This is a genomic window from Alcanivorax xiamenensis, from assembly GCF_009846745.1.
GTDB classification, from domain to species: Bacteria; Pseudomonadota; Gammaproteobacteria; order Pseudomonadales; family Alcanivoracaceae; genus Alloalcanivorax; species Alloalcanivorax xiamenensis.
Genome location: NZ_AQPF01000028.1, coordinates 1 through 50,543 on the forward strand (window position 1 = coordinate 1; position 50,543 = coordinate 50,543).

Sequence of the window (50,543 nt, forward strand, 5' to 3'; positions counted from 1 at the left end):
CTGGCGCGGCTGGCGGATCTGTATACCCGGCAGCGTTTCCCCAAAGGCATTACCGCCCACGAGGTCACCCGCCGTTGCGCCGCCATGCTTTCCGACCTGCTGGATGAGCAGGACGGCACCATCCTCGACAACCCGGATTACCGGCTGGTGGTGGTGGTGATTCGCAGCCGTGGGCTGATGACGCGGGACGGTGGTCTGGGTCTGGGGCTGGGGCTGGCCGGCGTGATTGGCGGCAATTTGCTGAGCCGTCGGGCGCTGGGCGCTTTCATGGAACGCGGGCTGGTCTATAACGGTGGCAAGGAGAATCTGCCGTTGGCGCCATTGGCGGATTTCGCCACCCACCATGTGACGCTGACGGGCGATAACCTGCGCGCCACTCTGCTGGCCAGCGCCGCCATTCCCATGGTGTTGGAAGGCGTACGGGATATTCCCGGGGCCCCGCCGGGCGTCTACCGGGATGGCGGCATGCTCGATTACCATCTGGATCTGCCGTATCGCACGGAAGGACTGGTGCTGTACCCGCATTTCACCGACCGGGTGATTCCCGGCTGGTTCGACAAGCCGCTACGCTGGCGCAATGGCGACCCCGGGCGTTTGTCCCGCACTGTATTGGTGTCGCCGTCGCCGCAATATCTGGCCAGCCTGCCCCATGGCAAGCTGCCGGACCGCACCGACTTCAAGCGTTATCTCGATGATGACGCCGGCCGTGAACGCTATTGGCGCACGGCCATTGATGAAAGCCGGCGCCTGGGCGATGAATTTCTGGAGCTGGTGGAGAGCGGCCATGTCGCTGATCGCCTTCATCCGCTGTTGGGCCGCCGGCCCGCGAACTGATTTGGCCCGCGGGTTGCACGGCCAGGCTCCGTGTTTCTCTGACCGTCACGGAGCTTGCCATGTCTTCATCCGATGATTATCCGCTGAGCGCTGTTCCCGAGGAGCAGCGTAAGGGGTTGTTGTCCACTTCGGTGGTGCTGCTCGGCTTCACCTTCTTCACCGCCACCATGTGGGCCGGCGGCAATCTCGGCACCGCGTTCTCGTTTCCGGAACTGCTCATGGTGATTCTGGTGGGCAATCTGCTGTTGGGGGCCTACGCCGCCGCGCTGGCCTACATCGCCTGCCGCAGCGGACTGAACACCGTGCTGATGGGGCGTTACTGTTTCGGGGATAAGGGCAGCAAGCTGTCCGACTGCCTGCTGGGCTTTACCCAGATCGGCTGGTACGCCTGGGGCACCGCCACTATCGCCATTGCTCTGGTAAAGATGACGCCGCTGCCGCAATGGCTGGAGTTGCCGTTGATGGTGGTGTTCGGCTTTGGTTTTTGTGTCACCGCCATGGTGGGCTATCGCGGGCTGGACTGGCTGTCCCGGTTCGCGGTGCCGGCCATGCTGCTGTTCATCGGTGTCAGCCTTTACCGGGGCGTGGTCGATGTGGGCGGATTCGAGGCGCTGAGCGCTCGCGCCGGCGGCGGTGACATGGGTTTCGCCGCCGCCATCACCGTGGTGATCGGCACCTTTGTCAGCGGTGGCACCATGGCCACCAACTGGAGCCGGTTTGCCCGCAGCGGCCGTATCGCGGTAATCGCCACCCTGGCGGCGTTCTTTCTTGGCAACGGTTTAATGGTGTTGGTCGGTGCCATGGGCACCCTGATCTATCAGCAAGCGGATATTGTTGATGTGATGATCACCCAGGGCTTCGTGGTGCTGGCGCTGCTGATGTTGTTCCTGAACATCTGGACCACTCAGGACAATACCATCTATAACTTTTCGGTGGCCGGCTGCAATCTGCTGCGTACCGGCCGACGCCGGGTGGTGACCATCGCCGGGGCTGGTATCGGCACGCTGCTGGCGGTGTTTGGTATGTACGATCTGCTGGTGCCGTTCCTGATTCTGCTGGGCACTTTCATTCCGCCATTGGGCGGGGTGATCATGGCGGACTTCTGGGTGCGTTTCCGGGGTCAATACCCTTCTCTGGAGGGTACGGTATTGCCGGCTTTCCAATGGTCCGGTTTGTGCGCCTACGGTCTCGGCGCCCTCGCAGCCTGGAGTTCGCCGGTATTGCCGCCGGTGGTCGGGGTGGGGGTGGCCTTCCTGGCTCACGCTCTGATTTCCCGCCTGTTGCCGGCGGCCGATGAGGTCCCGGAGCAGCCTTGAGCCCGTTTTTTGGAGTGAACATGGAAATCGTCAACGTTCGTCTGCGCCAGCAACCCGACCTGTACACCCTGCGTATCGAGGAGGGACGCTTCACCGCCATCGAGCGCCAGCCGGATTCGGTAACGGTGGCGGGGGATCAACGGGACGGTCAGGGGCGGCTGGCCTGCGCGCCTCTGGTGGAACCGCACATCCACCTGGACGCGGCCTTCACCGCCGGCGAACCGGCCTGGAACCAGAGCGGCACCCTGTTCGAAGGCATCGAGCGCTGGAGCGAACGGCGCCCCATGCTCAGCAACGAGGACGTGCGCCGGCGCGCGCTACGCACCATGGAACTGCTGGTGGGACGGGGTGTGCAGCACATCCGCACCCACGCCGACACCACCGATCCGGACCTGGTGGCGCTGCGGGCGTTGTGCGAATTGCGTGATGAGTTGAAGGATTATATCGACCTGCAGGTGGTGGCGTTTCCCCAGGAGGGGCTTCTGTCCAGCCCGGGCGGGTTGGAGCGCATGGAACAGGCGCTGGAAATCGGCGCCGACGTGGTCGGCGGCATTCCTCATTTCGAGTTCACCCAGGAGCTGGGCAACGCCTCGATGAAGAAAGTCATCGAACTGGCGATCCGTTATGACCGGCTGGTGGACGTTCACTGCGACGAGATCGACGATCCCAATTCCCGTTTCCTGGAAGTGCTGGCCAGCGAGGCGTTGTTCAACGGGCTCGGCGGGCGTGTCACCGCCAGCCACACCACGGCCATGCATTCCTATGACAACGCCTATTGCTCCAAGCTGTTCCGGCTGCTCAAGCAGTCCGGCATCAACTTCATTTCCTGCCCCACCGAGAGCCTGCATTTGCAGGGGCGTTTTGACAATTATCCGAAACGGCGCGGCCTGACCCGGGTGAAAGAACTGAACGCGGCGGGCATCAATGTGTGCTTCGGTGAGGACTCCATTTTTGACCCCTGGTATTCCCTCGGTAACGGCAGCCTGCTGCGGACGCTGGATTTCGGTCTGCATATCTGTCACATGATGGGCTACCAGGACTTCAGCCAGGCGTTGGACCTGATCACCGACAACAGCGCGCGAACCTTGAACATCCATGACTGCTACGGCATCGCCGTGGGTAAGCCGGGTAATTTCATTCTGCTCGATGGCGAAGACGACTATTCGGTGCTGCGGCGTCAGGGTGAGGTGCTGTTGTCGGTGCGCGGCGGCAAAGTGATCATGGAACGGGAACCCTCCCGTTTGCTGACGCCCGCCTATCTGCCCGGCGCGGAATAATCCGCGCCGGGAAACTGTGCTACTCTTGCCGGCGCCTCACAATTTGCTTGCACGCTTGCAGGCCTTGGGAACATGAATTCGCGCCGTATTCGCGAGCAAGCTCGCTTCCCACAGCAGGACCTACGGAGCCGCTGTGGGAAGCTGCCTTGGCAGCGAATCAACGTATAGACGTGTCGGCGTGTTGCGTGCCAACGAATTGTGGAACAGCAATGGTCCAGTCCATCGACCGCGACAACCTGACCCTCAACCCTTGACCGATTCGTGCAATCACAGTCTCTGACTCGCCAAATATGGCGGCAAACCTGGCCGATGACCCTGGGCGTGATGTCGCTGCTGGGGTTCAACCTGGTGGACAGCGTTTTTGTTGCCCGTCTGGGCACCGAACCACTGGCTGCGCAGTCGTTCACCTTCCCGCTGGTGTTTCTCAGCATTGGCGTGCAGGTCGGTGTCGGCATCGCCATCGCCGCGCTGATTTCCCGGGCCATTGGTGCCGGCGAATCGCATCGTGCCGGGCGTCTGGGATTGCTGGTGCTGGCCGGCGGTGGCGGGTTGATGGCGCTGTTGCTGGCGCTGCTGTGGCTGGTGCAGGAGCCGGCGTTCTCCTTGCTCGGCGCCAGCGAGTCAATCCGTGAACTGATCCGGCCATTCTGGACCGTGCAGGTGGTCGCCTCCTGGCTGGGGGCGCTGGCGTACTTTGGCTACAGCTTGTTCCGGGCGCACGGCAACACCCGGTTTCCCGGCACCATGATGGTGCTGACCAGCCTGATCAACCTGTGCCTGGACCCGTTGCTGATCTTCGGGATCGGTCCCTGGCCAGGGCTGGGGTTGATCGGGGCCGCCTGGGCGTCGCTGGTGGCGTTTGGCTGCGGCGCGTTGGCGGTGGCCTGGTCGTTGCGCGGTCGTGGCTGGCTGGAGCGGGTGGGGGCCTGGCGCGAAGCGCGTGCCTCGGCGCTGCCGTTCGCCCACATCGCCGGCCCCGCCATGATCAGCCAACTGATGCCGCCACTGGCCTCGATGCTGGCCACCGGCCTGGTGGCGCGGCTCGGGGAGAGCGCGGTGGCGGCCTGGGGGCTGACCAGCCGTCTGGAAAGCTTTTCCATCGTCCTGGTGCTGGGTATGACCATGGCGCTGCCGCCCTGGCTGGGCCGCTGTTACGGTGCCGGCAACTGGGCCGAGGTGGAGCGGCTGATGGCCAGCGCCGCGCGCATGGTGCTGTTTTGGCAGCTGGCGCTGGGCCTGGTCTTTGCTCTGGCGGCGCGGCCGCTGGCGTCGGCCCTGGTGGCCAGCGGGGAAGTGCGCGATACCCTGACTATCCTGATTCGCTTCCTGCCGCCCAGCTATGGCCTGCTGGGTATCTGCATGCTGGTGGTGTCGGCCAGCAACGCCCTGGGCTGGCCCTGGCGGGCCATGGGCATCTCATTCCTGCGCCTGTTCGCCTGTTATCTCCCCTTGCTGTGGCTGGGATCGGGGCTGGCCGGATTTACCGGTCTCGCGCTGGGGGCCGCCCTCGGCAATGTATTGGCCGGGGTGATGGCCTGGAGAATGTACCGCCGTGCGGTGGCGCCGAAGCTGGCGGAGAGGACGCCTGATGCCGGACGCTAGACGCCGGACGCTTTAGAACACCGGATCGTCGAGCGTTGCGGATATAAAAAAGCGTTTTAGTGCTTGCCAGGGCGTTGGGTCTGGTTTTGCATTATCGGCGTCCGGCCCCCTCCACCAGTTCGTCGTCTTTTGCACTTGGCAGACCCGCCAGTATGGGGAACAGTATTCTGATGCCTGTTGGCGTATCACAAGAACATAAAGAAGAGCACAAGGAGAGACCCATGACCCTGAGATCCGCGATCCGAGCCCCTCTGGCCGCCGCTGTGCTGTTGGCGGGCACGGTTGTTCATGCCGCCGATGCCAACCTGGTGGAACGGGTGCAGCAGCTGGCCGAAGCCCAGAGCGGCGACCTGGAAAAGACCTTCAAGCATCTGCACGCCAATCCGGAACTGGGGTTCCACGAAACCGAAACCTCGGCGATGGTGGCCAAGCGGCTGAAGAAGCTGGGTTATCAGGTGCATACCGGTATCGGCGGCACCGGTGTGGCGGCGGTACTCAAGAATGGTGACGGCCCGGTGGTCATGTTCCGCAGCGATATGGACGCGCTGCCGGTGAAGGAAGACACCGATCTGCCTTACGCCAGTGACAAGCAGGTGACTCTGCCGGATGGCGGCCAGACCTACGTGATGCACGCCTGCGGTCATGACAGCCACGTCAGCTGGCTGTTGGGCATCGCCGAAGTGATGAAGGAAACCCGCAAGGACTGGTCCGGCACCCTGGTGCTGGTGGCGCAGCCGGCGGAAGAATTGATCGAGGGCGCCCAGGCCATGGTGGACGACGGGCTCTACGACAAGGTGCCCGAGCCGGAACTGCTGATCGCCGCCCACGTCTTCCCGATCTGGGCATCGGGCACGGTGGCGGTGCGCGCCGGCCGTCGAATGGCCGGTTCCGACGCCCTGGATGTGACCCTGCATGGCATCGGCGGTCACGGCTCCGCGCCGCAGCACACCATCGATCCGGTGGTGTTGGGAGCGCGCTCGGTAATGGCCTACCAGACCATTGTCAGCCGCAACGTGGACCCGCAGCAGCCGGCGGTGCTGACCGTGGGCAGTGTGCAAATCGGCGAAGCCAATAACGTGATTCCGGATAACGGCGTGCTCAAGTTGAACCTGCGCTGGTATGAGAAACCGGTCCGTGAGCAATTGCTCAGTGCGATCAAGCGGGAAACCAACGGTATTGCCAAGGCCGCCGGGGTGCCGGAGGACCGCATGCCCGAATACACCATGAAAGGGTACGCCGAGCCAGTCTACAACGACGATGCGCTGGTGGACTGGGCCAAGCCGGTGCTGGCCTCGGTGTTGGGGGAGAAAGCGTTGATGCCGGGCTTCCCGCCGGTAATGGGGTCCGAGGATTTCCCGTTGCTGGTCTCCGGCCTGGAGAATACCAAGACGCTGTTCATGGAAGTCGGCGGGGGGGCTCCGGACGTGACCAAGGTTTACATGGAAACCGGCAAGTTGCCGCCGATGAACCACAATCCCAAGTTCGAGATCAAGAACCCGGCGCTGGCGATCACCACCGCGGTGAAGGCGGGCAGTATGCTGCTGCTGGATTCGTTGAAGCCGAAAGGCTGAGCCGCTGGCGAGACGGATCGCGGCTCACGAGCCAGTGGTGTCCGATAATTCGCTGGCAAGCCTGCTTCTCACAGAGGGGCTAGGAAGCCGCTGTGGGAAGCTGGCTTGCCAGCGAATCGGGCGAACCCACCAGCCGCGACCTCTTTTGACCGGTCAGGCGCTGCGCAGATGATGCGCGTGATAGCGCAAATGGTTGTCGATAAAGCTGGCGATGAAGAAATAGGAATGGTCGTAACCGGGTTGCATGCGCAACGTCAGCGGTACTTCCGCTTCCTTGCAGGCGGCCTGCAGGGCTTCCGGCTTTAGTTGCCCGTCCTGATAGAAATTATCGGCGTCCCCCTGATCGACCATCAGCGCCAGATCACTTCCGTGGCTTTTAACCAGCTCGCAGGCGTCCCATTCCCGCCAGTCCGTCTTGTCCTTGCCCAGATACCCGGTGAAGGCGAATTCCCCCCAGGGGCATTGGCTTGGATTACAGATGGGAGCGAACGCGGATACCGAAGTGTAACGGCCCGGGTTCTTGAGGGCGCAGATCAACGCGCCGTGCCCACCCATGGAGTGGCCGCTGATGGCCGCCTTGCCATTCAGCGGAAAGTGCGTTTCCAGCAAGGCCGGCAATTCCTCGGTGACATAGTCGTACATGTGGTAATGCCGGTTCCACGGTGATTCGGTGGCGTTGACATAGAAACCGGCGCCGGAGCCGAAATCGTAGCGTTCGTGCTCTCCGGGCAGCTCGGTGCCCCGGGGGCTGGTATCGGGGCAGATGATGGCAATGCCCAGCTCCGCGGCGATGCGCTGGGCGCCGGCTTTCTGCATGAAGTTTTCGTCGGTGCAGGTGAGGCCGGACAACCACCACAGCAAGGGCACGGATTTTTCTTCCGCCGCCGGTGGTAAATAGATGGCGAAGATCATGTCGCAGTGCAGAGCGTCACTGCGGTGTTTGTAACGTTTCAGCCAACCGCCGAAGGACTTGGTGGCGGAGATCAGTTCCAGTTCGTCGGACATGTTCTTTCTCCGAAAGATTGCTTGCACGCTCCACGCTGGCACGCAAAGACGGTGTGAGTCCCGTGCTTAGCGTGCCAGCGTATAAGCGTGTGGGCTCGCCTTAGTAAAGAATTACCGAGCGAATGCTTTTGCCTTCGTGCATCAGGTCAAAGGCGGTGTTGATCTCGTCCAGTGGCATGGTGTGGGTGACGAACTCATCGATCATGATTTCGCCTTTCATGTAGCGCTCCACATAGCCGGGCAGTTCGGTACGGCCCTTCACCCCGCCAAAGGCGGAGCCCTTCCAGACGCGGCCGGTGACCAACTGGAACGGGCGGGTGCTGATTTCCTCGCCGGCGCCGGCGACCCCGATGATCACCGATTCGCCCCAGCCTTTGTGGCAACATTCCAACGCCGAGCGCATGACGTTGACGTTGCCGATGCATTCGAAGGAATAGTCCACGCCACCGTCGGTGAGTTCGACGATCACTTCCTGAATCGACGCGCTGTGGTCTTTCGGGTTGACGAAGTCGGTGGCGCCGAACTGACGGGCCAGGACTTCTTTCTCCGGATTGATGTCGATGGCGATGATGCGTTCCGCCTTGGCCATCACCGCCCCCTGGATCACGGCCAGACCAATACCGCCGAGGCCGAATACCGCGATAGTGGAACCCGGCTCCACCTTGGCGGTGTTCAACACCGCGCCGATACCGGTGGTGATGCCGCAACCCAGCAGGCAGATCTTGTCCAGCGGCGCGTCCTTGCTCACCTTGGCCAGGGAGATTTCCGGCAGCACGGTGTATTCGGAGAAGGTGCTGGTGCCCATGTAGTGATGCAGCATCTTGCCTTTATGGGAGAAGCGGCTGGTGCCGTCGGGCATCAGGCCCTGGCCCTGGGTGGCGCGTACCGCCTGACACAGGTTGGTCTTGCCGGAGAGGCAGAACTTACACTTGCGGCACTCGGCGGTGTACAGCGGAATGACGTGGTCGCCGGGTTTCAAGCTGGTGACGCCTTCGCCCACTTCCTGCACCACCCCGGCACCTTCGTGGCCGAGGATGGAGGGGAACAGGCCTTCGGGATCCGTGCCGGACAGAGTGTAGGCATCGGTATGGCAGACGCCGGTGGCGGCAATCTTCACCAGCACTTCACCGGCCTTGGGGCCGGCCACGTCCACTTCCTCGATCACCAGGGGTTTGCCTGCTTCCCAGGCCACGGCGGCTCTTGATTTCATGGGTTGCTCCTTGGAAAAGATAGGGGGCCAGATGCCAGACGCTCAACCCATAACGGAAAAACATGGTGTGTTTTCCGCAGACTACCAGGAAACACTCCGGGGGTATCAGCGCCGGGTTGAAGCGTCCGGCATCCAGCCCATTCTGCCCACAAGTGTACTGGCGGGGCCCGATTCTCTTAAGGCATCATGGCGCAATTGATTATTGCCTGGGAGCAACAATGCAGCATTGGGACCGTATCGAGGCGTTCGTGGAGGTGGTACGGCGGGGCTCCTTTGCTGGCGCCGCCAAGCGATTGGGGGTGTCCAGTTCCCATGTCAGCCGGCTGGTGGCGCGCCTGGAAACCCAGCTGGAAACCCAGCTTTTATACCGTACTACCCGCACCTTGCGGCTCACCGACGCGGGTTCGGTGTACTTCGAGCACTGTGCTCAACTGTTCGATGGCTTCCAGGAAGCTCTGGCGGCGATTGATGATTACCAGCAACAACCTTCCGGGGTGCTGCGGTTAACCTGTGCGTCCACTTTTGGTGAGAAATACATCGCGCCGGTGGTCAACGATTTCCTCGCGCGGCACAGCCGCTTGCAGGTCCATATGGAGTTCACCAACCGGCGCGTGGATATCGTCGACGAAGGCTTTGATGTGGCGATCCGCACCGGCGCTTTGCCGGACTCGTCGCTGATTGCCCGGCGCCTGTGTGACCGCCGGGAGTACGTCGTCGGTTCCGCGGAATACTTCGAGCGCCATGCCCGTCCCCATACCCTGGGGGAGCTGGCGGCGCACAATTGTCTGCGCGGTTCCCTGGATCACTGGGCCTTCGACGTGGAAGGGCAGCACCGCACCCAGCGGGTTCAGGGCGGTTGGCGCGCCAATTCCGGTCTGGCCCTGCTTGACGCGGTGCGAAAGGGGCTGGGCCTGGCGCAGTTGCCGGATTACTACGTGGAAGAGGACCTGGCCTCCGGGCGGCTGGTGTCGGTGTTGGACCAATACGCCTGCGCCCACACCGCGGTGTGGGTGGTTTACCCTCGCCATCGGCACCTGTCGCCCAAGGTGCGTCAATTCGTCGATTTCCTCATCGAGAACCGGATCCGCTAGCGCCGGTCCCTGGCGGGTTGCGCGTCCCTGCCCGGCTTCAGTGATGCATGGCGAAGGAGACGGATTCCGGCTGGCTCAATCTGAGGAAATCCCCCATGCCCATCTTGATCACTTCCGTATGGGAGCCGGCATTGAACGCCAGCCAGTCCTGCTTGAGCAGGTTTTCGTCGATGAAGACCCGCATGTTGTAAAGGTTGCCGAACGGCGGTTCGCCGCCCACTTCGCAGAGCGGGAAACGGTCCTTGAACTGGTCTTCCCGAGCCAGGGACAGATGGCGGGCGCCCAGGGCCTGGCGCAGACGGTCCGGGTCCACGTACTCATTGGCGGGTAACACCGCCATGGCCAGTTCGCCGTCCACGGACACGATCACCGTTTTCGCCATGTGATCACCGGGAATGTGCGTGGATTGCGCGGTCTGCGCCGCGGTGGCGGTGGGGGGATGGTTATAGCAGTGGTAATTCACCTGGTTGCGGTCAAGCAACTCGGTCAAAGCGCGTACGGCCATGATGCACCTCCTGCCGGTACCGAAAAACCGTGTCCCATTCAGAATAAAAAGGGTGGGCTGGAGGGGAAAATACCGTTGGGCTATATGGGCATATCGGCATACAACCGTGGGGCATGAGCCCGCGGAGGCCTGCCGTGCCCCCTCCGAGAAAGGTCACGCCCGGGATGACGGCACGTTATTCAGAGGCCCCTTATTAAAGTACGGAGAGCGACATTACAGGCCCAGATTATCCAGGATGCGCAGGCTCGCCTGGGCCTGGTTCATGGTGTAGAAATGCAGGCCCGGCGCGCCCATGGCCAGCAGACGCTCGCACAAGCGAGTCACCACTTCCTCGCCAAAGGCCTTCACCGCCTGTTCGTCGTCCTTGATATCGTCCAGTTTGCTGCGCAACCAACGTGGAATGTCGGCGCCACAGACGCCGGAAAAGCGGATCAGATTGGCGACATTGAGGATCGGCATGATGCCCGGGTAGATCGGAGCGTCGCAGCCGGCACGGCGCAGGGCATCCATGTAGTAGCCGTAGGCGTCGGCGTTATAGAAGTACTGGGTCAGCCCATTGTTGGCGCCGGCATCGACCTTGCGCTTGAAGTGAGCGATGTCGTCCTCGAAGCTGCGCGCCTGCGGGTGCATCTCCGGATAGGCGGCCACTTCCAGGGTAAAATGGTCGCCGGTTTCCTCGCGGATCAGACGAACCAGGTCATCGGCGTATTTCACTTCACTTTGCGCGTAGCCCATGCCCGAGGGCAGGTCGCCGCGCAGGGCGACGATACGGCGCACGCCGCTGTCACGGTAACCGCGAACCAACTCCAGGATTTCCTCCCGGCTCTGCCCAATGCAGCTCAGGTGTGGCGCGGTATCGGCGTGCTGCTCGCGCAGTTTGCCGACCATTTCACGGGTGTTGTCACGGGTGGAGCCGCCGGCGCCGAAGGTGCAGGAGAAAAACGCCGGCTTCTTCGCCAGCAACTTCTGCTGTGTGGTCAGCAGTTTGGTACGTCCTTCATCCGTTTTCGGCGGGAAGAACTCGAAACTGATGCGTTTCATAAAAAACTCGCTTCGCGAGGCATACACGCCAGCACGCAACACGCTGGCACGCTCTTTTGGCGTGTATGCGTGTCAGCGTGCCGCGTGCAAGCGTTAGTATTTGTAATGATCCGGCTTGTACGGCCCGTCGACGCTGACGCCGATGTAGTCGGCCTGTTCGGCGGTCAGGCGGGTCACCACGCCACCGAAGCCCTGCACCATGTACATGGCCACTTCCTCGTCGAGGTGCTTGGGCAGCACTTCCACCTTGAGCATTTTTTCCTTCACCGCGTCGGAGTGGTTGGCGTAGCCCTGATCGAACAGATACATCTGCGCCAGTACCTGGTTGGCGAAGGAACCGTCCATGATCCGGCTGGGGTGGCCGGTGGCGTTGCCCAGGTTGACCAGGCGGCCTTCGGAAAGCAGCAGCAGGAAGTCGGCGCTTTTCTTGTCGCGCCATACTTTGTGCACCTGCGGCTTCACTTCTTCCCATTCCCAGGTCTTGCGCATGAAGGCGGTGTCCACTTCATTGTCGAAGTGACCGATGTTGCACACCACCGCGCCTTTCTTCAGCGCCTTGAGCATGTTCGCGTCGCAGACGTTGTAGTTGCCGGTGGTGGTCACCAGCAGATCGGTGTTGCCGAGCAGGTCGGCATTGATGGACGCGGCGGAGCCGTCATTAACGCCATCTTTATAGGCGCTGACCACCTCAAAACCGTCCATGCAGGCTTGCATGGCGCAGATCGGATCGACCTCGGTCACCTTGACGATCATGCCTTCCTGGCGCAGGGACTGGGCGGACCCTTTGCCCACGTCGCCGTAGCCCACCACCAGCGCTTTCTTACCGGAGAGCAGGTGGTCGGTGCCGCGTTTGATGGCGTCGTTGAGCGAGTGACGGCAACCGTACTTGTTGTCGTTCTTGCTCTTGGTGACGGAGTCGTTCACGTTCACCGCCGGCACCTTGAGCGTGCCTTTCTTGAGCATGTCATACAGACGATGCACGCCGGTGGTGGTTTCCTCGGTGATGCCGTGGATGTTGTTCAGCATCTCCGGGTAGGTATCGTGAATATAGGCGGTGAGGTCGCCGCCGTCGTCCAGGATCATGTTGGCGTCCCACAGGTTGCCGTCGCCGTCGCGGCAGGTCTGCTCGATGCACCACATGTACTCTTCCTCGGTTTCGCCCTTCCAGGCGAATACCGGCACACCGGCGGCGGCGATGGCGGCGGCGGCGTGATCCTGAGTGGAGAAGATGTTACAGCTGGACCAGCGCACTTCCGCGCCCAGTTCCTTCAGCGTTTCGATCAGCACCGCGGTCTGGATGGTCATGTGGATACAGCCGATGATGCGGGCGCCTTTCAGTGGCTGCTCGGCACGATACTTGTCCCGGATCGCCATCAGTGCCGGCATCTCGGTTTCCGCGATCTCGATTTCCGCGCGGCCCCACTGGGCCAGGGAGATATCCGCGACCTTGTAGTCGGCGGTGGGGGTTGCGTTGGCGTTCATGTTTTCCTCCGCTTGCACGCAACACGCTTGCACGCATCACGCTAATAAAAACGTTGTCAGCTTAACCGGCGGATTAATGCCGCGAGTTGAGCAAACACCTTGTCAATGGGTTCTCGAAGCAACGTGATATCGAGATACCCCAGCTCTGAAGCAATCAGAGCCTGCGTTTCCAGCTCGAAAAGCGAACCTCTGGCAATATGGAGAAAGCGACGCAGATCCGCATCACTTCCCCGTCCGTATCCTTCCGCGATATTGGAAGGAATGCTTAGCGCTGAGCGCTGCATTTGTTGAGTCAGTACGAACCTTTCTTCAAGCGGAAAGGTTCTGGTGACCTCATGAGTGGCCAGGACCAGCTTGACGGCTGATTGCCACACTCGAAGCTCCTTGTAACGTCGATACATGGCTCCTCCCTGAGCCTTGTTTTGATCTTTTCTGGCGTGCGCCCCGAAGGGGCGGGCGTGCCGCGTGTTGCGTGTAAGCGGCTTACAATGCCGCCTTCAACACCTCCGCCTTGTCGGTGTTTTCCCAGCTGAAGCCTTCCCGGCCGAAATGACCGTAGCTGGCGGTGGGGCGGTAGATCGGACGGCGCAGGTCGAGCATTTCGATGATGCCGCGCGGACGCAGATCAAAGTGCTCGCGTACCAGTTGCGCGATCTTGTCGTCGCTGATCTTGCCGGTGCCGAAGGTGTTGATGGAAATAGAGGTGGGCTCGGCCACGCCGATGGCGTAGCTCACCTGAATCTCGCACTTGTCGGCGAGGCCGGCGGCAACGATGTTCTTGGCCACGTAGCGGCCGGCATAGGCGGCGGAGCGGTCCACTTTGGACGGGTCCTTGCCGGAGAAGGCGCCACCACCGTGGCGCGCCATGCCACCGTAAGTATCGACGATAATCTTGCGTCCGGTCAGGCCACAGTCCCCCATCGGGCCGCCGATAACGAAGTTGCCGGTGGGATTGATGTGGTAGAGCGTGTCCTTGTGCAGCCAGTCGGCGGGCAGCACCGGTTTGATGATCTCTTCCAGCACCGCTTCACGCAGATCGCTCAGCTTGATCTCCGGAGCGTGTTGGGTGGACAGTACCACCGCTTCCACCGCTACCGGCTGGCCGTTTTCGTAGCGCAGCGTGATCTGGCTCTTGGCGTCCGGGCGCAGCCACGGCAGGGTGCCGTTCTTGCGCAGTTGCGCCTGGCGTTCCACCAGACGGTGAGAGAAATAGATCGGTGCCGGCATCAGCGTGTCGGTTTCATTGGTGGCGTAGCCGAACATCAGACCCTGGTCGCCGGCGCCGAGGTCTTTGTTGTCCGCCTCATCCACGCCCATGGCGATGTCCGCGGACTGCTTGCCGATACCGTTGAGCACGGCGCAGCTGGCGCCGTCGAAGCCCACATCGGAGCTGTCGTAACCGATGTCCAGGATCACCTGGCGGACGATATCTTCCAGTTCAACGTAGGTGTTGGTGCGCACTTCCCCGGCGACAATCGCCATACCGGTTTTCACCAGTGTTTCCACGGCCACGCGAGCGTGGGGATCGTCGGCGATGATGGCGTCCAGAATCGCATCGGAAATCTGGTCGGCCATTTTGTCCGGGTGGCCTTCGGAGACCGACTCGGAGGTAAAGATGCTGTATTCACTCATTACCGGTTTACTCCCTCGATTGGGGGTTGACGTTCCACACGGACCTCAGAGTCGCTTGTCGATCTCTGTGCCACCGCGTTGAAAGCTGCGCACCTGCACCTGGAACCCGTTGCGCAGGGCCAGGAACAGACTATCGCGTAAAACCAGGCCGGCACGACCAGCCCAACTCACCAGATCGGCTTCGTCGAAACCGAGCCAGAAATCACCGCAGGCCTCCACGGCCCACTTTTGGTTATGACGACACAAATCGGTGACCACCACCACCCCGTCCGGGGTCAATTGACGGGCAGCGGCTTGCAGGGCGGCGGCGGGGGAGGCCAGATGGTGCAGCACCATGTTCATCACCACCGCGTCCACCGCGGGGAGCGTCGTGCCCGCCTCCGGCCATTCGCCCAGTACCAGCCGCACATTGTCCAGGCCTTGTTCCGCCACTTCCCGGCGGGCCCGCTCCAGCATGGCTTCGGCGTGATCCAGGGCCAGCACCTGTTTGAATCGCTGTGCCAGCGGTGCCAGAAAACGGCCATCGCCGGGGCCGATCTCCAGCACCGAGCCATTACCGCTGGTGGCCCGACTGCCCGCGGCCCGATCCAGTAACTCGCAGGCCTGTTCGGCGTACTGTTCGTGCTCGGCGATCAAGTCCTGATGGCGGGCAAGATCGTCGGCGTGGCGCACGAAAAACGCCCGACTTTGAGCTGCCCGCTGGGCCTGAACGCCTTGCAGACGTCGGGCGGTCACCGTCTCCAGCGGAGTTTGATCCAGTTGTTCGAACAAGGCTCCGTGCAAGGCGCTGGTCCGGGTATCCGCCGGCGGCAGCCGGCGCCGATAGAAGATGGAATTCCCCTCCCGGCGCTTCTCCACCAGACCGGCCTGGGCCAGCACCTTGAGATGATGGCTCATGCCTGACTGCTTCATGGCCATGATCTCGCACAGCTCCAGTACGCCGAAGCTGTTCTGGCCGAGCACCTGCAAAACCTCCAGACGCAAACCATCGCCAGCGGCTTTGAGAAAGACCGTCAGATCGTCGAGTCCGGATTGTGTGGCTTCAGCGGGTGCCGTCATGGCGGCGAGTGTAGCCTATCCTCATGGCTGCATCAAAATAAATTGATATAGGTTGGGCGCTAACACGCAACACGCTTCACGCCGCCCTGCGGGCACACGCAAAATTCTGCTCTTCCGTAGCCGGACTGTAGTGAGGTGGGAGGCATTTCGGCACAAGCAAATATGGCGTGCAAGCGTGTTGCGTGCCGGCGTCCCGTTCCGGTGAGAACGTCCGCGAAGCCAGCCGTAGTCAAGTGTGAAGCGGATGTGGCCAATATGAATAAAACGCCCAAAACGCAAAGAACGCCCATTATCGCCATTACGTTCCCCCTCTTTTCAGCGGGGGGTAGCGTGCCGGTTGTAAGAGAAACGCTTGTTTCTCCGTTCAAGGCCGGGTGACCTGTCCGTCGCCCGGGTGGCCGGTGCGCTATGGCGCGCATAAGCAAAACAAAAGGATCGCCCGATGATGCGAAGCTCCATGACCGTGGTGCTGGTGTTCGTTGGCCTCTGGCTGACCGCCGGAGCCCGTGCCGATGATGAACTGTCCCGCCTCAAGCAGCAGATCGAGGAACTGAATCAGAAAGTCGACGCGCTCAATCAGCGCGAAGCCGCGCCCTCGCCCTGGGAAGGCCTCGAGATCGGCGGTGCGCTGCAGCTCGACTACAACCATTTCGATGGCGCCTACAATGCCACCCACGAAGGGCGAACGGGCTCGGATCTGTTCCCACGACGGGTGCGTGCCTACATCGGTTCCGAACACGGCGACTGGGACTACAAATTGCTGATGGATTTCTCCGATGGCGCCGAGATCGTCATGGCGCGTCTGCGCTACAGCGGTTTTGAGCGCGGTCCGGTGGTGCAACTGGGGAAACTGCGTGAGGATATTTCGCTGGAAGCGCTGTCCAGCAGCGCCCACCTGGTGATGATCGAACGTTCCAGTCTGGCCAACACCGTCTCGCCCTATTTTCGCTGGGGTGCCTCGGCCTATCAGTTTTTCCCCTCCAGCGGCTTGCGCTACGCCTTCGGTGTGTACAAGAACGATGCCTTCGGTGACAGCGGCAAGGACGACAGCGGGCGTCTCAACTACGCCACCAGTGGCCGGTTCACCTGGGCCCCCAAGCGTGATCAGGGGGAAGTGCTGCATCTGGGGCTCTGGGCCTCCTACCGGGACATGTCCGGTGATGAGCTGAGTGCGTCCTGGGCTCGCGGCGAGGTTCGCGAGACCCCTGTCAGACTGGTGGATTATGCCGCCGGTGGCGCGCCCGTGGCGGTGGACCACCTGACCCAGCAGGGGCTGGAGCTGGCGGCGCAATGGCACGGTCTGCTGTTCCAGGCGGAATACGCCCGCCGTGAACTGAGCACCGAGGATCGCGCTTCCGACCTGGACGGACGGGATTTCGACGGCTATTCCGCCTCCCTTAGCTACTTTCTGACGGGGGAATCCCGCGCCTATAAGGCCAGTCAGGGCGTATTCCGGCAGCCGGACGGGGTGCGCAATGCCTGGGAAGTGGCGGCGCGCACCTCGCGGGTGGACGCCAGCAGTGCCAACCAGGGCACCGACGTCACCAGCCACACCCTGGGCCTGTCCTACTACTACGACGCCCATCTGAAATTCATGCTCAACCTGATCCGCTCCCGGGTCAGTGGCCCCGGCGCGCCCGCGCTGGTGGGGGATGAGCGTGACGCCAATGCCGTGGTGTTGCGGACGCAATACCAATTCTAGGAGGTTGCCATGACGTTGCCTGCTCACGCCGGTTGCCGGCGTTTATGCCGCGCTCTGCTGGTCCTGCTGCTGATGCTCGGGACCGGAACGGTCCGGGCGGATCTCCATTTCCTGGTGCCCGGTGGGCCCGGCGGCGGCTGGGACACCACTGCCCGGGCCGCCGGTGAGGCGCTGATCAAATCCGGCCTGGAGAACAATGCCTCGTTCCAGAACATGTCCGGTGGCGGGGGCGGCCGCGCCATCGCCTACATGATCAAGATGGGCACCAAGCAGGGCGACATGGTGATGATCAATTCCACTCCCATCGTCCTGCGCGCCCTGTCCGGGCAGATTCCCAACAGCTTTCGCGATCTCAAGCCCGTGGCCAATCTGATTGCCGATTACGGCGCCTTCGTGGTGACCGCCAACTCCCCTTATCAGAGTTGGGAGGAGGTGATGGCGGCCTACCGTCGCGATCCTCGCCTGGTCAAAGTCGCCGGCGGTTCCGCCCGTGGCAGCATGGATCACCTGGTGGCGGCGCAGGCGTTTCAGGCCTCCGGTGGTGACGGCCGCAAGCTGCCGTACATCCCCTATGACGGCGGTGGCCAGGCCAAAGCGGGGTTGTTGTCGGGAGAAGTGCAGTTGCTGTCCACCGGCTTCAGTGAAGCGCTGGAGCTGATGCGTTCCAGCGATGCCCGCATTCTTGCTATCACCGCGCCCGAGGTCATCGCCGATTACCCGGAGATCCCGACTCTCAAATCGCTGGGCTATCCGATGAGCTTCGTGAATTGGCGAGGTCTGTTTGCCGCTCCGGATACCCCGGACGCCAAGGTGGCGGAGTACTCCGAAGCCTTCCGCAAGCTGCTCGGGACGCCGGAGTGGGAAGTGGTGCGTAAACGCAACGGCTGGCTCAACAACTACGAGACGCCGGAGCAATTCCTCGAATCCCTGAAACAGCAGGAAGAACAGATGGCGCGAGTGATGCGTGATCTGGGCTTCATCCGCTGAAGGAGAGGACATGTTCATCACCAAAGATCGCATCGGTGCTTTTCTGTTTCTGGTGTTCTCCTGTGCCTATGGCGTTTACGCCTGGCAAATCCCGTTGTTGCCCACCGAGCAGGGCATCGCGGTCAGTGCGTCGACCTTGCCGAAAATCTATGCCGTGGTCGGGGTAGTGGTAAGCCTGCTGGCGCTGGCCGGGTCCTTTCTGCAACAGGTGGCGCGGCCGCAAGGTGGCTCCGGTGCGCTGGCACTGGGGCGCACGGTGCTGCTGTTGGTACTGATGGTGCTCTACGCCCTGATGCTGGATCCGTTCGGTTTTCTGCTGGCCACCGAGCTGTTCCTGTTGGCCGGCTATCTGCTGATGGGTGAATACCGCCCGAAGGTGCTGTTCTGGGCTTCGGCGCCGGTGGTGGTGGTGTTCTGGTTGATCATGACCCGGTTGCTGGGAATCTACCTGGCACCGGGCACGCTGTGGAGCTGAGACCATGATGGAAGGCATGTTGACCGGGTTGTCCGCGGCGTTGAGCTGGCAGGGCATTCTCTATGTGATGATGGGGTGCCTGGTGGGCACCTTTATCGGCATGTTACCGGGGTTGGGGCCGATCACCGCCATCGCCCTGATGATTCCGGTGACCTACAGCATCGATCCCTCCTACGGCATGATCCTCATGGCCGGGGTGTATTACGGTGCCATTTTTGGTGGCTCCACGTCGTCGATTCTGATCAATGCACCGGGGGTCGCCGGTACCGTGGCGACCTCGTTCGATGGCTATCCCCTGGCGCGTAAGGGGCAGGCCGGCAAGGCATTGGCGCTGGCCGCTTATGCCTCGTTCTCCGGCGGCACCCTGGCCGCGGTCTTTCTGATGGTGGCGGCGCCGCTGCTGGCGAAGGTGTCGCTGAGCTTCTGGTCGGCGGATTATTTCGCGTTGATGGTCATGGGGCTCACCGCCATCGCCGCTTTTTCCAATCGGGGCCAGTTCCTCAAGGCGGTGATGATGACCCTGCTGGGCATCATGCTGGCTACCGTCGGCATCGATCCGTCCTCCGGCGCCGAGCGGTTCACCTTCGGCTCCAGCGATCTGCTCGATGGCATCAGCTTCCTGCTGGTGGCGATGTCGATCTTTGCCCTCTCCGAGGCGCTCTCCGGTGTTTTGCGTCCGGACGGCAAAAAGGCGTCGGCGCCGTCCTCGAAGATGGGCGATCTACGTTTGAGCAGGGAGGAAATCAGGGACGTGGCGCCGGTGATCGGCCGTTCCTCCATTCTGGGGTTTCTGATTGGTATTTTGCCCGGCGCTGGCGCCACCATTGCCAGCTTTCTGGCCTATGCCACCGAGAGGAATCTGGCCCGGGGCGAGAAGAAAAAACAGTTTGGGCAGGGTTCCCTGCGTGGTCTGGCGGCGCCGGAAACCGCCAACAACGCCGCGTGCACCGGCTCCTTCGTGCCGCTGCTGACCTTGGGTATTCCCGGTTCCGGCACCACGGCGGTAATGCTTGGCGCTTTGATTGCCTACGGACTGCAACCCGGTCCGTTGTTGATGCACGATAACCCGGATGTGTTCTGGGCGGTGATCATGTCCATGTATGTGGGCAACGTGGTGCTGCTGTTTCTCAACCTGCCAATGATCCCGTACATCGCCAAGACGCTGGCGCTGCCGAAACCGCTACTGACCGTGCTGATCCTGTTCTTCAGCCTGATCGGTGTGTATCTGGTGTCATTCAATACCTTCGATCTGTATTTGATGGTGGGCTTCGCGGTGTTGTCGCTGATATTGAGGCAGTTGAATTTCCCCATGGCACCGTTGATTCTGGGCTTTATTCTCGGCGGCATGCTGGAGAGTAATTTCCGCCGGGCGATGATGATTGCCGACGGTTCCATCGCGTTCCTGTGGGAGCGGCCTTTGACGCTGTGTATCACGCTGGTATCCCTGGCGCTGCTGCTGGTGCCGCTGATGGATTTCCTGCGCGGATTGAAACGGCCCGCGTCGGAGGCGGAGCTGTCCGATAACCTGTGATATTGCGGGACACTGGCAGGCGATTTGCTGATCGCGGTCCCTGGACCGCTGGTGTCCCACAAAATCCGCTGCCAAGGCAGCTCCCCACAGCGGCTCTGTAGTTCCCTCTTTGGGAAGCTGCCTTGGCGGCGAATGGACTGCCCCACAATTGTGGGGTGGGTCACGGACCGCTATGTATGGATTAGTGATCGGGAGTAACCATGCGTCGCAGGCGTATTCAACGGTTGGAAACCCGGCTGATTCTGTGGGTGCTGGGCTTCAGTCTGCTGCAGGTGGTGCTGTTCGCGGCTTTGGGGCAGTACCTGCTGGAACGGGGCGTGCGGGAGGAGGCCGGCCGCAAGGCGCTGGATCTGGCGCAGCTGGTGGCGGAATTGCCGCAGGTGCGTCAGGCGCTGGCGGCCGGCATCGACTCTCCAGACGGCGCCGCCCTGGCACCGTTCATCGACCATCTCTGGCGGCGGACCGATGCGGACTTTATCGTGGTCGGCGATACCCGGCTGCGGAGACTGGCGCATCCGCGGCCCGACCGTCTGGGCAAGACCATGCAGGGCGGTGACAGTCAGACGGTGCTGTCGGGCAACGCGCTTGTTTCCGAGGCCCAGGGTTCCCTGGGCTTTTCCGTGCGTGGCAAGGCGCCAGTGGTGGATGCCGGCGGTAATGTCATCGGTCTGGTCTCGGTGGGATTCCTTAATCGCTCGGTGGAATCCATCGCCGCCGGTCGTTATCTGCAATGGTTACCGGTGGTGCTGGCGGTATTCCTGGTCGGGATTTTGTCCTCGCTCTGGATCGCCCGCCGTGTGCGTGCCGCTTTGTTCGGTTGGCAGCCCCATGAAATCGCCCGGGTATTCGCCGAGCAGAGCGCCATGCTGGATACGGTGCGCTCGGGCATTGTTGCTCTGGATCTGGACGGCTGGGTGCAGCGCAGCAATCGCCGGGCCCGGCAATTGTTGGGGGTGGACACATCACAGGAAAGCGCGTTGCACTTGCGGGATCTGCTTCCCGACCAGGCCGGTTTTCTGTTGCGGGATGTGGAGCAGGTGCTGGATGGCGTGGAGTTGTACGTCGCCGGCCAGGAACTGGTGCTGTTCCGGCGGCCGTTGCGGGTGGGCGGCACGGTGCGCGGCGTGTTTCTTAGTTTCCGTCCTCAGGACGAAGTTGCCCATGTGAGCCAACAACTGGCCCAGGTGGAAGCGTTCGCGGAGCTGCTGCGGGTGCAAACCCATGACTATTCCAACAAACTCAACACCCTGGGCGCGTTGATCCAGATGGGCGCTTACGGCAAGGCGGTGGAGCTGATCGGCTTGGAAAGCCAGGGGCACCAGGCCATGGTCAACCGGCTGTTGGACAGTACCGGGGAGCCGCTGCTGGCGGGGTTGCTGTTGGGCAAATACCACAAGGCCAAGGAGCAGGGCGTCACGTTCGAGGTGGCGGAAGAAAGCGTGCTGGATGCGTCCGCGCCCCGCGAACTGCTGGAGCGGCTGGTGTCGATCCTGGGCAACCTGATCGACAACGCCATCGAAGCGGCGCGCCTCGGGCCACGCCAGCCGGCACGGGTGCGGGTAACATTCGACGATCTTGGCGACCACCTGATCTTCGATGTGGAGGACAGTGGTGTCGGCTTGCGCCCGGAACGGCTGGAGGCCATGTTCCGGCCAGACTATTCTTCCAAGAGCGGGCGTCAGCACGGCGTCGGTTTGTATCTGGTGAAGACCTACGTGAGTGCCCTGAACGGAACCCTGGAAGTGGGCCAGGCCGATCTTGGCGGCGCCCGCTTTACGGTATATCTGCCCCGTCGGCCAACGGACGAGGACAACCCGGCATGACCTATTCAGTGGTGATCGTGGAAGACGAGAGCGAGGTGGCCCGCCTGCTGGCGGAGTACCTGCAACGGGACGAACAGTTCCGGGTCACCGCGATGGTCGGTGATCTGGCCGGCGGGCGGGCCTTGCTGGAACGCTATCGGCCTGATCTGCTGCTGCTCGACGTCTACCTGCCCGATGGCAGCGGCCTGGATTTGCTGGCGGAGTTGCGTGCCGCCGGCCATGGCTGTGAAGTGATGATGGTGACCGCCGCTTCCGAAGTAGCCGCTTTGGAACGGGCCTTGCAGTTGGGAGCCTTTGACTTCCTGGTGAAACCGGTGCTGTTGCAGCGGCTGGATCGGGCATTGAACACTTTCATGCAACGCCAGCGGCGCTTGCGCCAGTCACCGGCGATCACCCAGTCCATGGCCGATGCACTGTTTTCCCGGGACACGGAGGGCGAACCGGCGGCCCCGGCGAAGGGCGGGCAGGCACGCCTGCCCAAGGGGATCGATGCGCTTACTCTGTCCCGGGTTCGGGCGGTCCTGGCCAAGGTTCCCCGGGACTTTCTCAATGCCCAGGAGGTGGGCAAGCGCGCCGGCGTCAGTCGCTCCACCGCCCGCCGCTATCTGGAGTACCTGCTCCAGCGCCACGAACTGGAAGCCGATCAGACCTACGGCAGCATTGGTCGCCCGGAGCGCCGTTATCGGCCGCTTTCCCGCCAGGACGGCTAGGTCCGCATCCTGCTGGTCAGGAAAACGCGTGTGAAAGGATGAACGCGGTGGTGAAACCGGCGGCGGTGATCAGTCCGGCCGCGTTATGGGTTTCATCGAAGGCCTCGGGAATCATGGTGTCGGCGATCATCGCCAGCATGGCGCCGGCGGCCACGCCCTGGGCCACGGCGATGTATTGTGCCGGTGCGTTATCGAAGAGGAGGTAGCCGCCCACGGCGCCGAGGCCGCACAGCAACGTGATGGTTGTCCACAGTCCGAATACATAGCCGAACGACATGCCGGCCCGTTTCATGCCGACGGTACTGGACAGGCCCTCGGGCACGTTGGAGAGGAAGATGGCGGCGACGATCGGGATCGATACGCCATTACCCTCGAGCAGGCTCAGACCGATCACCATGGATTCCGGTATACCGTCGAACACCGAGCCCAGGGCAATGACCAGCGCGGCACTGGCCGTGGCGGTATGGGATTTATTCGATCGCTTGCGGTGACGGGCGCCATGGTTGGCGAGGATGACGGCACCGCCGGTGAAGGCGGCGGCGCCGGCCAGAAAGCCCGCCGCCGACGCCAGCAGGCCGCCTTTGTGCAACGCCTCATCCATAAGGTCGAAGGCGATGGCCGAAACCAGCACCCCGGAGCCGAACGCCATCACTGCCGCGGTCACCCGCGCCGGCGGTTTGGTGAACCAGCCCAGCAGTGTCCCGACCAGTAGAGCACTGCCTCCCGCCAGTCCCCAGAACAGCGCGGTCATCAGATGCATGGTGGTTTCCTCTTCAGCGTTGCACGAGAAAACCTTTGTAGGGGAAGGTCGCCTGTCTGGGCAAGCAAGACGTTCGCCGGATGCCGCCTCGCACGGGCTGAGGTGGCGCCATCTCTATATTTGCCCGCGACTCGCCCATGGGCGACAATAGCGCCCCTTTTTCAGCCACCAGTCAGTTTGGAGCCCTGCATGTCCAGTGCCCCCGCCAGCCGTGATCTCGCCAATGCCATCCGTGCGCTCAGCATGGATGCGGTCCAGCAAGCCAATTCCGGCCACCCCGGCGCGCCCATGGGCATGGCGGACATCGCCGAAGTGCTCTGGCGCGGTTTCCTCAAGCACAATCCCGGCAACCCGAAATGGCCGGACCGGGACCGTTTCGTGCTGTCCAACGGCCACGGTTCCATGCTGCTGTACAGCCTGCTGCACCTGACCGGCTATGGCGTCAGCCTGGAAGACATCAAGAATTTCCGGCAACTCGGCAGCCCCACCGCGGGCCACCCGGAATATGGTGATGCACCAGGCATCGAGACCACCACCGGCCCGCTGGGGCAGGGCATCGCCAACGCCGTGGGCATGGCGCTGGCGGAGAAGGTGCTGGCGGCGCAGTTCAATCGCGAAGGCCATGACATCGTCGATCATCATACCTACTGTTTCCTGGGTGATGGCTGCATGATGGAGGGAGTTTCCCACGAAGTGGCATCCCTGGCCGGCACTCTGGGGCTGGGCAAACTGATCGCTTTTTATGACGACAACGGTATCTCCATCGACGGTGAGGTCGAAGGCTGGTTCACCGACGACACCGTGGAACGCTTCCGTGCCTATGGTTGGCAGGTGATCCCCAATGTGGACGGCCATGATCCGGAAGAGATCCGCATGGCGGTGGAAACCGCGCGTAAGAACAGCGAACAGCCCACCCTGATCTGCTGCAAGACCATTATCGGCTTCGGCAGCCCCAACAAACAGGGCAAGGAAGAGTCCCACGGCGCTGCGCTGGGCGAGGACGAAATCGCCCTGACCCGCGAAGCCTTGGGGTGGCAACATGGTCCGTTCGAGATTCCCGAGGGTATTCGTCAGGCCTGGGACGCCCGCGACACCGGTGCCGGGCAGGAGGCCGAATGGCAGGCCCGGTTCGACGCCTACCGGGCGGAATTCCCGGAACTGGCGGTGGAGTTCCAACGCCGTATGGACGGCAAGCTGCCCACTGGATTCGATCTGGCCGCCCAGGCCTTCATCAAAGCGTGTCAGGAAAAGGGCGAGAAAGTGGCCAGCCGTAAAGCCAGCCAGAATGCCCTGGACGCCTACGGCCCGCTGCTGCCGGAACTGCTCGGTGGTTCCGCCGATCTGGCCGGTTCCAACAACACGCTGTGGAAGGGCTGCAAGGCGGTGAACGCCGCCGACGCCAGCGGTAATTATGTGCACTACGGGGTGCGCGAGTTCGGCATGACCGCGATCATGAACGGCGTGTGCCTGCACGGCGGCCTGCGCCCTTACGGTGGCACCTTCCTGGTGTTCATGGAATACGCGCGCAACGCCGTGCGCATGGCGGCGCTGATGCACCAGCCCAATATCCTGGTCTACACCCATGACTCCATCGGTCTGGGCGAGGACGGCCCCACCCACCAGCCGATCGAGCAACTGGCCAACCTGCGCATGACGCCGAACATGAGCACCTGGCGTCCGTGCGACACGGTGGAAACCGCGGTGGCCTGGAAACACGCGCTGCAACGTCAGGACGGTCCTACCTCGCTGATCTTTTCCCGCCAGGGGCTGGCTTGCATGCCCCGGGACGAGAGCGTGCTGGGCGAGGTGGAGAAGGGCGGCTACACCCTGTTGCAAACCGGTGAGGGCACTCCGGACGCACTGATCATCGCCACCGGCTCGGAAGTGGAACTGGCGGTGAAGGCCGCGGAAACGCTGGGCGCCGCTGGACGCAACGTGCGCGTGGTGTCCATGCCCAGTGTCGATGCCTTTCTGTCACAAAGCGCGGATTATCAGGAAAGCGTGCTGCCGGCGACGGTCAGAGCGCGAGTGGCGGTGGAAGCGGCCATCGCCGACTACTGGTACCGCTTTGTCGGCCTGGACGGCAAGGTGGTGGGCATGACCGGGTTCGGAGCTTCCGCTCCCGCTGGCGATCTGTACAAGCATTTCGGCATCACTGCCGAGGCGGTGACCGAGGCCGTGGAGAGCCTGCTTTAATGGTACGCCAGACGCCGGACGCTGGACGCCGGACGCTTACAAGTAAGGTGTCCTCATATGGCCTTCGGGTCGCGATGGGCGTCGGCTGCATGCTGCTGGATCAGGGTTGCGTGGAGCAAAGCGTCTGGCGTCTGGCGTCTGGCATCCAGCGGGATTCATCATGAAGGTCGCCATCAACGGATACGGTCGTATCGGGCGCTCTTTCGTCAGGGCCTTGGCGGAGCGCTGGGAGCAGGGCTGGCAGGTGCCGTTCACGCTGACGGCGATCAACGACCTCGGCGAAGCCGAGGATCTGCTGTACCTGACCCGCTACGACACCACCCACGGTCGTTTGCCGCAGGAAGCCAGCCTGCGGGACGGTCGTTTGCTGCTGGCGGAACAGGCGCCGCGACTGCTTAACGAGCCGCAACCGGAGCGGCTGCCCTGGCGGGAGCTGGGCGTGGATCTGGTGTTGGAATGTTCCGGCCATTTCCGCGCTTACCGGGATGCCGAGCTGCACCTGGAGGCCGGTGCCGGACGAGTGATCCTGGGCGCGGTGCCGTTTGACCGCGCCGATCAGGTGGTGGTGTACGGCGTCAATCAGGGGCAGGTGGGCGCACAGGATCGAATCCTTTCCGCGGCCTCCTGCACCACGCATTGCATCGCCCCGTTGCTGCGGGCGCTGCACGCGGATTTCGGAGTGCGCCAGGCGCTGATGCAGGAAACCCACGCCTACACCTCCGATCAGACTCTTCTGGATCATGTGCACCGGGATCCCCGCCGTGGCCGGGCCGGTGCGCAGAACATCGTGCCGACCACCAGTAGCGCCATCGGCGCGGTGCAGCAGGTATTGCCGGAATTGGCGGGACGTATCAGTGGTCACAGTATTCGTGTGCCGACGCTCAACGTGGCCATGGTGGAACTGACCCTGTCCCTGGAACGTTCCCCGTCCGATCTGGACCAATGGTTGCGTTGTCTGGCGGCGGACAGTGACGGACTGCTGGGCTACAACGATCAGCCTCTGGTCAGCGCTGATTTCAACCACCGGCCGGAGTCCGCCATCATCGATGGCTCCCTGAGCCGGGTGCAGGGCGAGCTGGTGCAATTGGTGGCCTGGTACGACAACGAGTGGGGTTATGCCAACCGGTTGCTCGACTGGGTAAGTGAGATTGCCGCTGGCGCGCGGCACGCTAGCACGCTTTTATCGTGACAACCCGGGAGCGGTGGAGTGTGTGGCTGTTTTATGCATGAAGGCGTGCAGGAGTGAAACCGGTAAACCGAACTGCCGGCTGAATCGTGGAATGGTATGTTGGTGCGCATGAGTGTCAGCGTACTCAATTGTTTTTGCGTGCAGGCGTGTCAGCGTGTTGCGTGCAAGCGAATTGTTGAGGAAAGACCATGAACTTCAAACGCATGACCGACCTGGATCTGAAGGGCAAGCGGGTACTGATCCGCGAAGACCTGAACGTGCCGGTCAAAGAGGGCAAGGTCACCAGTGGTGCGCGCATCCGTGCCTCCCTGCCGACCATTGAGTACGCGCTGAAGGCCGGTGCCCGGGTGATGCTGATGTCCCACCTGGGCCGCCCCAGTGAAGGGGAATACGAAGAGCAGTTTTCCCTGAAACCGGTGGCCGAACACCTGGGCACCCTGCTGGGCCGGGAAGTGCCGCTGGTGAAGGACTGGCTCGACGGTGTCGACGTGGCCGAGGGCGAGGTCGTGCTGTGCGAGAACGTGCGTTTCAATAAAGGTGAGAAGAAGGACGATGAGGCGTTGTCACGGAAGATGGCGGCGCTGTGTGATATCTATGTGATGGATGCCTTCGGCACCGCGCACCGTGCCCAGGCGTCCACCCACGGGGTCGGCAAATTCGCCCCGGTGGCTTGCGCTGGTCCGCTGCTGGCCAATGAGCTGGACGCGCTCTCCAAGGCTCTGGGCAACCCGGCCAAGCCGCTGGTGGCGATCGTTGGCGGCTCCAAGGTGTCCACCAAACTGGAAGTGCTGGAAGCGCTGGCTGACAAGGTGGATCAGTTGATCGTCGGCGGCGGTATCGCCAACACCTTCCTGGCGGCGGAAGGTCTGCCGGTGGGTAAATCCCTGTATGAGCCGGATTTGCTCGACGCGGCTCGCAAGATCGCCACCAAGGTGCACATTCCGCTGCCGGTGGATGTGGTGGTGGCCACGGAATTTTCCGCCGACGCGAACGCGGTGACCAAGAAGGTGGAAGAGGTGAGCGAGGACGACATGATCCTCGATGTGGGCCCGCAAACCGCCCACGTCTTCGCCGCGCTGATGAAGGAAGCCCGCACCATCATCTGGAACGGCCCGGTGGGCGTGTTCGAGTTCGACCAGTTCGGTGAGGGAACCAAGGAGATGGCCGAGGCCATCGCCGACAGTGAAGCGTTCTCCATTGCTGGCGGCGGTGACACCCTGGCCGCGGTGGACAAGTATGAAATCGCCGACCGCATCAGCTACATTTCCACTGGTGGCGGCGCCTTCCTGGAGTTCGTGGAAGGCAAGACCTTGCCCGCGGTGGCCATGCTCGAGGCTCGGGCGAAGGATTAAGACGCTGGCACGCAACACGCCAGCACGCGCCCACGCCAAAGCGTGACAGCGTGTTGCGTGTAAGCGAAACGAGGTTATGGACGAAGTAATAGTGGTGTCGGTCACCACCAACGGATAATCAAGGGGTAAAACCATGGCACTGATCAGCATGCGCCAATTACTGGACCACGCCGCCGAGCACGGCTACGGCGTACCGGCGTTCAATGTGAACAACCTGGAGCAGATGCGCGCAATCATGGAGGCGGCGGATAAAACCAATTCGCCGGTGATTGTGCAGGCCAGCGCCGGCGCCCGCAAATACGCCGGCGCTCCATTCCTGCGCCACCTGATTCTGGCGGCGGTGGAAGAGTTCCCCCATATCCCGGTGGTGATGCACCAGGATCATGGCACCAGCCCTTCCGTGTGCCAGCGTTCCATTCAACTGGGCTTTTCCTCGGTGATGATGGACGGCTCCCTGGGTGAGGACGGCAAAACTCCCACCGACTACGAGTACAACGTGCGGGTGACCCGTCAGACGGTGGATATGGCCCACGCCTGCGGCGTCTCGGTGGAAGGGGAACTGGGATGCCTGGGCTCCCTGGAAACCGGCCAGGCCGGCGAGGAAGACGGCATCGGCGCGGAAGGCACCCTGAGCCATGAGCAGATGCTCACCGACCCGGAAGAGGCGGCGGACTTCGTCAAGGCAACCCATGTGGACGCCCTGGCCATCGCCATTGGCACCAGCCACGGCGCCTACAAGTTCACCCGTCCGCCCACCGGCGATATCCTGGCCATCGAGCAGATCAAGGCGATCCATGCCCGTATCCCGGATACCCATCTGGTCATGCACGGTTCCTCCTCCGTGCCGCAGGACTGGCTTGCCATCATTAATGAGTTCGGTGGCGAGATTCCGGAAACCTACGGCGTGCCGGTGGAAGAAATTCAGGAAGGCATCAAGTACGGGGTGCGCAAGGTCAACATCGACACCGACCTGCGCCTGGCGTCCACCGGTGCCATTCGCCGGTTCCTGGCCACCAACAAGGCTGAGTTCGACCCGCGCAAGTATTTGAAGGAATCCGTCACCGCCATGCGCGACATCTGTATCGACCGGTACGAAGCCTTTGGTACCGCTGGTAACGCCGACAAGATCAAACCGGTAAGCCTGGAAGTGATGTTTCAGCGTTACGAGGACGGCGAACTGGACCCGCGCATCAAGTAAGCCTGCAAGATCGCAAACACGCAACACGCAACACGCAACACGCAACACGCAACACGCAACACGCAACACGCAACACGCAACACGCAACACGCAACACGCAACACGCAACACGCAACACGCAACACGCAACACGCAACACGCAACACGCAACACGCAACACGCAACACGCAACACGCAACACGCAACACGCAACACGCAACACGCAACACGCAACACGCAACACGCAACACGCAACACGCAACACGCAACACGCAACACGCAACACGCAACACGCAACACGCAACACGCAACACGCAACACGCAACACGCAACACGCAACACGCAACACTCTGGTCCGCTGGCGCGGCCTTGCGGGCATGAATTTGCTCAGTATTCGCTGGCTTGCCAGCGAATCAGCGTGCAAGCGTGTTGCGTGTTGCGTGCAAGCGTGTCAGCGAATTCCACGGACCGCGATTTTCTCTCTTCCTCCAATAGCCTTCCTTTTCCCGTTCTGGCTTGCCTGAAACTGCCGTTCGCTTGGCGGATACTCTTGTCGGCGCTATGATGGTCGCTTGGCGTTACACATAACAATAGTCGTAACTCATCTAAGCGACGAGAGACTTCCAGGGAGAGCCTTCATGGCGATCGACAGTAGCGAAACCCTGCCCGGACAACGCGGGCCCGCCGACCACGAGCGGCGTACACAGATCCTGCAGGTGGCGGATGAGCTGTTCCGTGTGCACGGCTACCGCAAGACCTCGGTGACCGACATTGCCAAGGCGATTGGTGTGTCCAGCGCCTATCTGTACCGTTTTTTCGACTCCAAGCAGGCAATTGGCGAGGCGGTTTGCGCCATGGCGCTGTCGTCCATGGGCGAAGCCGTCAGTGCGGTGGCAGAGCGGGACGTTTCCGCCACCCAGCGCCTGCGCGACATGCTGCAGACCTTGCTTTCCGAGGGGATGCGCCTGTTTCTCAAGGAGCGGCGTCTGCACGACATCATCGTCGTTTCCATCGAAAACCAATGGGCGGTAACCGAGGAGCACAACAACACGGTGTCCGAGGCGATCGAGAAGATTGTTGCCGATGGCCGTGAAAGCGGCGAATTCGAGCGCAAGACGCCACTGGATGAAGTGTGCATGGCGATACGCATCACCGCCGCGGCCTATGCCCATCCGGTGCTGCTCAGCCGGCTGGGTGACACCGATGAAATGGAGACCAAACTGTCGGCGGTCACCAACCTGATCCTGCGGAGTCTGGCACCCTGAAAATAATCGTGAGTTACAAGTTGACAATAACGTAACCTGTAACTATACTGGCTCCATCAGCGTGGGAGACCAGCAAGCACTCGCGAAATCGCCCTGACCTCCCGCGACATTCCCTGAATGTGAACGTGAGGAAAGGATGATGAAAAACGTAGCCCGTTTGTCCGTTGCCGCCCTGGTCGTTGCTGGTCTGGCTGCCGCGCCGCTGGCCCAGGCCTCCAGCTTCGAAGATCAGGTCCGTGCCGATTACCTGAACGCCCGTGAGCAGATTGACTCCCCGGCATTGGTTGATGGTCAGGTGCAACGCGCCGCCAGCGACCGCCTGCAAGCCGAGCAGCGTGGCCAGTCCCAGGGGAAAGGCCGTGATTTCCTGAGCATCCGTGAGAACATCGATTCCCAGGACTACATCGCGTACCGCTCCCAGGAAGCCCAGCGCAACCTGGCGGTAGCCAGGGAGCATGCTCCCCAGGCCGGCCAGACGCCGGTGGATCATCTGGGTCACCGCCTGAACCTGGACTCTCCGGAGAATCTGCAACGTGTTATTTCCGAAGTTCAGGCTCAGCAAGCATTGCGGGCCCAGCAGGCACAGCTGTAAGAGACTGGCCAGCAAACCTGTAAGCTTGTAGTTCCCGCCCGGCCTCTGGCCGGGCCATCAAAGCGCCCTTGATCGGGCGCTTCGTGGTTCGGGCGATGGCATGCCGGGCATGGAGTGCCTATCATTGACGGTTGTCATACACCGCCTGAGCCGAGAGCTTCCCGCCTATGTCGATACCGTTTTCCCGCGACGCCATCACCCGTAGTTGGCATCCCCTGAATTGGGAACGGTTCGCCCCTCTCGATGACCCCAGCCTGGATTACGTCAGTTACTACGGCATCGATTTTGCCGCCCGGTTGCCGTGTCTGGAGCACGGTTTCGGCTATTTCGATGCCGCCGGCCATACCCTCGGTATCCACGTCTGGCGTCCGCCGTCGCCGAAGGGCACGGTGTTCGTATGCCATGGCTATTTCGACCATGTCGGCCTTTACGGTCATGTCATCGGACATCTGTTGGAGCAGGGCTTCGCCGTGGTCGCTTACGATCTGCCCGGGCATGGTCTCAGTTCCGGTCCGCCGGCGGATATCGACGACTTCAAGGTGTATCGGGACGTGCTGGAGCAGTGTCTGAGCCTGGCCCGGACACATTTGCCCAAACCCTGGCATGTGGTGGCGCAGAGCACCGGCGGCGCCATTGTCATGGATTTCCTTCTGCATCACCGGTTCGACGCGGGCAGGGCGCCGTTTGAGCAGGTTATTCTGCTGGCCCCCCTGGTGCGTCCATTCAAATGGGGCACCGCCCGCTGGCTGCATACCCTGATTCGTCCTTTTGCACGCTCGATAAAGCGGGTTTTCACCATTAACTCCGGAGATCCCGATTTTCTGGATTTCCTGGAAAACCGGGACCCCCTGCAGCCCCGGCGGCTGCCGGCCAGTTGGGTGACCGCATTGAAGCGCTGGTTGCCGGGGTTTGAGCGAGCCGCCCCGGTGCCGTTGTCGCTGGTGGTGATCCAGGGGGATCAGGATGAGACGGTGGACTGGCGCTATAACCTGGACATTATCCGCCGCAAATTCCAGGAACCCCGTATTCATATCCTGGAAGGCGCCCGTCATCAGTTGGCCAATGAACAGGCCGATTATCGGGAGCGCATCTTCCGTATCATTGATGACTGTTTGAACGTGCCGGGGCACCCGGCCCGGGCGAAGGCCTGAAGACGTGGAATTTTACCTTGTGTTACTTGCCTGCCGAGGCGCCAGAACTGGGACAATGGTACTGCTCGCATTCATCGACTACCCGGACACGGTGCCCGGGTGCAAGCAGGAGGTAACGCCATGAAGTTCAAACCAGTATGGATGGCCACGGGCGTGATGCTGGTGACGATGGCAACGCCGGCTCTGGCCCAACTGGATAGTCGGGCCACGCGGTCACCGGATCCCGCCGCCCAGGCGGAGCAGCGGCGGCAGGATTTGCAGAATCGTCTGGACAATCAGCGCCGCGCGGCGGAAGAGCGCCGGAAAACCCAGCAGCAGCGAGCGGATGAGCGGATGGAAGCCGCCGAACAGCGCCGTAAGGAAATGGAGCAGGAGGCGTTGCGGCGTCGTGAGGCGCTGACGCGATAGGCCCAAAAAGCCCCGGGATAACCGGGGCTTCTCGTTTCAGGAAGCGGCTTACTCTTTCGGTTTGATAGTGCCTTCCTTCACTTCCTGCAGGCGCTCCTTGATCTGGTCCGGATTATCCAGGTTTTCCCGGTCCTTGGCGTAGTTCGGGCTTTGCATGTCCTTACCCATTTCCTTGGCTTCCTGGCGGGCCTTGTCGCGGGTTGCCCGGCCTTCCTCGAGCCGCTCCTCGATATTCTTGTCGATCTTGCTGCGGTCCTCGCCGTAGTTTCTGGCCTTGTCCGAAACGCCTTCGGCGGCACGCCGCTTGGACTCGGTTTCGGCCTCGATCGCCTTCTTGTATTCCTTGGAGATGTGTTCCGGGCTGTCCAGATTACGCCGCTCAGTGGAGTAGTCCCGCCCGGAGGTATCATCAGCCATCGCGAGCGGTGCCGCCACGACACCGAGGGTGGCGAAGATAAGAGGGATGAATGCTGACCGTTGCATGAGTCGTCTCCTTGTAGATCAATGGTTACTCCCTGAACATTCCGTGGAGTAGCGCTTTTTGGTTTCATTGTTTTAGTTCACCGCGGAGGCTGGCATGGGGCGGTCCGTACCGGCGACACGGTGATATGTTCAAGATGCGCGAACTGTACAAAAATTCAAGTCATACATTAGTAAAAAAGAATATCGCCGCCGGTGGAGCGCTGCTGACCCAAGGCGCCGGGGCGGTTCGCCCGCGGGTTGATTCGCTGCCAAGGCAGCTTCCCACAACAAGTCCTGCGAAGCCGCTGTGGGAAGCTGCCTTGGCAGCGAATTGAGGGGCGTATTGACGCAATATTCAGGTTAAACTGGGTGATCGTCGTGGAATTAATCGGTTTGAGGTAGGAAATGGATCAAAATGCGTTGAAGCAGAAGGTGGCGGAGGCCGCCTTGCGCCATGTGCCCGAAGGCGAGGTCATCGGTGTGGGTACCGGCTCCACGGCAAACTATTTTATTGATGCTCTGGCGTCCATGAAGGACCGTCTGGCCGGTGCCGTGGCCAGTTCCGAAGCCACTGCCGAGCGGTTGCGCGGGCATGGTATCGAAGTGCTGGAACTGAATCAGGTGGACACTCTGCCGCTGTACGTGGACGGCGCGGACGAGGTTAATGATCACCGGGAAATGATCAAGGGCGGCGGGGGAGCTCTGACCCGCGAGAAAATCGTGGCGGCGGTGGCTGAGCGGTTCATCTGCATTGTCGACGGTTCCAAGCAGGTCAAGCGCCTGGGCCGCTTCCCCTTGCCGGTGGAGGTGATCCCCATGGCCCGGTCCTACGTGGCGCGTCGACTTGCCGCGCTCGGAGGGCAGCCCCAATACCGGGAGGGCTTTGTCACGGATAACGGCAATCTGATTCTCGATGTGCGCAATCTGGATATTCTCAACCCCATCGAGCTGGAAGAGAAAATCAACAATATTACCGGGGTCGTTACCAACGGCCTGTTCGCCCGCCGTCCCGCCGACCTGGTGCTGGTTGGCCGTGGCGATGAGGTGATTTCGATTTAATTGCAAACCGGGGCAGTGCTGTCCATGGACCGGCGTTGCCCGGTAATTTGCCTGCACGTCGATTCGCTGCCAAGGCAGCTTCCCACAGCGGCTTTGTAGGGCCCGTTGAGGGGAGCTGCCTTGGCAGCGATCATCAATTCTTCCGAGCCCCGTCACAGAGTGACACGGTCTGTTACAGCTGCTAACCATCCGCCATCCCTGAGTACGGTTTTCCACCTTTTTTCATACGCCAATGTCTGTGCACATTTGTTTTACTGAGATTGCATAGAAAGGAAGTTCTGAATATTACCTTGTCCCCATTATTCGGAGCTTTCTTAAAAAGGGGGGTGCCGGTAATCGCTCCGGGCCCCGACCTGGATTACACAACAACAATGATCCGTACCGGAGGCAGTGTATGTTCGGACTTTCCCCCCTGCGTCGCGGTGGCATCGCGGCCCTGTCCCTTTCGGTCGCCGCTTCGATTGCTTCCCCGGCTTTCGCCGCCATGGGTAACACCGCCAGCAGCTATGGCCTTTTTCCTGGTGATGTGGCATCCGCTCAGGCCCTTTCCATGTTCAATCCGCAGGCGTCGGCGCTGTATTACAACCCGTCCTACCTGATCAAGGACCCCCGTGGTGAGCTGACCATCGGCTTCCTGCATGCCGAGCAGGAGCTTGATGGCAGGAGTCTGGGGGGCGCGGCACCGGCCACGCGCGACGGTAACCTGCTCGACGACAGCCGCAGCCAGCAGCAATTGATCGCGCTGAAAACCGATCTGTCCAGCATCACCAAATTCGAACATCCAATTTACTTCGCCATCATCGCCGGCGTGGAAAAATACGGGAAAGAAATGCTCTCCTTTAATTCCACCACGTCTATGGGCGGGCAATACATGGAGTACGGTCGTCAACCGTTATTCCTGAATATCGGCGGTGGTACCGAGTTGCTGCACGGGATCGCCGTCGGCGCCTCCGCGCACGTCTCCCTGCGCTCCGACGCTAAACTGGTGGCGAGCTCCAACCTGGCCGGTGAGACCCAGTATGAAACACTCGAGGTCAACGCCAAACCGGTGATCCGCCCGGTGCTCGGTGTCACCCTGGACTGGGGCAAGCTGATCTGCGGCAAGGGGGATTGCATCACCGACGGCCTGGAAACCGCATTCGCCTTTCGCGGCCATACCGAAGCGCGCACCTCGGTGGACTCGCGCATCACCATTCCCGGCACCGTGCCGTCGCCGGGTATCGCCTTGCTGATCGATACCGTGGATTCCTATCAACCGGACATTTACAGCGCCGGGTTGCAATACCGTTTCAATGACCGGCTGCGTGCCGGGGTGACGGTGGAACGGCAGAACTGGTCGGACCTGATGGAGGTGCTGGAGGACGACACCGTCAAGGATCAAGCGGACATCCGCTTCAAGGACATCACCGTGCCCCGGGTCGGGGTTGAGTGGAGCGCGCTCAAGAATGTAAGCCTGACCGCCGGCGTGGCGTTCCGGGAATCACCGATGGAAAGCGATCGCAGCCTGGACGTCAATTATCTGGATGCGGACAAGACCATCTACGGCGTCGGTGGCTCCTGGACCATCGAGCAACCCCCGATCCTTGCGTATCCCATGCGAGTGGATTTCGGCTACCAGTTCCATGATATCGACGAGCGCAAGTTTGATCTGACCAGTGACCGGGCCCCGGTGAATCCCTACGAAACCATCGAAACCGGCGGTGAAGTCCATGTATTCAGTGGTTCCGTCACCCTGAAGTTCTGAGGAGTGGTGTCATGCGAAGCAAACTGATCATAGCCGCCTGCGCCGGTATCCTGGCCGGTTGCGGGGGGGGCGGTAGCAGCAATCCGAGTTTCGATGGGCCCCAGTACAATCCCAAGGAACTGTATTTCAACTACCCTTTCGACGGGCAGGCCTATGTGGCGCCGTCCGCTCCGGTGGTGCTGGAGTTCAGTGATCCCCTGGAGGTGACCGAGGACAACTTCCGTTTCACTGGTCCTGGTGGCGCGCCGGTGCCTTTCGATATGAAGGTGATGAACGATGGCCGTAACGTGGTGTTGCAACCGACCACGCCGCTGGCGCCGATCAGCGACTACAAGGTCGCCATCATTGACCTGGCTCCGGACGGCCGGGTGGTCAATTTCCGTGACGGGGAACTGAACTTTTCCACCCGTCCCGCTCTGGAAGGGCCGCTGTCGTGGCAGCGTGCTTCCGACACCTTTGAGGTCACTGAGATTTTCCCGGACGATGAGCAGTTTCCCACCGTGGATTTCTCCACTTTCCGGCTGCGTATCTCCCAGCCGCTGGACTCATCTTCCGTGGTTTACGGGGATACCGTCAGCCTGAAACAGGGGGATGAGTTGGTGCCGGCGCTGGTGTTGAGCGGTCGCGATACGCTCACCGTGGATCCGCTGGAAGACATGACCCCGGGGCAGCAGTATGTGCTGACGGTGACCGGGCTCACCAGCGTTGCCGGGGAAACACTGGCGCCGTTCGAGCGCACCGTGACACCGCTGAACACCAAGTCCAGCACCGGTGAACGGGAAGTGCTGGTGACCGAGGCGCCGGCCACCGACGACACCCTCGGCTGTCTTGATGACGGTGACCTGCGAACTTCGGAACTGACTGGTGATCCGATCAACTGCGTGCCGTTGATCAGCACCCTGCTGGCCAATGGCACCGCTTCCAAACAGTCTGGTGATATCTACGCCGAACTGGCGTTCCCGCCCAACTTCCCGGATGTGACGCCGCTGCGTATCAAGCGTGGTGGGATTCTGGTGGGCGAACCGCTGGATGTGTTGATCGGCGGGGAAGTGCCGGTGGGCTTCGATTCCGGCGCGGTGACCATCCAGGTGATGTCGGACGCCACCGGTTACCTGTTTCCCAATCCCAACTCCGATTCCCCCGATGCCGCCAAGAACGTGCGTCTGTTCATGGATCTCGCCGCCAACACCAAGGATGCCCGGGCCAACGGCGCCTTCACGCAGAACCTGATGCACGTGGAACTGGTCGGCAAGGCGATCGTCGAGGACGGCAAACTGGTCACCGACGCGCTCACCGTGGTGGAGCCCCGGGTGCTGGGCGTGGAAAACAGCCACGGTGTATTGAGCTTCCATATGGAGTCCTACCGCGACCAGGAGAACGCGCCGCCGCAACCGGCGGATACCGTGCCGCCGACCTTGCTGGTGATGGACGACAATGGCGAGCAGCGGCTGTCCTGGACGCCGGGAGACGTGGCCGATCGTGCCGTGCCCGGTGAACCGATCACCCTGCTGTTCAGCGAGGCGCTGGATCCACTCAGCGTGCGACCGGGCGAGACCGTCCAACTGACCAAGGGCGGCACCGCGGAGCCGTTCTCCTGGAGCCTGGACGGTAACGCTTTGGTAATACAGCCGGAATCGCCACTGGCCTTCGGCGTGCCCTATGAAGTCAGCGCCACCAACGGCCTGACCGATCTGGCCGGCAACGGGTTGCAGGTGCTGGATCCACTGACCGGCCTCAACACCATTGGCTTCACCATGCCGGAATACGTGGTGGCACGGGACGGCGAGGATGTGCGCCGCGCGCCGTTTGCCATGGTGGTCTACCCGGGTTTCCCCTGCGCCAGCAGCGCCGCCACGGCGTCCGACATCGCCGCCGGCGTGCAGGGCGTGTGTGTCTCTTCGAGCTCTGAATCCGAGCAGGTGGAAGTGGATGAACTGCCGATCGTCGGCATGCCGGCGAACCGGCCGATCCGGGTGCGCTTCTCCCAGAACATGGAGGCCGGCAGCTTGACCCTGGGCACCGCCTGCGGTCAGGGCGCGTTCCGTGTCGAGCGGGTAAGCGAGGACGGTACCTGCCAGGGCGTGGTGGACGGCGATTTGAGACCGGAAACCCGGGCTCTGACTTTTACACCGGAGCAACCCTGGGAAGAGGGTGCTTTGTATCGCTATACCCTGGCTTCGCAAAGCGATGGCTGCGGCGGTGACGTCATATGTTCCACCGATGGGTTACCGCTGCAGACCGCCTTGCTGGAAGGCAGTGATGCCAAATCCGGCGGTCCCAACATGGACGTCCTGTTCCGGGGGACCGGTGCCGTGACCACGGTGTTCCAGGAATTGAGCAACCTGCCGAGCGTCGATGCCAACAGTAACTTTGTCGTCGACGAAGGCGAGCCGAGGGTGCCGGCGGGTACCCCGGATCCGGCGACGCCGGCCAACGCCACGCTGATCCGTCCCAACGGTGATGGCGGTGGCGGCCTGGTCAGCACCGCCAACACCGGTTGCGGATTCGAGGGTACGCCACCCTATACCGAGGACGATCAGATCGATTGTGACAGTGAGCGGATTCTGTATCTCACCGGTGATCTGAATACGGAAATTCTCGATTACGATGGCGAGGCGGGCGGTGTCCCGGTGGTGATTTATCCGACCACCGTGGCGCTGAGCAACCTGGATGCCACGGCGGTGATCGGTCTGGATCTGGATACCTCCGACGGTGACAACTCGCTGAGTGATCTGCCGATTGTCGGCGGTCTGCTGGGCGGCCTGGTGCAGACTCTGGGGGATGTTCTCGGCATCCTGGGACTGGAGGAAGCCGTGCTCGGCCAGGTGGGTAACCTGGGGCTGGTGCCGATCGAGACCCACACCGGGCCGAACATCATGCGGGTGCGTTATGACGAGGACGGTGATGGCAATCGCACCATGCCGCCAGTGGGGCACATCATCGCAACCCCGGACGGGCCGGTGTTCCGGATCACTTTTGATCTGCTGTTCGACGCGCCGGAGCTGAGTCTGCCGCTGGGGCTGCAGCACAACGTGAAAAGCCTGCCGATCGATAACGTGCAACTGGAAGGTCCCGTGGACTTCCTGCCCGATGGCCGCTTGTTCATCGGACTGGAAAATCTGGAACCGCTGAATGTGGATCTGGAAATCACCCTGGCCGGCTTGCCCGGTGGCCAGGTGAATCTGACCATTCCCACCGGCGGCATCAATCTGAGTTACCAGAGCGGCTCGATCAAATAGGCCAAAGGGGCGCATCGTCCGCGATCTGGCGGACGTGTGCTCCGGGTTCACCGCAAGGCCGTTGTGGGAGCCAACCCTGCCGGCGAATGTTTTGGACAAGGAGCCATTCCTTGCAGGGCAAGCTCCCGCTACGACGCTGCCGTGGGAGTGGCACACGAGTCGCGATATTCTCCGGATCGACGCCTTCCCGCCTGTGGACGGACTCCCTGCTCAAACCGTAAACTAGCTGCTTTCCGCCGGTCCGGCGGTCTCGCGCTGATTTTCGGAACCCCCATGCTTGAAAAGTACGTCAAACGGATCCTGCAATCCCGCGTCTATGACGTGGCCCATGAGACCCCCATCCACGCCGCGCCGCTGATTTCCCGGCGAATTGGCAACCGGGTGCTGCTCAAGCGCGAGGATCTGCAGCCGGTGTTCTCCTTCAAGCTGCGCGGCGCCTACAACAAAGTGGCCCAGCTTTCCGAGGCCCAGCGCGAACGCGGCGTGATCTGCGCATCCGCCGGCAACCACGCTCAGGGGTTGGCGCTGGCGGCCACCTCCATGAATGTGCGCTCGGTGATCGTGATGCCGCGCACCACGCCGGATATCAAGGTTAAATCCGTACGTCAGCTTGGCGGCAAGGCGGTGCTGGTGGGCGACAGCTTCGATGAGGCGCTGGCCCATGCCCGCAAGCTGGAAGAAAAGGAAGGCCTGACGTTCGTCCACCCCTACGATGATCCTGACGTGATCGCCGGGCAGGGCACCGTGGGCATGGAGATCCTGCGCCAGCAAAGCCGGGATCTGGATGCCGTCTTCATCCCGGTGGGTGGCGGTGGACTGGCCGCGGGGGTCGCCGCCTACGTTAAGTACGTGCGCCCGGATGTGAAGATCATTGCCGTGGAGCCGGAAGACGCCGCTTGCCTGAAAGCCGCCCTGGAGCGTAAACGCCGGGTAACGCTGCCTGAAGTGGGGTTGTTCGCCGATGGCGTGGCGGTGAAGCAGATCGGCAAGGAAACCTTCCGGGTGCTGAAGGACACGGTGGATGAGGTGATCACCGCCACCACCGACGAGATCTGCGCGGCCATCAAGGACACCTTCGAGGACACCCGCACCGTCTGCGAGCCCGCCGGAGCTCTGGCCCTGGCCGGCCTGAAAAAATGGGTGGCGCGCACCAAGTCGGAGAACAAGACGCTGGTGGCGATCCAGAGTGGTGCCAATGTCAATTTTGATCGTCTGCGGCATATTTCCGAGCGGGCGGAACTGGGCGAGCAGCGCGAGGCGATTCTGGCGGTAACCATCCCCGAGAAGCCGGGCGCCTACCGTAATTTTCTGCAGGTGGTGGGGCGCCGCGCCATCACCGAGTTCAATTATCGGTACGCCGGGGAACACGAAGCGAATATTTTTGTCGGTATTCAGACCAGCTCTGGTGGCGCGGATCTTGCTCCGTTACTGGAAGAGCTGCGGGCTGCCGGTTATCCGGTGGTGGACATGACTGGCAACGAGATGGCCAAGCTGCACATTCGCCATATGGTGGGTGGGCACACCTCGCGCCAGGACCTGGACGAAATGCTGTTCCGGGTGGAATTTCCCGAGCGCCCCGGGGCGCTGCTGAAGTTCCTCATGTCGCTGGGCCACAAGTGGAATATCAGCCTGTTCCACTATAGAAACCACGGCGCCGCCTATGGACGGGTGCTGGTGGGCTTCCAGGTGCCCTTCGGAGAAAGGGGCAACCTGCGCAAGGACCTCAAGAAAGTCCCCTATCCGATGGTGGAAGAGAGTGACAATCCAGCGTACCGGCTGTTTTTGAACTAGGACGTGAGCGATCACACACCTCGTAAACCACGGATCACGCCAGGTGAAAGTTGAGCGGTACTTTTGTTAAGAAAGGTGAGCATGTTGATGTAACCGCTTGACTTTTAAGAGGCAAGTGATCATTTTTCGATCCAGTTCTCGTTTTGTTACATAAATTTTGCATTAGTATTCCATGCTTCGGCATGGACAGCCTTTTGAGAGTGATGACTTTTTCTTGGGGATTGAAGACACAATGAAGAAAAGACCAGATGCACTGGTTGTCCTGGCGATCATTTTTGCCACCGGCGTTTTGGTGAGCACCCTCACCCACGGTGGCAATCAGCCGGATCTGGAGCGCTATGCCCAGTCCGCCGGCGTCAGTATCAAGGCCGATCAGTCACGCTAATCAGTTGCGAGAATCCGTTATAATAAGGTCCAGCGGCTGATCCCAGGGGGCTTCCGGCACCCTGGACAGCCGTTGACACTCAAAAGCGACGCCCACCAGCCGGGGGCGGCGTGGTCGTCGCGCGAAATTCGCCAAAGTCCGATCGTAAAAGCCGCCGCCCATGCCCAGGCGATGGCCTCGATCATCGAATCCCACCAGTGGAATCAACAGAACATCCAGCGCCCAGTCCGCCCGTGCTCGCTCCGCGCATCGTGGCTCTCCGATGCCAAAACGATTGGCGCGCAGTCTTTTCTCCCGGCGCCAGAGATGAAAACGCAGACGGCCGCGGTAAACCGGGTCCAGCACCGGCAGATACAGACGGGTGCCCTGAAAGCGGCGCTGAGCCAGCCCCGGTAGCGGCGACAATTCGCCGTCGGCGGCATGATAGACCGCCACATGGCGAGCCCGCCGCGGTCCCAGTTCCCGCCGCAAATTACGCGCGAACCGCCTCTCCGCCAGACGCCGCTCACCCGCACCCAAAGCCCGCCGCCGCGCCCGTAACTCACGGCGCAACTGCTTGCGATCAACTTGCTCGGATGGGCTCATGGAAAGGAGGGGCTTTAAAAGGAATGTCTTCTCGGGTAGCGGCATGCCTCTCTTACCGGCACCCCACTATTCACTGTTCACTATCCACTATTCACTGCTCTTGAGAAAGCGTGCCCCCCGGGCCGCCGCTGCGGGTGTGGCCCTTGAACCGTCAGGTTCAAGGCGGGAACCGCGGACCGGACCATCAGGCTTTCCGCTCGGTGGCGGACATGCGCACAGGCCGGCCAATATTGGTTCCCTTTTGGTACAACATCGGCTCAGGGACATAACCCGGCTGGCGAACGGACCAGGGGACACTTGAGCGTAGTATATCAGGGCGGGGGCAGCCGGTCAGGGCTTGACAGAAGAGCGGTTCTGGGGGGCGAGCTCCTCGAGCGCACGCAGCTCTCCCTCCAGCCGATCGATCAGCGCCTGCATACGGGCACTGCCGGTCTCATCGGAAGAGGCTTTGGAGCGGGCTTCCAGCAACTCGTGGCTGATATTCAAGGCCGCCATGATGGCGATGCGTTCCAGACCAATCACATTGGCCTGCTTCACTTCACGCATTTGAGTGTCGAGATAGCGGGCGGCGCGCAGCAGATTGTCCTGCTCGCCAACCGGGCAGGCCACGCGGTATTCCTTGCCCAGCAAGTGAATCACCAGCGAACTGCTATCGTTCATGAGTCCTCCTGCTCCAGGGATTGCAGGCGCGTTATGATCGCCTCCACCCGGGAGCGGGCCAAGTCGTTTTTACGGATGAGCTGGGCCCGTTCATCGAGAAGACGGTGTTCCCGCTCGCGCAGCAGGCGATTCTCTTCGCGCAAACGGTTGGACTGACGCAGCAGGGAGTCCACGTGGGCTTCCAGTTGCCGCAGTTGTTGTTCCGTCGTCATGGCAAATCGGTCGCTGTTCGCCTAAGGTTAAGCCCCCGTGCCACTGTCGCTTGCTGCACGTACAGTAGGGAAGTGGAGGGGCCGCCGCCGGGAATGACGGCTTTTTGTACTATAGGTAGGGCCCTGGAAAGGGTCAATGGAATTCAAGACTTAGAGCCTGTTCATAAACCGCAACGTGAAGAATCCCATGTCTGACACCTACGATTTCGAAAGCTGCGCGCGGGCCTTCGCCGGCGCCGGTGTCGCTCACTCCCCCAGTGAAGTGCAGGGGGTGATCTGCGGACTGCTGGCCACCGGCCACGGTCGCCGCGACGATGAACTGCTGGGCGTGCTCGCCGCCCATGTGGAGTTGCCTTCCGGCTTTGATAATGACGTCGCCGCTGTGTTGCTGACCTGCCGTGACCAGGCACTGTCCGCCTTCGCCGATACCGGGCTCGACCTCACCCTGTTGCTGCCGGAAGATGAAGAAGACCTGGGCCTGCGGGTGGCGGCCCTGGGACAATGGAGCGAAGGCTTCCTGGTGGGTTTCGGCACCGGTGCCGCCGGCACCAGCGACAGCGCCTTGTCCATGGGCATCCAGGAAGCGCTGTCCGATCTGGCGGCGATCAGCCAGGTGGCGACGCCGGAGGACGATGATCCGGAAAGCGAGGATATGTTCGAACAGGTGGCGGAGCATTGCCGCATGGCCGCGCTGATGATCTACACCGAACTGGTGATGAAGGCGGAACGCAAAGGGCAGTCCGAGCCGAAACCGGAAACCCCGCCCCGGCAGCATTGATACCCGGCGGCGACACCGCCAGTGACTGACGTTTTTAAAGGTTCATGAGGAGGCCGCGTTCATGTCTATTTCCGCGCAGGAATTCCAGCGCCGCCGGCGCGAGCTGATGGAGCAGATGGAACCCAACAGCATTGCCATTCTGCCGGCGGCGCCGGAGCGCACCCGCAACCGGGATGTGGAGCATCCCTATCGCCAGGACAGCGACTTCTGGTATCTGAGTGGTTTCCCGGAACCGGAAGCGGTGATGGTGCTGTTGCCGGGACGCGAGCATGGTGAGTTCGTCCTGTTCTGCCGTGAGCGTGATCGCGCCATGGAAATCTGGAACGGCTATCGCGCCGGCCCGGAAGGGGCGGTGGCGAACCACCATGCCGACGACGCCTTTCCGATCAACGACATCGACGACATCCTGCCCGGTCTGATCGAAGGCCGTAACCGGGTCTATTACGACATCGGTCGGGATGACGATTTCGACCGGCAACTGATGAGCTGGGTCAACGCCATCCGTGAGCGCGTGCGCACCGGCGCGCAGCCGCCCGGGGAGTTCGTCGCGCTGTCCCACCTGCTGCACGACATGCGTCTGTTCAAGAGCAAGGAAGAGCAGGCGGTGATGCGCCGCGCCGCTGCCATTTCCGCCGGCGCCCATGTGCGTGCCATGCAGTCGGTGCGGCCCGGTATGTACGAGTACCAGCTGGAAGCCGAGTACCTGCACGAATTCATGCGCCACGGCGCCCGCAGCCCGGCCTACCCCAGCATCGTCGGCGGTGGCGCCAACGGCTGCATCCTTCATTACGTGGAAAACAGCGACCAACTCAAGGACGGCGAGCTGGTATTGGTGGACGCCGGCTGTGAGCTGGACTGCTATGCCTCGGACATTACTCGCACCTTCCCGGTGAGCGGCACCTTCTCCGCCGAGCAGCGGGCACTTTATGAAGTGGTGCTGAAGGCCCAGTTGGCGGCGATTGACGCCACCCATCCGGACCATCACTGGAATTACCCCCACGAGGAAGCCGTGCGCGTGCTCACCGAAGGGCTGGTGGCGCTGGGGTTGCTGCATGGGGATCCGGCGGAACTGGTGGAAACCGAAGCCTATCGCCGCTTCTATATGCACCGGACCGGCCACTGGCTCGGCCTTGATGTGCACGACGTCGGTGATTACCGCGTCGGCGGTGCCTGGCGGCAGCTGGAGCCGGGTATGGTGCTTACGGTGGAACCGGGACTGTATGTGGCGCCGGATGACGACACGGTGGAGCCGCGTTGGTGTGGCATCGGCATCCGCATCGAGGATGACGTGCTGGTGACCGCTGACGGCTGCGAGGTCCTGACCCGTGATGTGCCCAAGGCGATCGATGATATCGAAGCGCTGATGCGAGAGGCGCGGGCATGAATCCGAACGGGCCACTGATCGTTGGTGGTGGCATGGCCGGCGCCTTGCTGGCGTTGTTGCTGCGCCATCACGGCTGCCCTTCGGTGACGCTGGTGGAAAGCCACCCTTTGCCCGCCGAGGCGCCGCCGGAAACGCCCAGCTTCGATGCCCGCAGTACCGCGCTGTCCGCCGGCAGCCTGAAGGTGCTGGAACAACTGGGGCTGCTGGCGCCGTTACTGGAACGGGCGGCCTCCATCAACGAGGTGCACGTGTCCCGCCAGGGGCGCCTCGGTCTGACCCGCATGCTCGCCGAAGAACATCGCCTGCCGCGCCTGGGCGCGGTGGTGGAGAACCGCTGGCTGGGCTATTTGCTGGTGAGCGCGCTGTACCGGGATGACGCCATCGAAGTACGGGCGCCGGATGGTGTCGAGGCCGCCCGCCGGGTGTCCGACGGCTATATCGCCAAGTTCAACGACGGCGGCGAGCGTCACACGCCCTTGCTGATCGCCGCCGACGGTGCCAACTCGCGCACCCGGGACTGGCTCGGCATCACGGCACGGCAACAGGACATTGGCCATGACGCGCTGATCGCCAACGTGGCGGTGGCGGAGCCGCATAAGGGCAGGGCCTTCGAACGTTTTCTCGATGACGGACCCATGGCGTTGCTGCCGTTGCCGGATCAACGCATGGCGCTGGTGTGGACCGGCCCCCGTGATCAAGTGGACGCCTGGATGGCGATGGACGACACGCAGGCCCTGGACGCCTTGCATCAACGCATGGGGGCGGCGCCACCGGCGCTCACCGCCATCGGCGAGCGTCACCGTTATCCGCTGGTGCTCACTGAAGCCTGTGCCCAGGCGGTGCCGTTCGGAGCGGTGGTGGGCAATGCCGCCCATACCCTGCACCCGGTGGCGGGCCAGGGTTTCAATCTGAGTGTGCGCGATCTGGCGGCGCTGGCGGAAGCCGTGGGCGGTACCGCGCATCCGGGCGAACTGGCGTGCTTGTCGCGGTGGCAGCAAGCGCGGCGTGCCGATCAGGCCTGGGTCACCCAGGCTTCGCGCCAATTGCCGGAATGGTTCCGGGTGCGCCAGCCGCTGTTCGCCCACAGTCGTCAACTGGGCCTGCTGGCCCTGGATCTGTTGCCCGGCCCGCGCCGGGATTTCGCTCGTCGCGCCATGGGATTGCAATGACCGAGACCTCCTCTCATCACAGTGATGTTCTGATCGTTGGCGGCGGCATGGCCGGGGGGCTGCTGGCGTTGCTGCTGGCCGATCAGGGGCTGGCGGTGCGGGTGCTGGATGGCGCCGCCGAGCCGGTCTGGCCGGAAGGCGAGCCGGGCCTGCGTGTTTCGACCTTGAACGAGGCCAGTTACTGGTTGCTCAACCACGCCGGCGCCTGGCAATACCTGAACCCGCAACGGGTGCAGCCTTATCGGCACATGCAGGTGTGGGATCACGATGGCACCGGCGAAGTGAATTTCGACGTGACCGAGGCCGGCGCGGAAGCGCTGGGCTGGTTGCTGGAAAACGATCATATCGTCGCCGCCCTGTACCGGGCCGGTGCCGATCGGCCGGGCCTGGACTGGCGATGTGGCGCCAAAGTCGCCGCCGTCCGGCGCACCCCGGAGGGGTGGCGGGTGAGGGCCGGCGATGGTGACTACAGCGCCGGCCTGGTGGTGGGCGCCGACGGCGCCCGTTCGCTGGTACGCGAGGCGGCGGGCATTCCCGGTGGTCCCCGCGATACCGGTCACCATGCGCTGGTGGCTACCATCGAGACCGAACGGCCCCATGGCGGCTGCGCCCGGCAAGTGTTCCTGGAGTCCGGCCCTCTGGCTCTGCTGCCGCTGTTCAATGTGCCGTCCGACGCGCCGGAAAGCCGTGACGGCAGGCACTGCTCCATTGTCTGGTCCGGCTGGCCTGGATTTATCGAAGAGCGCCTGGCGGAAGACGATGACGCCTTCGCCGGTGCCCTGAACCGGGCCACCGCCGAAGTGCTCGGTCTGGCCCGGCCGGTGAGCGCGCGGCGCGTGTTTCCGATCCAGGAGCGGCATGCCAGCAGCTACCGGGCGCCAGGTCTGGCGCTGGTCGGCGACGCCGCCCATGTGATCCATCCGCTGGCCGGGCAGGGCATCAATCTGGGCTTCCTGGATGTGGGGGTGCTGGCGGAAGAATTGGCCCGGGTTCGTCAGGCCGGATTGCCCCTGGCTGATCCCGTCGCGCTGGCCCGTTACGAGCGTCGCCGGCGTGCCGACAACCTGCTGATGCAGCAGGCCATGCGCGGTTTCAAGATGCTGTTCGAACGGCGGGAGCCGCCACTGCGCTGGCTGCGAAATACCGGCCTTGGCCTGGTGGACAAGCTGCCGCCGGCGCGGCGTCTGTTCATTGAGCATGCCCTGGGCCGGGCCGGGGACCTGCCGCAATTGGCACGTCCTTGCCAATCGATAATGGAGCCTTGATAATCGCGAATCATTTTCGTTTATGGAGCCATGCCCCATGACTGTCCTGCGCCGTTTGGCCCTGCCTGCGCTCGCCCTTCTTGTCGCCGCCTGTTCCGAGCAACCCGAGCCTAAAGACGAGGTGGTGGTTTACACCTCCCGTAATGACGAGCTGATCAAGCCGGTCTTCGACGCTTACACTGAGCAAACCGGTGTTTCCATTCGTTATATCACCGACAACGCCGGTGCCCTGGCCGCCCGCCTCAAAGCCGAAGGCGAGCAGTCCCCGGCGGATCTGCTGGTCACCGTGGATGCCGGCAACCTGTGGCAGGCCACCCAGGAGGATCTGCTGCAACCGGTGGAGTCCACCGTGCTGGAAGGCAATGTGCCGGAGCATCTGCGTGACGAGCAGGGCCGCTGGTTCGGTCTGACTCAACGCGCCCGCACCATTGTCTACTCCACCGAGCGGGTGCAACCGTCGGAACTGTCCAGCTATGAAGCGCTGGCCGATGAACAATGGAAAGGCCGTTTGTGTCTGCGCACTTCCAAGAAGGTCTACAACCAATCCCTGGTCGCCACCATGATCGAGCGGCTCGGCGAAGAAGAAGCGGAGCGCGTGGTGCGCGGCTGGGTCGATAATCTGGCCACCGATGTGTTCGCCAACGACAACGCGGTGATGGAAGCCATAGTCGCCGGCCAGTGCGACGTCGGCATCGTCAACACCTACTACTTCGGCCGTCTGCAACGCGACAATCCCCAGCTGCCTCTGAAGTTGTTCTGGGCCAACCAGGACAGCAGCGGCACCCATGTGAACATTTCCGGTGGCGGTGTCACCAAGAACGCGCCCAACCGGGAAGCCGCCGTGGCGTTGCTGGAGTGGATGAGCAAGCCGGAAGCCCAGAAGCTGCTCGCCGACGGCAACCTGGAGTACCCGGCCAGCTCCGGCGTCGAACCGGCGGAGCAGGTCAAGGCCTGGGGAGACTTCAAAGCCGACGACCTCAACGTCAGCGTGGCGGGCAGCCGTCAGGTGGAAGCCGTGAAGCTGATGGACCGTGCGGGTTACCGCTGATCGCCGAGTCGATCGCTATCTGATCATCGCCGGGGTCCTGGCCCTGGCGGTGCTGTTGCCGGTTTCCGTGCTGTTGTCCGCCTGGCGCGGCGACGAGTCGGAAACCTGGCGCCATCTGGTGGATACCGTGCTCTGGCGTTTGCTGGGGCATACCGCTTTGCTGGTGATCGGCGTGGGTCTCGGGGCGCTGCTGCTGGGCGTCAGTCTGGCCTGGCTGGTGGCCACCCAGGATTTTCCCGGCCGCCGCGTGCTGGACTGGGCTCTGCTGTTACCGCTGGCCATGCCGGCCTATGTGCTGGCCTTCGTCGTGGTGCAGGGGCTGGACTATTCCGGTCCGGTGCAATCGGCGTTGCGTCAGTGGTGGCCGGGGTTTTCCGGCTTCAGCGCGCGCCATCCGTTCTGGGTGATCGTCACCCTGTCCCTGGTGTTCTACCCCTATGTCTACATGCTGGCGCGGCTGGCGTTCCTGACCCAGGGCCGGGCCGTGATGGAACAGGCCCGGCTGCTTGGCCGCGGCCCCTGGGCGGCGTTCGCCCAGGTGGCGTTGCCGATGGCGCGCCCGGCCATCGCCGCGGGTCTGGCGCTGGCGTTGATGGAAACGCTGGCGGACTTCGGCGCCGTTTCCGTCTTCAATTTCGACACCTTTACCACCGCCATCTATAAGAGCTGGTATGGCCTGTTCAAACTGGCCGCCGCCGCGCAGCTGGCCTCGTTGTTGTTGCTGTTCGTCTTGTTGGCGCTATGGCTGGAACGGCGTGGCCGGGGGCGCGCCCGCTACGGAGAGCGCGGTGGCCGCCCGATGGCGGCGGCGCGCTCACGGTGGGCCTGGCTGATGACCGGCTACGCCGGGCTGGTGGTGACGCTGGCCTTCCTGTTGCCGGCGGGACGCTTGCTGTACTGGGCCCTGGACGAAGTGGCTCGCGGCCTGGACGCACGATTCGTGTCCATGGCGCTGCGCACTCTGACATTGGGTATCAGTGCCGGTGTGCTGGTGGTGGGGCTGGCGTCGGTGCTGGCCTGGCTGCAGCGTCTGCGGCCGCACCGGTTGATGCGCGTGTTGGTACGCACGGCGACGATGGGATATGCGTTGCCCGGTTCGGTGCTGGCGGTGGGGATCGTCATCGGCTTCGCCGCCATCGACCGCCAATTGGGGCACTGGTTTGGCTGGAAGCAACTGTTGGTGGGCAGTCTCGGGGCGCTGTTCCTGGCCTATGTGATCCGTTTCATGGCGGTGGCTTTCGGCCCGGTGGAAAGCGCCTTGGAGCGGGTTCGTCCGGCTCTGCTGGAGGCGGCCCGCACGCTCGGCGCTCCGCCGCTGGACGCGGCGAGGCGGGTGCTATTGCCGATGGTGGCGCCGGGGCTGGTCACGGCGTTGTTGCTGGTGGGCATCGATATCATGAAGGAAATGCCGGCCACGCTGTTGCTGCGTCCCTTTGGCTGGGACACCCTGGCCGTGCGCATCTATGAACTCACCGCGGAAGGGGAGTGGCAACGTGCCGCTCTGCCATCCCTCGCCCTGGTGGCGGTGGGTTTGCTACCCGTCTACCTGCTGGTCCGCCGCCTGCGTCATTTCTGAGGGCGAGAGCCCTGGGCAGCAATCCACGAATTGCCATGAAGCCGCTGCAGGGAGCTTGCTTGCACGCGAATGTGCCAATGCCGAAGGCCGGTAATTCGCCAGCAAGCTAGCTCCCACAGTTTTTGCTACGGAGCCGCTGTGAGAGCTTGCTTGCAAGCGAATATGGCAATGCCGGAGGGCCGTAATTCGCCAGCAAGCTGGCTCCCACAGTTTTGCTACGAAGCCGCTGTGAGAGCTTGCCTG

At 62.3% G+C, this 50,543-nt stretch carries 44 protein-coding genes and 1 other RNA gene; 31 read left to right on the forward strand and 14 right to left on the reverse strand.

The genetic code is table 11. The features are described from left to right. From A6D6_RS14850 to A6D6_RS14870, 5 genes are all read left to right on the forward strand, one after another. Positions 1 to 834 (forward strand): patatin-like phospholipase family protein (locus A6D6_RS14850; RefSeq protein ID WP_159661160.1); only part of this gene is annotated, 834 nt, incomplete at its 5' end. A 59-nt stretch (positions 835 to 893) separates the two neighbouring features. Further along, positions 894 to 2,150 (forward strand): cytosine permease, encoded by a 1,257-nt coding sequence (codB, locus tag A6D6_RS14855; protein WP_159661161.1) that lies wholly within the window; start codon positions 894 to 896, stop codon positions 2,148 to 2,150. Positions 2,151 to 2,170: 20 nt separating this feature from the next. Then, the gene (gene codA / locus A6D6_RS14860) at positions 2,171 to 3,427 is read left to right on the forward strand and encodes a cytosine deaminase (protein ID WP_159661162.1); all 1,257 of its coding nucleotides are present in this window, start codon (positions 2,171 to 2,173) and stop codon (positions 3,425 to 3,427) included. Between the two features lie 309 nt (positions 3,428 to 3,736). After that, on the forward strand, positions 3,737 to 5,029 hold the full coding sequence (locus tag A6D6_RS14865) for an MATE family efflux transporter (RefSeq protein WP_159661180.1): 1,293 nt from the start codon (positions 3,737 to 3,739) through the stop codon (positions 5,027 to 5,029). A gap of 221 nt (positions 5,030 to 5,250) precedes the next feature. After that, entirely contained in the window at positions 5,251 to 6,600 is a 1,350-nt protein-coding gene (locus A6D6_RS14870; protein WP_133492778.1) for an amidohydrolase, read from the forward strand. 153 nt (positions 6,601 to 6,753) lie between these two features. Here the strand turns inward: A6D6_RS14870 and fghA are convergent, their stop codons facing one another. Further along, positions 6,754 to 7,605, reverse strand: a complete 852-nt coding sequence (fghA, locus tag A6D6_RS14875; RefSeq protein WP_159661163.1) for an S-formylglutathione hydrolase — start codon at positions 7,603 to 7,605, stop codon at positions 6,754 to 6,756. A gap of 100 nt (positions 7,606 to 7,705) precedes the next feature. Further along, entirely contained in the window at positions 7,706 to 8,815 is a 1,110-nt protein-coding gene (locus A6D6_RS14880; protein ID WP_133492780.1) for an S-(hydroxymethyl)glutathione dehydrogenase/class III alcohol dehydrogenase, read from the reverse strand. Positions 8,816 to 9,033: 218 nt separating this feature from the next. Between A6D6_RS14880 and A6D6_RS14885 the strand changes: the two genes are divergently transcribed. Further along, the gene (locus tag A6D6_RS14885; protein WP_133492781.1) at positions 9,034 to 9,906 is read left to right on the forward strand and encodes a LysR family transcriptional regulator; all 873 of its coding nucleotides are present in this window, start codon (positions 9,034 to 9,036) and stop codon (positions 9,904 to 9,906) included. Between the two features lie 37 nt (positions 9,907 to 9,943). On the opposite strand, the gene A6D6_RS14890 is transcribed toward A6D6_RS14885, so the two are convergent. The 6 genes from A6D6_RS14890 to A6D6_RS14915 form a co-directional block, all read right to left on the reverse strand. After that, positions 9,944 to 10,411, reverse strand: a complete 468-nt coding sequence (locus tag A6D6_RS14890) for an aminoacyl-tRNA deacylase (RefSeq protein ID WP_133492782.1) — start codon at positions 10,409 to 10,411, stop codon at positions 9,944 to 9,946. A 213-nt stretch (positions 10,412 to 10,624) separates the two neighbouring features. Then, a complete protein-coding gene (metF, locus tag A6D6_RS14895; protein WP_159661164.1) occupies positions 10,625 to 11,452 on the reverse strand; it encodes a methylenetetrahydrofolate reductase [NAD(P)H] in 828 nt (275 codons plus the stop codon). 93 nt (positions 11,453 to 11,545) lie between these two features. After that, the gene (ahcY, locus tag A6D6_RS14900) at positions 11,546 to 12,934 is read right to left on the reverse strand and encodes an adenosylhomocysteinase (RefSeq protein ID WP_159661165.1); all 1,389 of its coding nucleotides are present in this window, start codon (positions 12,932 to 12,934) and stop codon (positions 11,546 to 11,548) included. Positions 12,935 to 12,990: 56 nt separating this feature from the next. Next, complete coding sequence (locus A6D6_RS14905; RefSeq protein WP_201303801.1) at positions 12,991 to 13,335, reverse strand: four helix bundle protein; 345 nt, start codon at positions 13,333 to 13,335, stop codon at positions 12,991 to 12,993. 82 nt (positions 13,336 to 13,417) lie between these two features. Then, complete coding sequence (gene metK, locus A6D6_RS14910) at positions 13,418 to 14,566, reverse strand: methionine adenosyltransferase (RefSeq protein ID WP_133492785.1); 1,149 nt, start codon at positions 14,564 to 14,566, stop codon at positions 13,418 to 13,420. Between the two features lie 45 nt (positions 14,567 to 14,611). Further along, positions 14,612 to 15,625: an ArsR/SmtB family transcription factor gene (locus tag A6D6_RS14915; RefSeq protein ID WP_133492786.1), complete on the reverse strand. Its 1,014-nt coding sequence runs from the start codon at positions 15,623 to 15,625 to the stop codon at positions 14,612 to 14,614. A gap of 442 nt (positions 15,626 to 16,067) precedes the next feature. Between A6D6_RS14915 and A6D6_RS14920 the strand changes: the two genes are divergently transcribed. The 6 genes from A6D6_RS14920 to A6D6_RS14945 all read left to right on the forward strand — a co-directional run bounded on the left by A6D6_RS14920 (position 16,068) and on the right by A6D6_RS14945 (position 22,853). Next, positions 16,068 to 17,327 carry a porin gene (locus A6D6_RS14920; RefSeq protein WP_133492787.1) on the forward strand — a complete coding sequence of 420 codons (1,260 nt, stop codon included), beginning with the start codon at positions 16,068 to 16,070 and terminating at the stop codon, positions 17,325 to 17,327. A gap of 9 nt (positions 17,328 to 17,336) precedes the next feature. After that, positions 17,337 to 18,314, forward strand: coding sequence for a tripartite tricarboxylate transporter substrate binding protein (locus tag A6D6_RS14925; protein ID WP_133492788.1), 978 nt, complete (start codon positions 17,337 to 17,339; stop codon positions 18,312 to 18,314). Between the two features lie 10 nt (positions 18,315 to 18,324). Further along, a complete protein-coding gene (locus A6D6_RS14930) occupies positions 18,325 to 18,789 on the forward strand; it encodes a tripartite tricarboxylate transporter TctB family protein (protein WP_159661166.1) in 465 nt (154 codons plus the stop codon). Positions 18,790 to 18,793: 4 nt separating this feature from the next. Next, positions 18,794 to 20,320: a tripartite tricarboxylate transporter permease gene (locus tag A6D6_RS14935; RefSeq protein ID WP_159661167.1), complete on the forward strand. Its 1,527-nt coding sequence runs from the start codon at positions 18,794 to 18,796 to the stop codon at positions 20,318 to 20,320. A 200-nt stretch (positions 20,321 to 20,520) separates the two neighbouring features. After that, on the forward strand, positions 20,521 to 22,143 hold the full coding sequence (locus A6D6_RS14940) for an ATP-binding protein (RefSeq protein WP_133492791.1): 1,623 nt from the start codon (positions 20,521 to 20,523) through the stop codon (positions 22,141 to 22,143). Then, a complete protein-coding gene (locus tag A6D6_RS14945) occupies positions 22,140 to 22,853 on the forward strand; it encodes a response regulator (RefSeq protein ID WP_159661168.1) in 714 nt (237 codons plus the stop codon). The genes A6D6_RS14940 and A6D6_RS14945 overlap by 4 nt, the downstream gene beginning before the upstream one ends. A gap of 16 nt (positions 22,854 to 22,869) precedes the next feature. Here A6D6_RS14945 and A6D6_RS14950 read toward each other — a convergent pair whose 3' ends face one another. Next, complete coding sequence (locus A6D6_RS14950) at positions 22,870 to 23,613, reverse strand: ZIP family metal transporter (RefSeq protein WP_080530211.1); 744 nt, start codon at positions 23,611 to 23,613, stop codon at positions 22,870 to 22,872. Between the two features lie 189 nt (positions 23,614 to 23,802). Between A6D6_RS14950 and tkt the strand changes: the two genes are divergently transcribed. The 8 genes from tkt to A6D6_RS14990 all read left to right on the forward strand — a co-directional run bounded on the left by tkt (position 23,803) and on the right by A6D6_RS14990 (position 32,943). Then, positions 23,803 to 25,809, forward strand: a complete 2,007-nt coding sequence (gene tkt / locus A6D6_RS14955) for a transketolase (protein WP_159661169.1) — start codon at positions 23,803 to 23,805, stop codon at positions 25,807 to 25,809. Between the two features lie 160 nt (positions 25,810 to 25,969). Further along, entirely contained in the window at positions 25,970 to 26,998 is a 1,029-nt protein-coding gene (locus A6D6_RS14960; RefSeq protein ID WP_159661170.1) for a type I glyceraldehyde-3-phosphate dehydrogenase, read from the forward strand. Between the two features lie 188 nt (positions 26,999 to 27,186). Then, on the forward strand, positions 27,187 to 28,350 hold the full coding sequence (locus A6D6_RS14965; RefSeq protein WP_159661171.1) for a phosphoglycerate kinase: 1,164 nt from the start codon (positions 27,187 to 27,189) through the stop codon (positions 28,348 to 28,350). A 133-nt stretch (positions 28,351 to 28,483) separates the two neighbouring features. Then, a complete protein-coding gene (gene fba, locus A6D6_RS14970) occupies positions 28,484 to 29,548 on the forward strand; it encodes a class II fructose-bisphosphate aldolase (protein ID WP_133492796.1) in 1,065 nt (354 codons plus the stop codon). A 617-nt stretch (positions 29,549 to 30,165) separates the two neighbouring features. Continuing rightward, a complete protein-coding gene (locus A6D6_RS14975) occupies positions 30,166 to 30,792 on the forward strand; it encodes a TetR/AcrR family transcriptional regulator (protein ID WP_133492797.1) in 627 nt (208 codons plus the stop codon). Between the two features lie 136 nt (positions 30,793 to 30,928). Continuing rightward, entirely contained in the window at positions 30,929 to 31,384 is a 456-nt protein-coding gene (locus A6D6_RS14980) for a hypothetical protein (RefSeq protein ID WP_133492798.1), read from the forward strand. A gap of 167 nt (positions 31,385 to 31,551) precedes the next feature. After that, on the forward strand, positions 31,552 to 32,535 hold the full coding sequence (locus A6D6_RS14985; RefSeq protein ID WP_159661172.1) for an alpha/beta hydrolase: 984 nt from the start codon (positions 31,552 to 31,554) through the stop codon (positions 32,533 to 32,535). 120 nt (positions 32,536 to 32,655) lie between these two features. Further along, positions 32,656 to 32,943, forward strand: a complete 288-nt coding sequence (locus A6D6_RS14990; RefSeq protein WP_133492800.1) for a hypothetical protein — start codon at positions 32,656 to 32,658, stop codon at positions 32,941 to 32,943. Between the two features lie 48 nt (positions 32,944 to 32,991). Here A6D6_RS14990 and A6D6_RS14995 read toward each other — a convergent pair whose 3' ends face one another. Further along, complete coding sequence (locus A6D6_RS14995; RefSeq protein WP_159661173.1) at positions 32,992 to 33,426, reverse strand: hypothetical protein; 435 nt, start codon at positions 33,424 to 33,426, stop codon at positions 32,992 to 32,994. Positions 33,427 to 33,810: 384 nt separating this feature from the next. Here A6D6_RS14995 and rpiA point away from each other — a divergent pair, with 384 nt between their 5' ends. The 5 genes from rpiA (at position 33,811) to A6D6_RS15020 (ending at position 41,623) form a co-directional block, all read left to right on the forward strand. Further along, positions 33,811 to 34,464 carry a ribose-5-phosphate isomerase RpiA gene (rpiA, locus tag A6D6_RS15000; protein ID WP_133492802.1) on the forward strand — a complete coding sequence of 218 codons (654 nt, stop codon included), beginning with the start codon at positions 33,811 to 33,813 and terminating at the stop codon, positions 34,462 to 34,464. A 394-nt stretch (positions 34,465 to 34,858) separates the two neighbouring features. Next, entirely contained in the window at positions 34,859 to 36,208 is a 1,350-nt protein-coding gene (locus A6D6_RS15005) for an outer membrane protein transport protein (protein ID WP_133492803.1), read from the forward strand. A gap of 11 nt (positions 36,209 to 36,219) precedes the next feature. Beyond that, complete coding sequence (locus A6D6_RS15010) at positions 36,220 to 39,447, forward strand: Ig-like domain-containing domain (protein ID WP_159661174.1); 3,228 nt, start codon at positions 36,220 to 36,222, stop codon at positions 39,445 to 39,447. A gap of 273 nt (positions 39,448 to 39,720) precedes the next feature. Then, the gene (gene ilvA, locus A6D6_RS15015; protein WP_133492805.1) at positions 39,721 to 41,238 is read left to right on the forward strand and encodes a threonine ammonia-lyase, biosynthetic; all 1,518 of its coding nucleotides are present in this window, start codon (positions 39,721 to 39,723) and stop codon (positions 41,236 to 41,238) included. 232 nt (positions 41,239 to 41,470) lie between these two features. Continuing rightward, complete coding sequence (locus A6D6_RS15020; RefSeq protein ID WP_022997042.1) at positions 41,471 to 41,623, forward strand: hypothetical protein; 153 nt, start codon at positions 41,471 to 41,473, stop codon at positions 41,621 to 41,623. Here A6D6_RS15020 and A6D6_RS15025 read toward each other — a convergent pair whose 3' ends face one another. The 4 genes from A6D6_RS15025 to A6D6_RS15040 all read right to left on the reverse strand — a co-directional run bounded on the left by A6D6_RS15025 (position 41,624) and on the right by A6D6_RS15040 (position 43,080). Continuing rightward, positions 41,624 to 42,208 carry a 5-formyltetrahydrofolate cyclo-ligase gene (locus tag A6D6_RS15025; protein ID WP_159661175.1) on the reverse strand — a complete coding sequence of 195 codons (585 nt, stop codon included), beginning with the start codon at positions 42,206 to 42,208 and terminating at the stop codon, positions 41,624 to 41,626. 110 nt (positions 42,209 to 42,318) lie between these two features. Then, positions 42,319 to 42,504: non-coding RNA, 6S RNA (ssrS, locus tag A6D6_RS15030), on the reverse strand. A gap of 34 nt (positions 42,505 to 42,538) precedes the next feature. Next, complete coding sequence (locus A6D6_RS15035) at positions 42,539 to 42,868, reverse strand: cell division protein ZapA (RefSeq protein WP_159661176.1); 330 nt, start codon at positions 42,866 to 42,868, stop codon at positions 42,539 to 42,541. After that, positions 42,865 to 43,080 (reverse strand): TIGR02449 family protein, encoded by a 216-nt coding sequence (locus tag A6D6_RS15040; protein WP_133492808.1) that lies wholly within the window; start codon positions 43,078 to 43,080, stop codon positions 42,865 to 42,867. Before A6D6_RS15040 ends, A6D6_RS15035 begins: the two co-directional genes overlap by 4 nt. A gap of 187 nt (positions 43,081 to 43,267) precedes the next feature. On the opposite strand from A6D6_RS15040, the gene A6D6_RS15045 reads away from it, so the two are divergent. The 6 genes from A6D6_RS15045 (at position 43,268) to A6D6_RS15070 (ending at position 50,300) form a co-directional block, all read left to right on the forward strand. Continuing rightward, complete coding sequence (locus A6D6_RS15045; protein WP_159661177.1) at positions 43,268 to 43,858, forward strand: UPF0149 family protein; 591 nt, start codon at positions 43,268 to 43,270, stop codon at positions 43,856 to 43,858. Positions 43,859 to 43,919: 61 nt separating this feature from the next. Then, positions 43,920 to 45,242, forward strand: a complete 1,323-nt coding sequence (gene pepP / locus A6D6_RS15050) for a Xaa-Pro aminopeptidase (protein ID WP_133492810.1) — start codon at positions 43,920 to 43,922, stop codon at positions 45,240 to 45,242. Next, positions 45,239 to 46,411, forward strand: coding sequence for an FAD-dependent monooxygenase (locus tag A6D6_RS15055; protein ID WP_159661178.1), 1,173 nt, complete (start codon positions 45,239 to 45,241; stop codon positions 46,409 to 46,411). The genes pepP and A6D6_RS15055 overlap by 4 nt, the downstream gene beginning before the upstream one ends. Further along, a complete protein-coding gene (locus A6D6_RS15060) occupies positions 46,408 to 47,676 on the forward strand; it encodes an FAD-dependent monooxygenase (protein ID WP_133492812.1) in 1,269 nt (422 codons plus the stop codon). Before A6D6_RS15055 ends, A6D6_RS15060 begins: the two co-directional genes overlap by 4 nt. Before the next feature lie 37 nt (positions 47,677 to 47,713). Then, positions 47,714 to 48,724 (forward strand): Fe(3+) ABC transporter substrate-binding protein, encoded by a 1,011-nt coding sequence (locus tag A6D6_RS15065; protein WP_133492813.1) that lies wholly within the window; start codon positions 47,714 to 47,716, stop codon positions 48,722 to 48,724. Continuing rightward, complete coding sequence (locus A6D6_RS15070) at positions 48,708 to 50,300, forward strand: ABC transporter permease (protein WP_159661179.1); 1,593 nt, start codon at positions 48,708 to 48,710, stop codon at positions 50,298 to 50,300. Before A6D6_RS15065 ends, A6D6_RS15070 begins: the two co-directional genes overlap by 17 nt. Positions 50,301 to 50,543: the final 243 nt, after the last annotated feature.

Excerpts from the sequence above, each read along its gene's own strand:
- A6D6_RS14880 (WP_133492780.1), bottom strand. The coding sequence starts at position 8,815 with ATGAAATCAAGAGCCGCCGTGGCCTGGGAAGCAGGCAAACCCCTGGTG.
- codB (WP_159661161.1), top strand. The coding sequence starts at position 894 with ATGTCTTCATCCGATGATTATCCGCTGAGCGCTGTTCCCGAGGAGCAG.
- A6D6_RS14935 (WP_159661167.1), top strand. The coding sequence starts at position 18,794 with ATGATGGAAGGCATGTTGACCGGGTTGTCCGCGGCGTTGAGCTGGCAG.
- A6D6_RS14920 (WP_133492787.1), top strand. The coding sequence starts at position 16,068 with ATGATGCGAAGCTCCATGACCGTGGTGCTGGTGTTCGTTGGCCTCTGG.
- A6D6_RS14965 (WP_159661171.1), top strand. The coding sequence starts at position 27,187 with ATGAACTTCAAACGCATGACCGACCTGGATCTGAAGGGCAAGCGGGTA.
- A6D6_RS14885 (WP_133492781.1), top strand. The coding sequence starts at position 9,034 with ATGCAGCATTGGGACCGTATCGAGGCGTTCGTGGAGGTGGTACGGCGG.
- metF (WP_159661164.1), bottom strand. The coding sequence starts at position 11,452 with ATGAAACGCATCAGTTTCGAGTTCTTCCCGCCGAAAACGGATGAAGGA.
- metK (WP_133492785.1), bottom strand. The coding sequence starts at position 14,566 with ATGAGTGAATACAGCATCTTTACCTCCGAGTCGGTCTCCGAAGGCCAC.
- A6D6_RS15025 (WP_159661175.1), bottom strand. The coding sequence starts at position 42,208 with ATGAGCCCATCCGAGCAAGTTGATCGCAAGCAGTTGCGCCGTGAGTTA.
- A6D6_RS14925 (WP_133492788.1), top strand. The coding sequence starts at position 17,337 with ATGACGTTGCCTGCTCACGCCGGTTGCCGGCGTTTATGCCGCGCTCTG.
- A6D6_RS14890 (WP_133492782.1), bottom strand. The coding sequence starts at position 10,411 with ATGGCCGTACGCGCTTTGACCGAGTTGCTTGACCGCAACCAGGTGAAT.
- A6D6_RS14865 (WP_159661180.1), top strand. The coding sequence starts at position 3,737 with ATGACCCTGGGCGTGATGTCGCTGCTGGGGTTCAACCTGGTGGACAGC.
- A6D6_RS15060 (WP_133492812.1), top strand. The coding sequence starts at position 46,408 with ATGACCGAGACCTCCTCTCATCACAGTGATGTTCTGATCGTTGGCGGC.
- A6D6_RS15010 (WP_159661174.1), top strand. The coding sequence starts at position 36,220 with ATGCGAAGCAAACTGATCATAGCCGCCTGCGCCGGTATCCTGGCCGGT.
- A6D6_RS14990 (WP_133492800.1), top strand. The coding sequence starts at position 32,656 with ATGAAGTTCAAACCAGTATGGATGGCCACGGGCGTGATGCTGGTGACG.
- A6D6_RS14905 (WP_201303801.1), bottom strand. The coding sequence starts at position 13,335 with ATGTATCGACGTTACAAGGAGCTTCGAGTGTGGCAATCAGCCGTCAAG.
- rpiA (WP_133492802.1), top strand. The coding sequence starts at position 33,811 with ATGGATCAAAATGCGTTGAAGCAGAAGGTGGCGGAGGCCGCCTTGCGC.
- A6D6_RS15020 (WP_022997042.1), top strand. The coding sequence starts at position 41,471 with ATGAAGAAAAGACCAGATGCACTGGTTGTCCTGGCGATCATTTTTGCC.
- A6D6_RS15035 (WP_159661176.1), bottom strand. The coding sequence starts at position 42,868 with ATGAACGATAGCAGTTCGCTGGTGATTCACTTGCTGGGCAAGGAATAC.
- A6D6_RS15055 (WP_159661178.1), top strand. The coding sequence starts at position 45,239 with ATGAATCCGAACGGGCCACTGATCGTTGGTGGTGGCATGGCCGGCGCC.
- A6D6_RS14870 (WP_133492778.1), top strand. The coding sequence starts at position 5,251 with ATGACCCTGAGATCCGCGATCCGAGCCCCTCTGGCCGCCGCTGTGCTG.
- pepP (WP_133492810.1), top strand. The coding sequence starts at position 43,920 with ATGTCTATTTCCGCGCAGGAATTCCAGCGCCGCCGGCGCGAGCTGATG.
- A6D6_RS15065 (WP_133492813.1), top strand. The coding sequence starts at position 47,714 with ATGACTGTCCTGCGCCGTTTGGCCCTGCCTGCGCTCGCCCTTCTTGTC.
- A6D6_RS15045 (WP_159661177.1), top strand. The coding sequence starts at position 43,268 with ATGTCTGACACCTACGATTTCGAAAGCTGCGCGCGGGCCTTCGCCGGC.
- A6D6_RS14930 (WP_159661166.1), top strand. The coding sequence starts at position 18,325 with ATGTTCATCACCAAAGATCGCATCGGTGCTTTTCTGTTTCTGGTGTTC.
- A6D6_RS14985 (WP_159661172.1), top strand. The coding sequence starts at position 31,552 with ATGTCGATACCGTTTTCCCGCGACGCCATCACCCGTAGTTGGCATCCC.
- A6D6_RS14915 (WP_133492786.1), bottom strand. The coding sequence starts at position 15,625 with ATGACGGCACCCGCTGAAGCCACACAATCCGGACTCGACGATCTGACG.
- A6D6_RS15005 (WP_133492803.1), top strand. The coding sequence starts at position 34,859 with ATGTTCGGACTTTCCCCCCTGCGTCGCGGTGGCATCGCGGCCCTGTCC.
- A6D6_RS15040 (WP_133492808.1), bottom strand. The coding sequence starts at position 43,080 with ATGACGACGGAACAACAACTGCGGCAACTGGAAGCCCACGTGGACTCC.
- A6D6_RS14945 (WP_159661168.1), top strand. The coding sequence starts at position 22,140 with ATGACCTATTCAGTGGTGATCGTGGAAGACGAGAGCGAGGTGGCCCGC.
- A6D6_RS14940 (WP_133492791.1), top strand. The coding sequence starts at position 20,521 with ATGCGTCGCAGGCGTATTCAACGGTTGGAAACCCGGCTGATTCTGTGG.
- A6D6_RS14995 (WP_159661173.1), bottom strand. The coding sequence starts at position 33,426 with ATGCAACGGTCAGCATTCATCCCTCTTATCTTCGCCACCCTCGGTGTC.
- fghA (WP_159661163.1), bottom strand. The coding sequence starts at position 7,605 with ATGTCCGACGAACTGGAACTGATCTCCGCCACCAAGTCCTTCGGCGGT.
- fba (WP_133492796.1), top strand. The coding sequence starts at position 28,484 with ATGGCACTGATCAGCATGCGCCAATTACTGGACCACGCCGCCGAGCAC.
- ilvA (WP_133492805.1), top strand. The coding sequence starts at position 39,721 with ATGCTTGAAAAGTACGTCAAACGGATCCTGCAATCCCGCGTCTATGAC.
- tkt (WP_159661169.1), top strand. The coding sequence starts at position 23,803 with ATGTCCAGTGCCCCCGCCAGCCGTGATCTCGCCAATGCCATCCGTGCG.
- A6D6_RS14950 (WP_080530211.1), bottom strand. The coding sequence starts at position 23,613 with ATGCATCTGATGACCGCGCTGTTCTGGGGACTGGCGGGAGGCAGTGCT.
- A6D6_RS14960 (WP_159661170.1), top strand. The coding sequence starts at position 25,970 with ATGAAGGTCGCCATCAACGGATACGGTCGTATCGGGCGCTCTTTCGTC.
- A6D6_RS14980 (WP_133492798.1), top strand. The coding sequence starts at position 30,929 with ATGATGAAAAACGTAGCCCGTTTGTCCGTTGCCGCCCTGGTCGTTGCT.
- ahcY (WP_159661165.1), bottom strand. The coding sequence starts at position 12,934 with ATGAACGCCAACGCAACCCCCACCGCCGACTACAAGGTCGCGGATATC.
- codA (WP_159661162.1), top strand. The coding sequence starts at position 2,171 with ATGGAAATCGTCAACGTTCGTCTGCGCCAGCAACCCGACCTGTACACC.
- A6D6_RS14975 (WP_133492797.1), top strand. The coding sequence starts at position 30,166 with ATGGCGATCGACAGTAGCGAAACCCTGCCCGGACAACGCGGGCCCGCC.